Source organism: Pseudazoarcus sp. NS36 (assembly GCF_059703705.1).
The window spans coordinates 337720-380443 of record NZ_BAAKJA010000003.1; the positions used below are offsets into that span (position 1 = coordinate 337720).

Consider the following 42724-nt stretch of genomic DNA (forward strand, 5'->3'; position numbering starts at 1 on the left):
ACCATCAACGGCAGCCTGCAGGACGAAGAGCCGGTGCGCCCCTTTGAGCGCATCCGTCTGCGCATCATCAATGCTGCCAACGGCCGCATCTTCCGCCTGAACTTCGGCGGCCAACCGGCGCACATCATCGCGCTCGACGGCCAGCCGGTTGCGCCCTTCGAGGCCGACCGCGTCACGCTTGGCCCCGGCATGCGTGCCGATGTGGTGCTCGACATCACCGCGCAAGCCGGCGTCGGCGTCGACATCGTGGATGACTTCTACGCCTCAGCGGCCTACCGCTTTATGACGCTGAAGGTGGCTGGCGAGCCGGCCCGCGCTGCAGCGCTTTCCAGCGTGCCGCCGGCCTTGCCCGCCAACCCGGTGCCTGAGCCGGATCTGGCCAATGCCGTGCGTCACCAGCTCGAATTCAAGGGCGGCATGATGGGCAGCCTGCCGCGCGAAGAAATGATCGGACTGATGCGCCAGGGCATGGCGTGGACCGTCAACGGCCAGCCCCACGCAGCCGACGCCCACCACCAGCACGCTCCGCTGTTCACGCTCCAGCGCGACGCCACCTGCCACCTCACGCTCATCAACGACACGCGCTGGTTCCACCCCATCCACCTGCACGGCCACCACTTCCGCGTGCTCACCCGCAATGGCCAGCCCGAACCGCATCAGCCGCTGCATGACACCGTGCTGATGCAGCCCCAAGACAGGATCGAGGTCGCCTTCAAGGCCGACAACCCCGGCGACTGGATGTTGCACTGCCATGTGCTGGAGCATCACGCCAGCGGCATGGGCGGCGTCTTCCGCGTTGAGGCCTGAGGGCCGCTTGTGGTTCTGGCCGGGCGCGTCTGCCGTTGTTGTAGCCACGCCAAGTCGCCGCAAATGCAGGCCGTTTGCCGTTAGGATGGCTTCACAACCGGACCGAGGATTCCAGATGTTGCGGACGCTGTTTCCCGCCCTGATCATTGCTGCTTTGCTGGTGGCCTGCGCCACGCCAACGCCGCCTGCACCATCCACGTCGCCCCCGCCCGTCCTGCCCGGCTTCGAGAACGCGCTCCCGCCCGAACCGGGGCAGGCGCGGCTGTACGTCTTCCGCCCTCGCTCCGAGGACCAGGACCTGCATCAGGAACAGCCGGTGCTCTACATTGGCGACACCCGCATCGCCGCCATCCCGGAGAATGGCTACGCCGAACTCCAGCTCCCGCCCGGCCGCCACACCCTCTCGCTGGTCCCGCCCGAAGGCGGTTCGGATCTGTGGCGCACGCGCATGACGCTGCTGTTGTGGCCCGATAGCATCGCCTACGTCCCGTTCTGGATGGCCGCCGGATTTGAGCGCACTTCGCCCGGCAGCGATTCGTCAGATACGGTGCTGCTCGTTCTCCCGGTGGGCAATCCCGAAGACACGCCGGCTCACCTGCGCATCGAGCGAGCGCACCCGTCGGTGGCCGAGCCCATCCTGCGGCAGTGCTGCGGGCGGGTTTTTCCGACGGGCGTTCAGGCGGCTCCGGCAATCCAGACGGCCCCGGCTGGCCCGGCGCTGCGGATGTTGCAACCACAGAATTGATTGCGAGCATTCAAGCCTACTCTGCGAGACTCGCAGAGCGCTCTTCAGCAGCCAGAGGGTTTCTAGCCCGAGATCACGGGTACTTCCGATCAGGCTTGTAAGAGCCATGAGAAGTGTTCATGTCCAAGCGCAATATGCAGGGCCCTGAGTTCAAGCGAGAAGCGATCGAACTGGTTCGTCGATCCGATACCAGCTGTCGGCAGATAGCCATCGTGAGACATGAAGCATCCCGTGAGACGTGCTTCGCTTATTTCATCCTGCTGGATTTTGTGGCCGAGTAACTTGCGATCATGCAAAAGTCGTCTCGCACATCAATGAAACGATCATGGCCGGCAAGAGTTTTTGCTGCACTCACGACTTTGGTTGTTTCGGGGGTTGGCGCGCTCAGTTTCTTTTCCCTGTATGCGCCTGCGCGCTGGAGCCGTTTTGGCTATGCGGGCCCGCTCTTCGGTGATGACGCGCAGCACTTCGGCTTGGCCATCTTTGTGATCGGGCTGATGCCGCTGGCTTTTTTTGCGCAAAACTCCAGACAGGCCGGCTGGTTTGTCGTCGTGATTCTGGCCTTGTTCTGGGGCACGCTCTTTGGCCCGTTTGTGTTCAGGTGAGCGGCATCAAACTCCAACGGACAGCTGGAGCAGTCCAGTGGCATCGATGCAAGCATGATAAACGCGCGAATCGTAACGCGTCAGACGCCCCGCCCTCCGGGCGCCTCGCGCCCGCTGCCGTTTGCTGCGCGGCCCCGGAGGCGCTGTCTTACCCCTCGACGATGGTCTTGAACCCGCCCCACATCATGCGCATGCCATCGAAGGGCAGGTTCTTGGGGTCGCACATGTTGGCGATGCGCGGGTCTTTCATCACTGCATCATTGATGCGGTCGCGCTCTTCGCGTGAGGGGTAGGTGATCCACGCAAAGACCACGGTCTCGTCTTCCTTGAGCAGCACGCTTTGCGGGAATGAGGTGACCTTGCCGGGCTCGACGTCGTCGGCAACGCATTCCACATATTCGAGCGCGCCATGCTCGCGCCACACTTCGGCCGCGGTTTGCGCCATGCGGCGGTAGGCCTCGACGTTGGCTTTCGGGACGGGCAGCAGGAATCCATCTACATAGCGGGGCATCTTTGTTCTCCTTGAGGGTGATGGGGTCGACCCTGGTGGGCGGACTCGTACTGTAGTCGTTTGGGATGGCCGGTTTTCGACAGCGCCGTCAAAGAGCGAGCGGAGTCGGGTCGTATCGGCTGGCCTGGCAGCCTTCGAACACGGGTTACGCTCATCCCATTCGGCCATGCCTGTACTACGCTACGTCGTGGCCACCCATTCACCTTTGCGCACCTCGCTCTCACTACCGATTCGGCAATCGGCGGGTGTGCCTGTCCGGGCCGCAACGCCATGACATTCGCCCTCGCTGCCATCGCGCTGGCGGTGCTGATGCACGTCACCTGGAATCTGCTGGCGCGGCGGGCGGACCCGCGCAGTGATTTCCTGTGGTGGGGGCTGGCCGGGCATCTGGTGGTGATCGGGCCTTGGTCGCTGTGGGCACTGCTGCGGGAGGTGACATGGTCATCGGGCCTGTTGCTGGCATTGGCCGTGACGGCGGTGGCGAACAGCGTGTACTTCCTCGGCCTGCGGGCGGCCTATCGGCGGGCGCCGGTGGCCCTGGTGTATCCGGTGGCGCGCAGTTCGCCGCTGTTGATCGCGGTGTGGTCGGTGCTGTTCTTTGGCGAGTCCATCTCACCGCTGGGCTGGGCGGGGATTCTGGTTTCGGTGGCGGGGCTGTTGTGGCTGGCCAGTACGGCGCGCAGCGGCGAGCCGCGTGCGGCCTTGCCATGGGCGCTGTTGGCGGCGCTGGCGACGAGCGTGTATTCGCTGTCGAACAAGGAGGCGGTGCCGGCCTTGCCCGGTTTTGCCAGCCTGCTCGGGTGGGTGTCGGTCGCGTTCCTGGCAAGCTGGTGTGCGTTGAGTGTGGCGAACCTGCGCGCCACCGGCCGCATCGTGCCGCGCATGCGCCCGCCTTGGCGCCCGTTGGCGGCGGCCAGTGTGTGCATCGGTCTGGGCTACGCACCGGTGATCCACGCCCTGCAGTACCTGCCTGCAGCCTATGTGCTGGCGCTGACCAACATGGGCCTGGTGCTGGCGACCCTGATCAGCATCTTTGCGTTTGGCGAGCGCACCCATTGGCGCACACGGCTGGCGGCGGTGACGGTGATCTCGGCCGGCATCGTGTGCGTGGGGCTGGCGCGCTAGCGCATCGTTTCCCGGGCGGATTCCACCACCGCACGGAACAACGCCCGCTGGCGCTTCATGAAGATCAGGAATTCCGGATGCCATTGCACGCCGAGCAGCAGCGGGCCGTGCTCGCGGTGTTCGACGGCCTGAGGCAGCTCATCGAGGTCGGTGCCGGAGATGGACAGCCCCTTGCCGCTGCGGTCGATGGCCTGGTTGTGCAGGCTGTTGATGCGTGCCGTACCTTCACCCATGAGTTGCGCCAGCAGGGTGCCGGGGCGGATGCACAGGGTTTTGAGCGGCAGCACCGTCCAGCGGTGTGAGGTCTTGCGGCGGCGGGTCTTGAGTTGCTGGAACAGCGTGCCGCCCAGACGCACGTTGAGCAGCTGGGCGCCGCGGCAGATGCCGAGCATGGGCAGGCGGCGCTCCAGCGCCTCGTCGATGATGGCCACTTCCAGGGCATCGCGCGCTTCGTCGTAGCGGGGTTCGACCTCGGGTGCGGCGGCGTAGAGCACAGGGTTTACGTCGTGGCCGCCGGTGAGGATCACGCCGTCGAAGCGATGCGTGCGTCCGGCATCACCGGGGCGCAGTTGCAGCGGCGTGCCGCCGCACAGGCGCACGGCCAGCGACACCAACAGACGCGGGCCGAAGGCGCCGCGTTGCGGGCCGGTGATGGCGATTACGGGGCGAGCCAACGGCCTGAAACCTCGTCTGCCCAGTCGCCCATCCAGCGTTCGAGCGCGGGGCGGGCAATGAAATCGTGGAAGTCGGCGCAGCAGCCGTCCAGCCGCTCAGGGTCGGCGGCCAGCTGCTCGACCTGCAGCCAGTCCTTCCAGGCCGCGGCAATGCCCCAGCCGGGCAGGTCGATCTTGCAGTCGGGCAGGCGGTAGTGGAAGGTCGGACGCGGCTTGATGAGCGGGTCGTTGGTGACGGCCGCGACGCGTGCGGGGTCGAGGTGGGCGAACAGCGGCAGCAGGTCGAGCGCGCGGTTGCGGGTGGGGTTGTAGTGCAGGTAGTCGTCGATCAGGCCCGCCAGATCAGGGGCGTAATCGGGCGCGGTGACGAGGCGTATGTAGTCCACCGGAAACGGGTCGACGTAGGACGTGAGGCGGCGCGTGAAGTTGATGTCGGCACGCGCAAAGAGCCAGTCGTACAGGCACAGAAAGGCGCGTACGTAGGCCGTGAGCGTGTTGGCGTCGGCGCGCGGGATCTCGGGGTTGAACTGCATGCCGAAGGCGTTGAACGGGTGGTCGCCCGTGCCTTTGGCGCCGGCTGCGCGCAGCCGTGCGATGAGTGCCTCGACCTCTGGCAGCCGCTGCATGGGCAGTGGCGGGCTGACGATCTCGACCGGCACCAGCGTTTGCGCCACGGCGTGCAGCGCATCCTCGGCCGAGCGCAACAGACCGTCTCGCTCGGTCTGGCCAAGCTGCTTGAGCAGGTGGAAGTCGAGCTCGACGATCCAGTCGCCGGCCGCGTCACCGCGCAGCGTGCGCTCATAGCGGCTGGTATCGACGACCTCGCAGCCGAGTGCATCGGCGGCGATGCGGGCCAGCTCGTCGAGCGACGGCCCGCTCATCTCCAGCTCGACGCCAATGCGGCGCGGCTGGCCTTCGGGGTTGTTGCGCCACGGCGGCAGCGGCAGCGCGTGTGGGGTGGCATCCATGCGTATCAGTGTACCTGACGCGCATGGAGGGCTGGTTTCAGCGCTGCTCGCGCAGCGCGGCGATACGCTCTTCGAGCGGCGGGTGGGTCATGAACAGGCGTTTGATACCGGCGCCCTTCATGCCGGAGATGCCGAAGGCGGCCATCTTGTCGGGCAGCGGCTCGGTGCGTGCGCCGGCCAGACGCTGCAGCGCGGCGATCATCTTCTGGCGGCCGGCGAGGTCGGCGGCGCCGGCGTCGGCGCGGAACTCGCGACGGCGCGAGAACCACATCACGATGATGCTGGCGAGGATGCCGAGCAGCAGTTCGGCAATGATGGTGGTGATCCAGAAAGCCGGGCCATGGCCGCGCTCGGTCTTGAAGATGACGCGGTCGACCAGGTGCCCGACCACGCGCGACAGGAAGATCACGAAGGTGTTCACCACGCCCTGGATCAGCGCCAGCGTGACCATGTCGCCGTTGGCCACGTGCGAGACCTCGTGTGCCAGCACGGCTTCGACCTCGTCCGGCTGCATGCTGCGCAGCAGGCCGGTGCTGACCGCCACCAATGCGTTATTGCGGCTGGCGCCGGTGGCGAAGGCGTTGGGTTCGGGGGCCTCATACACCGCGACCTCGGGCATGCCGATGCCGGCCGCTTCGGCCTGACGGCGCACGGTGTCGACCAGCCAGCGTTCGACGTCGTTGCCGGGTTGTGTGATGACGTGGGCGCCGGTCATGCGCTTGGCGGTCCATTTGGACATGGCCAGCGAGATGAAGGAGCCGCCAAAGCCGAACACCGCGGCGAACATGAGCAGCGAGTTGAGGTCGAGATTGACGCCCTGCTCGTCGAGGATGCGCTCGAAGCCGAGCAGGCGCAGCGTGATGCTGAGCACCACGATGATGGCCAGGTTGGTGGCAAGGAAAAGGGCGATGCGTTTCATGTTCTTGTTCCACTTCAGAAGGTGCGCGGTCCCGCGCGACGGCGCAATGATGCCGCGTTGTGAGCGGCTTGTGCGCTGTCTTTGTCTGCGCAGGTGAGGCTTTCGTTCCGCAGGGGTTCAGTCGGCCATGTCGCGCTGCAGGCGCGCGATGAGGGTGGCGATGTCCAGCGGACGGCTGAACAGCCAGCCCTGCGCAAACTGCACACCCCGGGCACGCAGGTAGTCGGCCTGCTCGGGAGTCTCGACGCCCTCCGCGACCATGCCCAGCCCAAGGCTTCTGCCCATGTCGATGATGTGCGGGACGACCTGGCTGATGACGGCCTCGGTCGTCACGGTTTCAACGAAGGAGCGATCGATCTTGAGGTAATCGACCTGCAAGGACTGCATGACCGAAAGGCTGGAATAGCCCGTACCGAAATCATCGATGGCGACCGGCACGCCGTTGTCCCGCAGTTGGGCGATGGCCTGCTGTGCCTGCTGTGTTTCGAGCAGGCTGTGTTCCGTGACCTCGACCACGATGTTGCCCGGCTGGGCATGCGTTTTGCGCTGCAGATCGGCGATACGCGGCAGTGTATGGGGGTTGCAGACATCTTCGGCGGCAAGGTTCAGCGAAACCCTGAAACAGGGGTGGCGCGTGAAAATGCCTTCGAGATCGCGCCCGAGCAGGTCGATTACCCGGCGCGTCAGCCGCGTGATCTGGCCGGATTCGACGGCGACCGGAATGAACACGTCGGGCGGGATGAGGTGTCCTTCCCGATTGCGCCAGCGCAGCAGCGCCTCGGCGCCGACGATGGCTCCGCTGTCGAGCGCGACGATGGGTTGATAGACCATGAAGAACTCGCCCCTGCGCAAGGCCCCGCGAATGACCGAGGGCAGCTGTTGCTGCAAGCGCATGAGCTGGTACACGGCTGCGGCCAGCAGCAAGCCGGCGAGCATCCCGATCGGCACCAGCCAGGTTGCAGCAGCGCGCGTGTACCGGTTGATCTCACTGGTCGGAATGGCCGAGATCGCGGCGATCAGATAGCGCTGGGAACGCACGATGGCAACGAGATGCCCGGAGTCGACAAACGTTGCGTCCGGGCTGTCAGAGATGGCGTCCAGCCAGTGAGGCTCCAGATGACCGCGCGAGGTGACCAGGGTGCGATTGCCGAGCGTGACCACGCCGACCGAGGTGGTGCCGTCGGCGCCGGTGATGTCGATCGACTGGTTCTTGTGCAGGATGACGACAAAGCCGTCGCGCTCGACAGCGATGAAGGTTTCGCCGAGCGCGAACGGCAGAGTCACGTTGTTGCGAACGCGCACGCCGCGTGCGGTGACATGATCGACCGGACCGAGGTCAAGGCCGCGACCGCTCTCCGGGCCCGAAATCGATGAACAGACCAGGTATTCGCCACGGATATGCCCGATTGCCTGGATATAGGTGAAGGACAGATCGATCTGTCGCATCGCACCGAGGTGGGCGGGCGAACAGGGGTATTCGGTTCCGAGCGCCGCGAGCTGGCGGATGCCGGCGTCCATCTGATCGCTGGTTTCCTCGGCACGCCGCAAGGCGTCCCGGGCGAGATCGAGTGCGCGTTGTGTTGCGGTGTCCAGCGCCTGCTGGTGACTGAGTACGAGGCCGAGCGTGGTCGGCGCGGCCAGCGCGACGACGGCGGCCACTGCGGTCAGGACTTGGATGGCTCGGCGCGGCATGGCGTCTCCGTTTTGCGCGATGGCAGTGTGCCACGCAACCCGGCTTTTCAGCATGGTGACGGGAACCTGGCCCGAGCTTGTGGGCTCGATGAGACATGCGCGCTCTGAAATGCCTTCTCGCGATGCTCTGTCTGAGCACGGCGGCCTTTGCGGGCCCCCCTTTGCTGGACGCGCACTCCCACTACACTGCCGCGGACGCCGCGGCGCTGGCGCCAGAGGACGTCATCGCGCGTCTGGATGCTGCCAGCGTGTCGCGCGTGGTGATCTCGGGTGCGCCCTGGCAGCATGCGCGCGAGCTGCACGCGCATGCGCCGGAACGCGTGATTCCGCTGCTGGGTGTGTATGCCTCGCACGTCGGCAAGGCGATGTGGATGTACGACCGTGAGCTGCCTGCACGTGTCGCGGCGCGTGTGGCTGAGGGTGGCTGGGCCGGTATCGGCGAACTGCATCTGTTTGCGCGCGATGTCGACAGCGAGGTGTTTGCCGAGCTGGTGCGCATTGCTGCCGCGAACGACCTGATGCTGCTGATCCACGGCGACCCCGTCGTGATTGAACGTGTCTTCGAGATCGCGCCGGCGGTCCGTGTGCTGTGGGCGCACCTGGGTACGGTGCCGGCGCCCGGCATCGTCGCTCGCATGCTGGAGCGCAATGCAGGGCGTGCGCTGTGGGTCGACACTTCGGTGCGCGATGCCCGCATTGCGCCCGACGGACGGCTGTTGCCCGAATGGCGCGAGGTGTTCGAGGCCTATCCGAAACGATTCGTGGTCGCCGTCGACACGTTCAGCACCAACCGCTGGCAGCACTATGGCGAGGTCGTGAGCGATATCCGGCAGTGGGTGGGCGATCTTGCCCCGGCGGTGCAGGAGCGCCTGCTGTGGCGCAACGCCGAAGAGCTGTACGCGCCGTGGCTCAGGGATCGACCGTGAAGGCCAGCACGCCGGTGATGTCCGGCACGCTCACGCGCAGCAGCCAGGGCCCGTCGCCGGGCAGCGAGGCGCTGCCGCTGTAGACGCCCCGCCCGGTGCGCTGCAGTCGCGCCGGAATCGCCACCGCACCTTCGTCCGGCCGGACAAAGCTGGCGCCCAGTTGCAGTCCTGCGTCCGGTGGCTGACCGTTGGGACCGCGCAGATTCAGTTCCAGCCGTGCCGCGCCCTGCGCATCGGTGCCGACGCTGCCGACCACTTCCCACACATGCACCGTGCCGGAAAAGCGCACACCGCCGCGTTCCACGCCCGGCGCCTTGCCGAGCGGGCCGATGGCGTTGATGCGCACCTCGTCGCGCGAGATCATCGCCATCGCCACGAAGGCGCCGATCAGCGCGAAGAAGACCAGTCCGAGGATTGCCGCGACGATGCGCGGGGTATTGTTGCTGCCAGCCAAGGGGATGCTCCGTTTGCGTGTTGGCGGCAAGCCTAGCGCGTTCGGTGCCGGCTGTCGCGCCCGGTAGAATCGACGTTTTGCCCGAGCGTTGCGCCCGCATGACTGACTCCGAATCCATCGCTGCTGCCCTCGTGCGCGCCGGCCGCTTTCCGCATCCGGCCGAGCACATCGAGTGCATCGAGACCCATGCCTCTTGGGTGATCCTTGCCGGCGACTTTGCCTACAAGATCAAGAAGCCACTTGATCTGGGCTTTCTCGACTATTCCACGCCGGAACGCCGCCACGCGATGTGTGCCGAGGAAGTGCGCCTCAACCGCCGCACCGCGCCTGAAATCTACGAGGACGTGGTCGGCGTGTACGGCGGCGCGGATGCGCACATCGGGCCGGTCGAGGGTGCGTCGGAGTTTGCCGTGCGCATGCGCCGCTTTGATCAGTCGTGCCTGTTTGCGCACCTGCTGGCGGCTGGCGCCCTGACCGCTGAGTACATGGAGGCTGTGGCACAACACGTTGCCGACTTCCACGCGCAGATCGCCGTGGCGCAGCCCGACGACGGCTTTGGCACGGCCGAGGCGGTGATCTTCCCGGTGCAGCAGAATTTCGACCAGATGCGCGGACTGGTGTCGGATGCAACCTTGCTCGAACGCATCGGCCGGCTGGAGACCTGGAGCGCGGAGCAGTCGCGCAAGCTTGCCGCGACTTTTGATGCGCGGCTGACTGCCGGCTTTGTGCGTGAGTGCCACGGCGACCTGCATCTGGCCAACATCGTGTGGCTGGAAGGCCGCGCGCGCCTGTTCGACGGCATCGAATTCAACCCGCAGCTGCGCTGGAACGACGTCATGGCCGACGTCGCCTTTCTGGTGATGGACTGCGAGGCGCGCGGTCGTGTCGATCTGGCCAACCGCTTCCTGGATGCCTGGCTGGAAGCCTGTGGCGATTACGACGGCTTGGCACTGCTGGCTTACTACGTGGTGTATCGCGCCATGGTGCGTGCCAAGGTTGCCGCCATCCGCATGCAACAGGCCGATGGCGCGGAAGCGGCGGCCTGCCGCGACGAGTTGGCGATGTATCTGGATTACGCGCTGGCGCGCATCACATCAGGACGTGCGGCGGTGTGGATTGCCAGCGGCCCGTCCGGCGCCGGCAAGAGTTTTTGCGGGCGCACGCTGGTCGAGCAGCGCGGCGCGATCCGCATCCGTTCGGACGTCGAGCGCAAGCGGCTGGCGGGTTTGAAGGCCGGCGAACGCGCCACGGCGGCAGTCGGCGAAGGGCTGTACTCGGCGGACATGACGCAGCGCACCTACGCCCGGCTGCAAAGTATCGTGCGCGCGGTGACGGCTGCCGGGCGCCCGGCGCTGGTCGACGCGACCTTTCTCAAGCGTGCTCAGCGCAATCAGTTCCGCGCTCTGGCGAGCGAGTTGGGCGTGTCGTTCGCGATTCTTGCTTTCGATGCCCCGCCCGAGGTGCTGCGTGAGCGGGTTGCCAAACGTGCGGCCGAAGGACTGGATGCGGCCGATGCCGATGTGAGCGTGCTGGAACACCAACTCGCCTCACGCGAGCCGCTGGGTGCCGACGAGCCGGCGGTGGCCATCGACACCTCGCGCGACGTGGATTGGGAGGCCGTGCTGGCCCGCCTCGACGCGCTCTAGTCCCTGGGGTACAGGATCATCTCGGTGCAGCGGAACAGCGCGATGCGCCGCCCGCTGGCCTCGTCGAAGACTTCCGCGTCCCACACCTGAGTGGTGCGTCCGGCATGCACGGGCTGCGCCACGCTGCGGATGGCGCCTTCGCGCACGGTACCGAGGAAGTTGCTCTTGAGTTCGATGGTGGTGAAGCCGGTGGCGCCTTCGGGCAGGTGGGCGATGGTGCCGAAACCGCAGGAGGTGTCGGCCAGCGCGATCACCGTGGCGGCGTGCAGGTAGCCGTTGCTGGCCATCAGCTCGGGGCGCACGGCCAGCCGGGCCTCGACGCGGCCGGCTTCCAGATGGGTGAATTCGATGCCGAAGTGACCCGGCAGGTGCGTACCCTGGACGCGTTGCTGCAGGACTTTAAGACTCATGTCGGGGGCGAGGCGGGGGCTGCTCATCGGTGCTTTCCGTGAAGTGGGCGACGCCCCGAGGCTAACCCTGCGTCGGGGCCTCGCGCAATCGTCGGTCCAGCATCGGCAGACGTGCCAGAACGGCGATCACCAGCAGCGCGAAGACCACGCGCGCCCACAGGATGCCGGACAGGTCGGCGCCTAGCAGCACGATCAGCAGGGTGTCTTCGATGACGCTGTGGCACAGGCCGAGAAAGCCCATGGTGAGGAACATGTCGCGGCGGTTGAGCACACCCGAGCGTGCCTCGCGGATCAGCAGGCCGGCGCCGAAACTAATGCCCAGCGTGAAGCCGATCACCGTGATGTGGCCGGCTTCGCGGCCAATGCCGATGAAGCGCAGCATGGGGGCGAGCAGGGCGTGGATGAAGCGCTCGACGCGCAGTGCGCGCAGCGCCTTGAGCGACAGCATCAGGGCGGCGATGACGACGAAGATCAGCGCCAGCATCTGCAGCTGGGCCAGGCCCCATGCGAGGAGGCTGTCGTCCGCCGGGCCGGCGGGCTGCCACAGCAGGCGAGCAGGCTGCTGCAGCGTGGCGCTGGCCGAGTAGCCAAGGTTGAGCAGTGCGCCGAGCGCCAGCGCACCGCCCAGGCGGATGGCCAGCGTGGCGCGCCAGGACACGCCGGCCGCGCGGGCCACGGCGCCTTCGACCGGAAGGGAGTGGGCGATCAGGATCATGGTGCCGAGCACGGTGACCTCGGCCACCGACAGCCCGAGCTGCGGCGCCACGTCAAAGAACACCACCATGCCGGTGTAGATGTTCACCAGCAGCGCGGCGGCCCACACGATGGCGACTTCATCCGGCAGCCCGACCAGCGACATCACCGGCGACAGCGCGAAGGCGAGCCAGCGGGTACCCCCCAGCAGGTCGAGCGCCTTGACCACGATCAGCGCCGGCACCATGACCTTGAGCAGCGTGAAGTACACGCTGAACAGGTCGGCGCAGAAGCCCTTCACGCCGGTGCTGTGACGCCCGCTTGCCATGATTGTCCTGCCCTTGAAAAGGCGCGGATTCTACGCCTTTGCGGTGAGCCTTACACCTCGCCGCGGCCGAGCCAGCGGTCCACATTCGGTGGCTGCCAGCCGGCGAAGCGCTCCAGCAGCGCATCCGGCGCATCCGCGACCTGCAGCACCTCACGCACGCTGGGTGCGAGCAAGCCTTCGTCGCGAGCGTGATCGAGAAAGCCCAGCAGCTTGTCGTAGTAGCCGGCAACGTTGAGTACGCCGCAGGGCTTGCGGTGAAAGCCCAGTTGCGCCCAGGTCCAGATCTCGAACAGCTCCTCGAAGGTGCCGATGCCGCCGGGCAGCGCGATGAAGCCGTCGGACCGATCCGCCATGACGGTCTTGCGCTCGTGCATCGAGTGCGTCACCACCAGCTCGGTCAGGCCGGGGTGGGCCAGTTCCTTCTTCATCAGCGATTCGGGGATCACCCCGACGACTTTGCCGCCGGCCTCCAGCACGGCGTCGGCGACAACGCCCATCAGCCCGACTGACGCGCCGCCATACACCAGCTGCAAGTCGCGCTGCGCCAGTTCGGCCCCCAGGCGGCGCGCGCCCTCCACGTACACCTCTCCGCGCCCGCGCGCCGCGCCGCAGTAGACACATATGCTTTGCATTCATCCTCCCTCTGGGTAAGCGGCTTCGTTGAGAGCGGTGCTATTGCACGCTCCAAACCCGAAAAGGCCGGGCATGCCCCTTGGATATTAGGAAAATCTACGTAAAATCAGCCAATCGCAGCACGTCTTGGAAACCTATGTAGCCGCATTGAGGATCGCATGACCCGGAGCCGAGGCTGTTTCACCTTTCGTCGTGCCGCCCGACAGCGGCACTTCCTCGCATGACGCTCGGCATCCCGCGTGCCAGTCAGCGGCTGCAGATGTTTGCCGCAGGCCTCGCGCTGATCGTGGCCGCTTCGCTGCTGGTGGTGTTCGAGTACGTCGACAGCCGTGGCCACATCCATGCGGCGCTGGAGGCCGAAGCGCGTCTCGTCGCGCCACGTGCTGCCGCTGCGCTGGAGTTTGACGATGATACTTCGGGCCGTCGTCTGCTGGATGAACTGGCGACCCATGTATTGATCGGCAAGGCCGCGCTGCTGCGGCTGGACGCGGACGGCAAGCCCTCGGTGCTTGCCGCCAGCGATTCGAACGGCAGTGCGCTGGCCGATTTCGAACAACGCGACGGCGGCTTCCTGAGCCCCGGCATCGGGTTTGATCTGCCGGCTACGGGCCCCAGGCTGGGTGAGCTGCGCATTCTCGCCGATCCCGATGTGCTGGCCATCCGCATGATGCGCTATCTGAGTCTGGTCGCAGTGGTGGCCGGCATTGCCTTCGGTGCGGCCTACCTGCTCACGGTCGGGCTGCGGCGGCGCATCCTGCATGCCGAACGCCAGCTCACGGCACGCGCGCATTTTGACGAGCTCACCGGCTTGCCCAACCGCAGCCTGTTCAATGACTGCATGGCCTCTGCCATTGCGAGCGCGCGCAACACCGGCCATTCCTTCGCGGTGTTGTTCTGCGACCTGGACCACTTCAAGACCGTCAATGACAGCCTGGGTCACGAGGTCGGAGATCGGCTGCTCAAGATTGTCGGCTCGCGTCTGCGGGCCAGTGTGCGTGACCGCGACATGGTGTGCCGCATGGGGGGCGACGAGTTCGTCGCGCTGATCGAGCACTGCGACTCGGAGGCTGCCATCGGTGCAGCCAACCACATCATCCGCCGGCTGTCCGAGCCCTATGGCATTGATGCCCACACGCTCACGGTCGGCGTCAGCGTCGGCATTGCCTTGTACCCCAGGGATGGTGCCGATGTCGGCGCCCTGCTGCGCGCGGCCGATACCGCCGTGTATGCGGCCAAGGCTGCGGGGCGCGGCAGCTGGCGTTTCTTCGCCCCCGAGCTGGAAGTGCAGGCGCGTGAGCGTCTCGACATCGAGAACGGCTTGCGCTGTGCGCTGGCCGGCGGCGAGTTGCACCTGCATTACCAGCCCAAGGTTGATTCGGCCACGCGCCGCGTGTCCGGCGCCGAGGCCTTGTTGCGCTGGACGAGCCCGGCGCTCGGGGATGTTCCGCCCGGACGTTTCATTCCGGTGGCCGAACAGAGCGAGCTGATGAGCCAGATCGGCGCCTGGGTGCTCGACGCCGCCTGCCGCGATGCCGCGGTGTGGATGCGGCAGGTGCCTGATTTCTCCCTGTCGGTGAATCTCTCGGCGCGCCAACTGCAGGATCCGGAGTTCACCGGCTTCGTCACGCAGTGTCTGGAACGCCACGCTATTCCGCCCGAGCGGCTGGAGCTGGAAATCACCGAAAGCGCGCTGCTGGTGCATTCTCCCGAGGTGGGTGCCAACCTGCGCGGCTTGGGTGCGCTGGGGGTGCGGCTGGCGCTGGATGACTTTGGTACCGGCTGGTCGTCGCTCGGACATCTGCGCGATCTGCCGCTGTCGCGGCTGAAGATCGACGGCGGCTTCGTGCGCGACCATCCCGGCCATGCGCGTGACGCCGCCATCGTGCAGGCCATTGTGTCGCTGGCGACGGCTTTCGGTCTGAAGGTGGTTGCCGAGGGCGTGGAAACCGAAGCGCAGCTCGACGAGATCACCGCCGCGGGCTGTGGCGAGGCGCAGGGCTGGCTGTTCGGCCAGGCGCTGCCGGCAGCCGAATTCGCCAGCCGCCATCTGTCGATCCACTGAATCGGCGCTGCGATTTGCCGCGCTGCAGCGCGCACGCTAGCATCCCCGCTCTGCCCCATCCTGCGGGCCTCGAAGCGGACCCCCGATGAACGACATCCGACTCACCCAGTTCTCCCACGGCGGTGGCTGCGGCTGCAAGATCGCCCCGGCCTTGCTGTCGCGCATGCTCGCGGCGATGCCGCCCGGCCTCGTGCCGCCCGATTTGCTGGTCGGCACCGAACACTCCGACGACGCGGCGGTGTACCGCCTCAACGAACGTCAGGCCATCGTGGCCACTACCGATTTCTTCACGCCGATTGTCGACGACCCCTTCGATTTCGGCCGCATCGCGGCGACCAATGCGCTGTCCGACGTCTACGCCATGGGTGCGCAGCCGATCATGGCGCTGGCGATTGTCGGCATGCCCATCGACAAGCTGCCGCCGGAAGTCATCGGTCGCATTCTGGAAGGCGGCGCCTCGGTGTGTCGTGACGCGGGCATCCCGATTGCCGGCGGGCATTCCATCGACGTGCTAGAGCCGATCTACGGTCTCGTCGGGCTGGGTGTGGTCGACCCCGCCGAGGTCAAGAGCAATGCTGCGGCGCAGGCCGGTGACACGCTGATCCTCACCAAGCCGCTGGGTATCGGCGTGCTGTCGGCCGGGCTCAAGAAAGGTCAGCTCTCGCCGGATGATTACGCCGAGATGCTGCGCTGGACCACCACGCTCAACCGCGTCGGTACCACGCTGGCAAAGATGTCCGGCGTGCATGCGCTGACCGACGTGACCGGCTTCGGTTTGGCCGGCCATCTGCTGGAAATCTGCCGCGCCTCGGGCCTGGCGGCACAACTCGACGCCGCACACCTGCCCTTTATCGACGCTGCGCTGGCACTTGCCAAGGCCGGCGTTGCAACCGGTGCTTCGACGCGCAACTGGGCCAGTTATGGCGATGCGGTGACGCTGCCGACCGATGCGCCGGAGTGGCTGCAAAAGCTCGTCACGGACCCGCAGACCAGCGGTGGCCTGCTGATCGCCTGCGATCCGGCCGCGGAGGCCGAAGTGCTGGCCGCGATCCGCAGCGTGCAGGGCAACGATGGCTGGGTGATCGGGCAGCTCGCTGCCGGTGATGCGCGCGTGACGCTGAGCTGAATTCCTTGCGGTCCTGAGCCACCAAAACTCAGGCGTCGCGCGCGGGCGTGGGTGAACATGTCGCTCTAGCCCGGAGGTTCATGATGTTCCGCTCGATCGCCCGTCCCGACATTCTCATCGTCACCCTGGCTGCCGCCGGCATCCTGATGGTGACCATGGGTACGCGTCAGTCGCTGGGTCTGTACGTCGGCCCGCTCAACACTGCGACCGGGCTGGGCATTGCCAGCATCAGCCTGGCGCTGGCGGTCGGGCAGTTTGCCTGGGGGGCAATCCAGCCGCTGGCCGGTGCGGCGGCTGACCGCTGGGGACCGGCGCCGGTGCTGGTGGCTTCGTTGTTGCTGCTCGCGGTGGGCGCCGCACTCACGCCCTTCATGGACTCGACCTGGGGCCTGATCCTGTCGCTCGGCCTGATTACCGCCATCGGTTCGGGCGCGGGCAGCTTCTCGGTGCTGATCGGCGCGGCAGCGCAACGTCTGCCGGCGAGCGCGCGTGGCACGGCTTCTGGCGTCATCAACGCCGGTGGCTCATTCGGACAGTTCGTGTTTGCGCCGGTACTGCAGAAGCTGATCCAGACGGTCGGCTGGATGGGTTCGTTGTGGGCGATGGCGGTGATGACGCTGGCCGCGTTGCCGCTGATACGCAAGCTCACCGGCGCGCCCGCCCCGCGTACCGCCGAGGCTGGCGACGAGCGCGGTGTACGCGAGACGCTGCGGGTGGCGCTGCGCGACCGCAGCTACCTGCTGCTGCACCTGGGCTTCTTTACCTGCGGTTTCCACATTGCCTTTCTGGTCACGCATCTGCCGACCGAGGTCGCCCTGTGCGGACTGCCGCCGACGGTGGCGAGCTGGTCGCTGGCGATCATCGGGTTGGCCAACATCTTCGGCAGTCTGTATGCCGGCGCGTGCATTTCGCGCTATCGCAGCAAGCATGTGCTGGCGGCGATGTATGCCTCGCGCGCGCTGCTCATCGCGGTGTATCTGATGTCACCGCAGACGCCGCTGACCTTCTACCTGTTTGCCGCCGGGCTGGGTTTTACCTGGCTGGCGACAGTGCCGCCGACCGCGGCCATCGTCGGCAAGCTGTTCGGCGTGCGCCACATGGGTACGCTGTTCGGCCTGACGATGCTCTCGCACCAGATCGGCGGCTTTCTCGGCGCGTGGCTGGGTGGGCTGGCGGTGACGGCCTTCGGCGACTTCACATGGATGTGGTACGCCGACATGGCGCTGGCGGCCGCTGCGGCGGTGGTAAACCTGCCCATCCGCGAGGCGCCGGTGCTGCGCCCGGCGCCTGCCTGAGCCGGCTTCAGGCCAGCATGACTTCGATGTGATAGAGGCCCCACGGGCAGTTCGCAAAGCGTTCGGCCAGCGGCTTGTCGAGCATGCCGGGCATGCGGGCCGGGTCATACACCGCCCACAGCGGGCCCACGCCGCCCAGCGGCAGGGCCGCACCGTCCATGTGGGTGGCGACGATGAAGCGCTGCTCGCGGGCCTGTTCGATGGTGAGCTGGGCGCCGTAGCCGTCGATCGCGCGCAGTACCAGCAGGCCGTCGTGCACGCGCACCCCGGCAGCCGTCAGCACGGTGGTCAGCAGCGGGCCGGTGATGCGATGCGGTTTGGCGTCGTATTCGACGACCGGCTCGATGGTGTGGGTGGGCAGCGCGGACAGCGCCGCGAAGTCGAAGGCATGGGCGCGCTCGAACTCCACACCGTGCTTCTGCATCAGCTGGTCGAGCTTGCCGGCCGGGCCGCGGTTACCGCCCGGGAAGGCGCCGCTGACGGTCAGCAGAGCCGGCCCGGAGCGCGTTGAAGCCGAAGCCTCCGGGGTGATGAACGGCGCCACGGCTAAGCCGGCCGCGGCCGTTGCGATGAAGGTGCGTCTTTTCATGTTGTCCACTTCCGGTTGTGCTGTTTTTGCTGCGACCGTGCATCGAGGCGCGGCCTGCAGGACTGCGTGTTACTTCTTCTCGGTCACCGGCAAACCGCCGATGCCGGCGTAGAACACCACGATCTCGGCGGTTGTGTCGCCGTCGTTGCGCCCGTAATGCCATTTGTTGACGAGCTCGATGATGGCCTCGCCTGCCTTCAGGTGCAGTGTGTCGCCGGCTTCCGAAACCACCGTGAGCTCGCCCGTCAGCAACACGCCGGCGTTGATCACCGGGTGTTTGTGCATCGGCAAGGCAACGCCCGGCGGGATGCGGATACGAAGAATACTGATTTCCGGCAGTGCGCGGGGGTAGTTCGGTAGTGTGCTGCCGTCCCAGCTCTGCGTGCTGCGCGCCAGGACCTCCGATTCAATGGCCGGTGCAGCTCCGGATTGTGCGCTTGCGCTTCCCGCGCTGGCACCCAGCAGGGCCAGCACGCCCGCGATGGCGATCCATCTCATTGTTTCTCCCCCCTCGGCTCACACCTTTCCGGTGGATTTTTCGAGTACCGCGACATCCGCGTGTGGCAGCGTCAGGCGCGCATTCCAGCGGCGGGCAAGCCACGCAAAACTGGAGTCCGAGAAGAATACGACATGCGTGGGGTCGCGGCGGTAGTTCCAGGCGCGAAAACGTGTGTCGTCGAGCACGCGCCCGGTCTGGATGACCAGTGCGCCACCGCTGGAAAGCATGTCCCACAGCCGATCGAGCTCCTCGCGGGGCGAGAACAGGTGCTCGGCCACTTCGGTGCAGGTGATGAAGTCGTAGCGGCGTGCGAACACGGCGCGATCGTCACGGTAAAAAGCGTCGTAGGCATCCATCCGGAAGCCCGCTTCGCCGGCCATGGCCGTCAGGGCCGGGCCGGGGCCGCAACCGAAATCGAGGCCTCGGGCGGGTGGTGTGAAGCGCTGCTTCACGACGTCCAGCGTGCGTGTGAGAAAGGCGCGATAGCGCGCATCTGCGGGGTCGTTCTCGTGCAGGTCGTAGTACGTGCGCTCGGCGCGGTGTTCAAGTCGCAAGGCCGGGTCGAGGAACACCATCGCGCATGCGCCGCAGCGAAAATAAAGCCGCCCGTCGCAATCGATCGGGCGGCTGTCGGTTGCCGCACACAAGGGGCAGGCAGGGGGCACGCGTCAGCCGAGCTGGTCGGGTTCGTCTTCGGCTTCGGCGCGTACCTTGTCCATGTCGAGCTCGCGTACGCCCGCGATCACGCGTTCGAGCGAATTGGCCGGTAGCGCACCGGACTGGCGGAACACCATTACGCCGTCGCGGATGGCGGCGATGGTGGGAATGGAGCGGATCTGGAAGGCGGAGGCCAGCTCGCGTTGTGCTTCGGTGTCGATCTTGCCGAAGACCACGTCGGGATGGGCTTCCGAGGCGGCCTCGAAGGTCGGCGCGAAGCCGCGGCAAGGGCCGCACCATTCGGCCCAGAAGTCGAGCAATACGATGCCGCCCGCACCGACGATGTCGTTGAAGTTCTCAGCAGTGATCTCGCGTGTGGCCATGGCGACCTCCATTCGTGATTTCTGACGCCAATCATAGTGCCCCTCACGTGGGGCGCGCGTCATTCGGAACAGTGTATCGGAGCATGTTGTCGATTAGGCTCACCCTTATTGTCACGTTGAAACGAGCGCGCCCATGAACGCTGAAGACATCCTGCACTACTGGTTTGAAGAACTCCAGCCACGCGACTGGTGGCGCAAGGACGAGGATATCGATCGAACCATTACGCAGCGCTTTGGCGTCACCCTGACGGTGGCCGTGCGTGGCGAGCTGTTCGCCTGGCGGGATACGCCGCGTGGCCGGCTGGCCGAGATCATCGTGCTCGATCAGTTCTCGCGTCACATCCATCGCGACACGCCGGCGGCCTTCGCGGCCGATGCGATTGCGCTGGTACTGGCGCAGGAAGCCGTGCGCGCTGGCGCAGACCGCAGCCTGGTCGGCGCCGAACGCGCTTTCCTGTACATGCCCTACATGCACAGCGAATCACGTGCGATGCAGGCCGTCGCCATCGGTCTGTTCGACCAGCCCGGGCTTGAGGACAACCTGCGCTTCGCGCATGCGCACCGCGACATCATCGAGCGCTTCGGCCGCTACCCGCACCGCAACCGCATCCTCGGGCGGACAAGCACGCCGGAAGAGGAGACTTTCCTGCAGCAACCGGGGTCGGGCTTCTGATGCGCGCGATGATCCGGCATGAGCATGGCGGCGAGTATTTCTTCCGCGAGGGCTGCTACATCACCGAGTGGTCGAACAGTGCCGACGACCCCGCCTTGTCGGTGGCGCGGGCGCGCGTCGAACCGGGCGTGATGACGCGCTGGCGCCGGCTGGCCGGGGTGACCGAGCGCTATGTCGTTCTGTCGGGCGAGGGGCGGGTGGAACTGGGCGACGCGGCGGGGCGCATGGTCGAGGCGGTCGGGCCGGGCAGCGTGGCGATCATTCCGCCCGGCATGCCGCAGCGCATTGCCAATACCGGCAGCGCGGATCTGGTCTTTCTCGCGCTGTGTACCCCGCGCTTCACGCCCGACGGCTATGCGGAGTGCGCGCCCGACGAGGTTTGACCTCGATCAAAGGCGGTGCATTCGGCCAAAAAGACCCTGCTGCTGTCCCGTATATTCCGGGCTTCGCCGCACGCGCGGTGCCTTGCGGAAGCCCCATGGCTGTCGAGCTCTTCAACAACGGCAAGCACGCCTGTCTCGCCTTCTACGACCTCGTCGACGAAGAGGGAGACCATGCGGTCCAGTCCAACCAGTTCCTCGTCGTAGACAGCGGGCACGGCGCGCTCATCGACCCCGGCGGCAACATGACCCACGCCGGGTTGCTGATGGGCATGCAGCGCTACTTCCCGTCACGCAATCTGGACTACATCCTGGCCTCGCACGCCGATCCGGACATCATCGCCTCGCTCAACAAGTGGATGATCGCCACGCCGTGCAAGGTGCTGATCTCGGAGCTGTGGGTGCGCTTTCTGCCGCATTTCACGTCGGGCAAGGACTACTCCGCGCGCATCGCGGGTATCCCCGATGCGGGCATGCACATCCGCCTGGGCCAGTCCGATCTGGTGGCCGTACCGGCCCACTTCATGCACTCGGAGGGCAACTTCCAGTTCTACGATCCGGTGTCGAAGATCCTGTTTTCGGGTGACATGGGCGCTTCCATGATCGACCACGACGAGGCGGCCGCGCCGGTGCGCGACTTCGATGCCCACGTGCGCCACATGCACGGCTTTCACAGCCGCTACATGGTGTCGAACAAGATCTGCCGCTTCTGGGCCAACATGGTGCGCACGCTGGATGTGGAGATGATCGTGCCGCAGCACGGCGCGCGCTTCGAGGGCAAGGCGATGGTCGAGCGCTTCCTGCAATGGATCGAGAATCTGCCCTGCGGCGTAGATCGGATGACGCAGGAACACTACCGCGTGCCGAAGGCCGCGTGACTTACAGCCAGCGGCGCACGCGTCGGCAGTAGTCCTCGAAGCTCGCGCCAAAGCGCGCCCGCAGCGCGGACTCTTCGGCACGGATCTGGACCAGCGTGATCCATACGAAGAACAGCGCTGTCAGCGTCAGCGCCGCCGCATTACCCAGCCACAGGCCCCAGGCCGTGAGCCACAGCAGGTCACCGAGGTAGATCGGGTTACGCGAGTGTGCGAACACGCCGGTGGTGACGAGCTGTGAGGCCCGCTCCGGGCGTACCGGGTTGACGGTGGTGCGCGCCCGCAGAAAGGCCCATACCGCCAGCAGCATCAGCACCAGTCCGCACAGCGCCAGCGCTGCAACGGCCCATTCGCGCAGCGGCGGTTCGAAGCGTGCGCGCGGCAAGGCCGAGTCGGTCAGCCACATCAGCGTGGCCACCAGCGCGGCAATCACCGGGGGCGGAATCAGGGTCTGCATCGGCTTCCTCAAAAACGCAACGGCCACGGGCATGATACCCGTGGCCGTTTTCCCTGCAGCCAGGGCTACGTTCAGAAGCTGGCGTCGCGCTCCGGCGTGGCCGAGATCTTGTGGATCGACAGGTCGGCGCCCTGGAACTCCTGCTCCTGATCGAGTCGCAGACCGACCAGCAGCTTGATCACCCCATACACCAGCAGTCCGCCGCCGAAGGCGAAGACGATGCCGGCCAGCGAGCCGACCAGCTGTGACATGAAGCTCACGCCGCCCAGACCGCCCAGCGCTGTGCTGCCGAAGATGCCGGCAGCGATGCCGCCCCAGGCACCGCACAGGCCGTGCAGCGGCCACACGCCGAGTACGTCGTCGATCTTCCAGCGGTTCTGCGTGATGGTGAAGAGTTGTACGAACAGCACGCCGGCCACCAGGCCGATGGCCAGCGCGCCGATGGGGTGCACGATGTCGGAGCCGGCACAGATCGCCACCAGTCCAGCCAGCGGGCCGTTGTGCACGAAGCCCGGGTCGTTGCGTCCGGCGACCAGCGCCGCGAGCGTGCCGCCGACCATGGCCATCACCGAATTCACCGCCACCAGACCGCTGATGCCTTCGACCGTCTGTGCGCTCATGACGTTGAAGCCGAACCAGCCCACCGTCAGGATCCATGCGCCCAGCGCGAGGAAGGGGATGCTGGAGGGCGGATGCGCGGCAATGCCGCCGCTCTTGTTGTAGCGGCCACTGCGCGCGCCGAGCAGCAGCACCGCCGCCAGCGCGATCCAGCCACCCACGGCATGCACGACGATGCTGCCGGCAAAGTCGTGGAAGGTGGCGCCGAAGCTGGCCTCAAGCCAATCCTGAAAGCCGAAGTTGCCGTTCCACACGATGCCCTCGAAGAACGGGTACACCAGCCCGACCAACAGCGCGGTGGCGGCCAGTTGCGGGTAAAAGCGTGCACGCTCGGCGATGCCGCCCGAGACGATGGCGGGAATGGCGGCAGCGAAGGTCATCAGGAAGAAGAACTTGACGAGGTCGTAGCCGCTCTTGTCGGTCAGCGCCTCGGCGCTGGCGAAGAAGTCGATGCCATAGGCCACGGCGTAACCGACGAAGAAGTAGGCGACGGCCGAGACGCTGAAGTCCACGATGATCTTCACCAATGCGTTGACCTGATTCTTCTTGCGCACGGTGCCGACTTCGAGGAAGGCAAAGCCGGCGTGCATCGCAAGCACCATGATGGCGCCCAGCAGCACGAACAACACGTCGGCCGAGGTCTGGAACTGTTCCATGACGAAAACCCCTTTGAAATCTGGATGTGGCGTGCATTTAGCACGTCGCGTGCCAATCTGAAGCACTTATATGGATCAATGACTTGCGCGCAGGCGCGGTGCATGCGCCGGAAATCATGCCTCATATGAGTGCATTGCAACGCATCTATGCATCATGTCGGTGCGCAGCGCCCCGTTCGTGGGCGTGTGTGCTCCGCAGCGGTGCATGGCCGTTCATGCCTCAGCACGACGCGCTGGCGTATCATGGCGCGCTGCAACATGCGACGACATGACCCGGAGTCACCGCCATGCAGGAACGCGATACCAAGCTCTCCACCGATCAGAAGGCCTTGGCCGTCAATCTGGACGAACGCAGCTACGGCTCGATCGTCGAGATCGGCGCCGGTCAGGAAGTGGCGCGCCGCTTCTTCCAGGCCGGCGCCGCTGCCGGTACCGTGGCCAAAACCATGTCGGCCTACGACATGGCCGTGTCGGATGACATCTATGGTCCGGTCGACCGTTATGTCAGCCGTGCGCGGCTGGGGCAGATGCTGGAGCGCGAATTTGCGCAGGTCGTGAATCGCCTGTCGGCCAAGCGCGAGCCGACCACGCAGTTCTTTGCCTACGCCGCGACGGTCACCGCACGCAGCTTCCGACAGCAGAACGAATGCCATGGCTGGATCGGCCTGCGCTTGCAGCACGCCCCCGGCGCCGAGCCGAGCGACATCGTGCTGCATGTGCGCATGCTCGATCACGACAACGCCCTGCAGTCCGACGCGCTCGGCATTCTCGGCGTGAACCTGGTGCATGGCGCGTTCTTCCACACCGCGCGGCCGGAATGGATTGTCGAAGGTCTGGCCGACAACCTCGGTTCGGAGCGCATCGAGGTCGATCTGATTCATTTCGCCGGACCGGGCTTTGAAGGTGTCGAGAACCGGCTGATGAATCTGCACCTGATCCGCAGCTGGCTCACGCGCGCGGTGGTGTTCGATCCCGAGGGCGAAGTGGTGGTGCCGGCCGAGCTGTTCTACCGCAAGCCGGTCATGGTGATGCGCGGCAGCTTCAAGCCGGTGACCAGGGTGAATGCCGACATGATGGGCGCCGGCCTCGCGCAGTTCGCGCAGGTGTCCGAAGTGGACGAGACCAAGATTCTGGCGCTCGCCGAAGTGACGATGAATTCGCTGGTTACCGGCGATGATGTCGATGCCGCAGATTTTCTGGCGCGCGTCGATCTGCTGGGCGCCTGTGGCTACACCGTGATGATCTCGGACTACGTGCGCTTCTTCCGCCTGCGTGCTTATCTGCGGCGCTATACGCGCGAGCCCATCGGCATCGCGCTGTCGGTGCGCGACTTCTCGCGGCTGTTTGACGAGAACTACTACGAAGGTCTGGAGGGCGGCATGCTCGAAGCCTTCGGCAAGCTCTTCCCCGATCACACCCATGTGTACGTCTACCCCTCGCGTTCCGAGGCCACAGCGCCGCTGGTGACGCTCGACACGGTCGAGGTGCCGGCGCATTTGCGCCATCTCCTCGCGCATCTGGTGGAGAACGGCAAGCTGGTGGGGGTGAAACGGTGCGATGAATCCCTGCTGCACATCGATGCCGGTGAAGTGCTCAGCGCCATCGGCCGCGGTCGCGGCCATTGGGAGTCCGACGTGCCCGATGCGGTTGCCGCGCGCATCATCGCCGAGCGCCTGCTCGGCTTTACGGGTTAGCCTTCCTTCGCTGAAGCGGGCGTGGCCCGCTCGTGCGACCACGCCCGCAATGTTTTGATCTGTTCGGACATGGTGCGCGACAGCGGCACCATGTGCGACATCGCTGACATCACATCGCGCTCGTTGAGCGCGTGCCCGGCCTGCCAGGCGGCGACCACCCCGGCCTTGACCCCTTGTTCGATCTCGGCGCCGCTCCAGTTCTTCGTGACGGCGGACAGGGCCGCAAGGTTGAACGCTGCCGGATCGGCGTCATTGGCGCGCAGGTGGATGTCCAGGATGCGCTGGCGCTCGGCGTCGGTCGGCAGGTCGAGGAAGAACAGCTGATCGAAGCGCCCTTTGCGGATCACCTCGGCTGGCAGCTTCTCGATGCGGTTTGCCGTGGCCACCACGAACACGCCAGCGGGCTTTTCCTGCATCCAGGTCAGGAAACTGGAGAAGATGTTGGGATTGTTCCCGCCTCCGCGCAATTCGTGGTCGTAGCCAAAGCTGTTTTCCATCTCGTCGATCCACAGCACAAGCGGCGCCACCTGTTCGGCTACGCGCAGCGCGTGATCGAAGGCGTACTCGGGCGCGCCGTGCGCGCCTGACAGGACGAGGTTCATGTCCAGACGAACCAGCGGCAGCCCCCAGGCGCTGGCGATGACCTTGGCTGCCATGCTCTTGCCACAACCGCTGACGCCCATGAACAGCACACCGGCCGGCATCGGCACGCGCAAGTCCGCGGTTCCGCTGAACAGGCCTGCTCGCGCCTGCACCCACTCCTTGAGGTTCTCCAGCCCGCCGACACGGGTGATGTCCACCGTGGCGTGGATGTACTTCAGGCAGGCTTCACGCATCAGCACGGCGGCCTTCTCGGCCCTTATTTCGGCCAGCGCTGCGTCCTGCTCCAGGCAAGCCGTTGCCACCAGTCGGCGCGTGAGATGAGCAATCTCGTTGAGCATCATCCCCTTCATGGCCAGCGCCAGAGCGTCGGCTACATCGGGCGCAAGATCGGGGGCGAGGCGCAGCAACTCGGCCAGCGTCTCTTGTGGCGAGGGCGGTTGCTGGTCGACCAGAAAGACCTCGTGTGAAAGCGAATCCGGCAGGCAGTACTCGCTGCACGACAGGAAGACGAAGATTCCCCGCCCGAGCAGCGCGCGATACAGATCGCGCAGGCCGCGCACCAGTTCTGGATGCCCTGCCAGCAGCAAGGGGAAGTCCTTCAGTAATACGAAGCCGGGGGCCTGCCGCGCCATCACGTGGCGAAGCGCGGTCAGCGGGTCGGACAGCGCGGCGTCCGGTTGGGCCGAGTCCTCAGCCATCCCTTCGGTGAGCGTCCAAACCGCAAGCGGAGCGGAGTTTTCGTAACGAACCTGTGCAAGATTGCACAGTACGCACTCGATGCGCGCCTCATCGTGCCCCCGGATGTAGATCAACGGATAACCACCGTCGAGGCCCTTGCAAAGACGGTCCACCGTAGCTGTTCGCGCGGATTCTGGGATCACTCGAAAACTCCTGCTGTAGGGTTGTCCGGAAGCATGTGGCGTTCGGCAAGGCGAGTCAAAGCCCATTCATCCTCGCAACGCAGATACATCCGGAAACGCTTGCTTCCAAGCTTCCGAAGCCCAAATCCCGGATGATCCAGGTCAAGGACGATCCCCCATCCGCGCCCGCATCCCGTCCGTCGGACCGACGGTCGGTGAGTCATCCTGAAGTGATGGGGCTTGTACCATTTCTGCGCAAGCGCTCTTTGCGTTTGCGCCGTGCGAAGTCCCCGCGGAGCCCCACCGTGAACAACGCTATCCTCGCCCCCACGCCTGCACCGCAGGCCACCCGCAACGCCTCTTATGCCGGAGTGTTGGCAGAGTGCGGTCGCATCCTTCGCCGACATGTCAATGCGGCCATGCTGGCGCAGCACGAAACGCTGACCGTCGAAATCGACACGCTGTGCCGGCAAACCTACGACGCTTCGGAGTCGGACAAATTCGGTGAGCTGAGACGCGTACTGCTGCAATCGGGCGACGCGCTGCCGCGCGAATTTTCCAGCGCACTCGAACGTCTGATGGCCCAGCACGCGAGTCGCCCGCGCCGCGAGGCGCGCAACTACCGCGCTCCGGGTTCGGCCGACATCGTGCTGTCGCTGGTCGACGACATGGTGTTCTCCGAATCGCTGCTGATCGGTACCCGCGCCCGTCGATTGCATAACGCTTGCGAGAACGAGTTGCGTGAGTTGATGCCGCGCATTGCCGTCATGCTGGGCGTTGAGGGTGAAGTCGAGGAAGGTCGCAATCCGCTCGGTCCCGAGATCATTGCCGAGGCGCTGAAGGAGGCCTGTTGGTCGCTCGATTGTGGTCTGCAGGCGCGTCAGACCTTGCTGGAAATGGTCACCGAGCGTATTGCCGACGAACTGCCCGTCGCATATCGGGCGATTCATTCCCATCTGGTGGATCGGAAGGTGTTGCCGCGCGTACGCCAGAGCGTGCGGCGTGGCGGTCGCCCCGAGCTGGCGCGCGCGCAACGTTCTCCTGAAGCGGCCGGCATGCTGCGCCGCCTCGTCGGCCAGGAGGTCTCTGCAGTCGGTGCGTCCTTGCGACATGAGGCTGCCAACGACGCCATCATCGACGCACTGTCGCGTGTGCAGAGTGGTCAGGGCGGTTTTCAGCTGGGTGGGCAGCAGTTCAGCATCGACCCGTCGGCAACGGATTCGGTCAACGTCGTGCGTGTGTTGCTCGACGCGGGCCTGAGCCGTCAGGTCGGGACGCTCGACGGCATCATCATCGACATCGTTGCGACGCTGTTTGACTTCATCTTCGACGATGATCGCGTGCCAACGCCAATGAAAGCCCTGATCGGCCGCATGCAGCTGCCGGTCTTGAAGCTCGCACTGTCTGATCACGAATTTTTCTCCGATCGCCAACACCCGGCCCGCCGCCTGATCAACACCATGGCGCAGGCGGCCTCGACCTGGGACGGCGAGTTCACCGATGACTCGAGTCTCTATCTGATTGCCGAGCCTCTGGTGCAACGCATTCAGGACGCAGGGGGGAATGACGCTGGGGCTTTTGTTACCGGGCTGGCTGCGCTGGAAGCCTTTCTTTCCGAGCAGGAACGTCTGGCTGACGAGCGGGCGGTCACCCTCACCGACAAGCTCACCGAACGCGAGGTTGCCGAGATCGCCCGCAGCGTGGCGGTCGGTACCGTCGCGCCGTATCTTGCCGACGAGTCCGTGCCCGAAGTCATCCGTGCCCTGCTCAACACCTACTGGACGACCGTGCTCGCCGCCGCCGCCCGTGAAGGCGGTGAAAGTGGCGACCGCTGGGTCGAGGCGGTATCGACCATGGACGATCTGGTGTGGAGTGTGCGGCCCAAGATCTCGGCAGAGGAGCGTCAGCGCCTGGTCGGACTGCTTCCGGCGCTGATTTCGCGGCTCAAGCACGGGTTCGATTCATGTGGCATGCCGGATAGCGAGCGCAGCGATTTCTTCTCGAGCCTGGTCAAGCTTCATGCAAATGCGGTAAAGAACGGCATGCGGCCTGCCGTTAGTAGTTCATGGCAACCGGCTGAGACAGCCACGGCCACGGCGCAAGACGCTTTGCTGGCCGACGACGGGCTGGATGAGCTCAAGCGTGGTGACTGGTTGGAGTTGCTGCTGGAGGCCGGGCAGCGGCGCGCTGTACGGCTGACGTGGATCAGTCCTGCGCGTACGATGTTCCTGTTCGCCAATCGTCAGGGTGTCCGGGCGGTTGCGCTGACGCGCAGCGAACTGGCGCGAAAGTTCGAGCGGGGCGAGGCGCTGCTGATCGACGACGAGCCGTTGATGGACCGCCTGGTCGCCAACGTGCTCGACGATTACCAACCATTGGCTGAGGGTATGTCCCCATGAACCAGGTTGCCAAATCCCGTCCGCAACATGAAGTCGTCCGCGACATTCGCAGTTTTCTCGTCTCGGCCGACGCACTGCCCAGCCCTCAGGGAACGGCGTTGCGGATCGTGGAGATGGCGCGTGACCCCGAGTCCTCGCTTGAGGATATCGTCAGCGTCGTAAAGACCGACCCCGCTCTCACCGGCTTCGTGCTGCGCGCTGCCTCTGCCGCACGTTTCCACGCCATGCGCGGCACGGCCAATGTGCAGACGGCGGTCCAGCGTCTGGGCCTGAATGCCATCCGTAGCCACGCACTCGTACTGTCGCTGATCTCGCAGTCGGCCAAGCTGCGCTGCGAGGGCTTCAACTATCACCATTTCTGGGTCGGTTCGCTGCATACAGGCATCCTGACCGATGCCTTCGCGCTGGCCGCCCACAACCAGTCCGCAGACGACACCTTCTCCCTCGGCCTGCTGTCGAACATCGGCATGCTGGCCTTTGCCACCGCCGAGCCCGACGAATATGCGCGCTTGTTGTCCTTTGCGCGTACTTCACGTTCCGAGCTGGAGCCGCTGGAGCGCGAAGTCTTCGGCTTCGACCACCATGAGTTGTCGGCGGTGTTGCTCGTCGACTGGCAGCTGCCGACGTCCACCGCCGACATCATCTATTGGCAACGTGATCCCGAGGGCGGTGGCTTTGCACCCGGCTCCACGCCCTATCTGCTGACCTGCGCACTGCGCCTAGCGCGCAGCCTGAGCAGCCATGTCCTGGACCTTGGCGGCAGTAGTGATCACCTTGCGATGGCACGCTTGCGCGCCGCCATCCTTGAGCTGGAAGCCGGGCAGATGCAGGAGGTTCTCTCGGATTCGCTGGTGTCGCTGCGCGAGTGGACGCATCTGGTCAGTCTGCCCATGCCGCTCATCGACGCCAGTCGCCTCAACGTGCTGGAGTAGTATCTCCGCTACCACCACTTCCGCGGAGAATCGCCTTGAAACGCCGCCGCTTCTGCACCGCCATTGCCCTTGCCACCGTTGCCGGCAGCGCTCATGCCATTGACTGGGGTGGGACGCTCAAGAACATCCTGAACTCGTCCGGCGGAAGTGGCGCCGCCGCGCTGACCGAAGCCGAGATGACCGGAGGCCTCAAAGAGGCTCTGGCCGTTGGCGTGGAGCGTGCCATCAAGGGCCTGGCCCGACCGGGCGGCTATCTGGATGATCCTGCCGTGCGCATCCCGCTGCCGCCGACGCTGGAACGCGCCGAGAAGACGCTCCGTACGCTGGGGCAGGGCAAGGCCGTCGATGATTTCGTGGCCACCGTCAATGGCGCAGCCGAGGCGGCTGTGCCGGAAGGCGCGGGCATCGTCGGAGATGCCATCCGCGCCATGAGCATCGCGGACGCACAGAAGCTGCTCAGTGGTGCTGACGACGCCGCCACACAGTATTTCCGCGAGAAGACCTGGGACCGCCTGGCCGCTGCCATGCTGCCGATCGTGCAGAAGGCAACCGCCCGTGCTGGTGTGACCAGTGCCTGGAAGAATGTCGTCAGCCGTGCCGGCCCGGCCGCCAGCTTGCTCGGCGATTCGGCTGATCTGGACGGCTACGTGACGAACGAGACGCTGGACGGCCTGTTCGTGAAACTCGCTGACGAGGAGCGTGCGATCCGGCAGAACCCGATGGCGCGCAGTACCGATTTGCTCAAGAAGGTATTCGGCAGTCGCTGAGTGCCAAAATCAGCGGCAGGGCAGCACGCCCGCCGCCTGCAGGCTGGCGCGGCCCAGCTCCACTCGCAGTGCGGCATCAGCGGGAGAGCGGACATCCAGATTGAGCGCAAAGGCGTGCTTGCGCTGCCCGCACTCGACCCAGCCCACCCACCAGCCAACGCCCGGCTCCGGCGCGTTCTGCCAGCCGGTCTTGCCGTGCAATGCCCAGTCGTTTCCGGACTCGATGCGCGTGATCGCGCGTACGCTGCGTTGCGCACCCGGTGGATAGGGCAAAGTCCCTGCAGCGAGACGGCTGAGGAAGTGCACCTGTTCGACCGCACTGATGGCCAGCGGCCCGTCCAGCCAGAAGCGGTCGACGCGCTGGCCGACCTCGGCGTTGCCGTAGTTGAGACGTTTCAGATCCTTGCGATAGGTGTCCAGACCGGTGCGGCGTGCGAGCTCCTGGTACACCGGCACATTCGATATCGGAAAAGCCTCGCGCAGGCTCATGTCGCGTTCCCACTGCGGGAAGGGCTGGGGTTTGCCGCCGTAAGGCAGCACCTGATAGAGGTCGCGCACGGTGCCTCGCGCCAGGCCGATCAGGGTGTTGGCGATCTTGAAGGTCGAAGCCGGAACCAAGCGCGTATGCGCGCGTGTCCGGTCATGGCCGGTCACGACGCCGTTGGCGTCAATCACTACGAAGGTGCCGCGTACGTCCGCTTGCGCGAATAGCGCAGCAATGCCCGCGTGCTCCTGCCACTGCGCCGCGCCGGACGTCGCTGGCACGAGCGTCAGCAGCAGCGCGAAAACCCAATTTCGGAACATCTTCAATCTCCGTAAACCCCCGCGAACGGCAGCGCCGAACGCGGTAACATCGCCCCTCGAAGCGGCGCGGTCGGCGCACCGCGTGCAACGTGAATGTCCCGCAGCTTGCTCCGGGACGCAATCGTGACAGGAGAATTTCATGAAGTGCACCGTGATCGGTTCGCGCTATTTCGGCGCTGCCGTGCTGGCCAACCTGCTGGAAGATGGCGTGGAAGTGGTGCGCGTGGTTGCACCGGCAGCCGATGACCGGCTCGCTGTCGCGGCCACCAGCGCCGGCATTCCGCTGTCGATCCTGGAAAGCCCGCGCACCGTCCCCGGCAGCGATCTGCAGGAAGACTGCGATCTCATCGTGGCGGCTCACACCCATGCCTTCGTCACCAAGGAGGCGCTGGCACGCGCGAAGATCGGCGCCATCGGCTACCACCCCTCCCTGCTGCCGCGGCATCGCGGCATCGCAGCCGTGGAGTGGACGCTGCTGGAAGGTGATCCGATTGCCGGCGGTTCGATCTATCACCTTGATGACGGCTGGGATGCTGGCGCCATTGCCGCGCAGGACTGGTGCTTTGTCGAGAAAGGCGAAGGCCCGCGCGAGCTGTGGGAACGTGCGCTCGCCCCGCTGGGGCTGAAGCTCATTCGCCAGGTGGTCCAGCACGCGGCGGAGCACGGCAGCCTGCCTGCGATGCCGCAGGACGAGCGCTTTGCCACGCGCGCGCCGCTGATCAAGCGAACCGTGAAACTGATCGAACAGGATCACCCGCTCACCACTTCGCTGGTGGTCAGCGTGGTCGGGCCGGACAAGCCGGGCATCGTGCGCAAGGTGTCGGACTGCGCGCAGGCCGCTGCGGTGAACTGGGCCGACAGTCACATGACCAGCGTGGCGGGGCAGTTTGCCGGCATGGTGCATCTGCAGGTTTCGCCGGACGACGCCGAGACGGTCATGGCGGCGCTGCGCAAGCTGGAGGACGACGGATTGCAGATCACCATTGCGCGCAGTGATGCACGGCCGGTGCCGGCGGGCCGCCGGCTGGTGCGTCTCGAACTGGCGGGGCCGGACCGTCCCGGCATCGTGCGGCGCCTGTCCACGGCATTGGCCGAACGTGGCGTCAGTATCGAGAACCTCGACACCGAAATTGTCGGCAAGGACAACGAGGCGCACGTCTTCAAGGTGCACGCGCAGCTGGTCGTGCCGACGGCACTGGCCGACGAGGTGTTGCGCAGCACCCTGGAGAGCGTCGGCAACGAATTGATGGTGGATATCGCGCTCGACGCGCAGGCGGCCTGACGCAGGTCACCTTCCGGACAAAAAAAGGGGGCGGATATCCGCCCCTTTTTTTACTGCCACCTCGATCAGCTCAGCAGCCGGTGACGCATTTTGCCTCACCGTCGAATGCCATGCTGCGACCCGACAAGGGCAGATGTACCGGCACCTTTACCGCCTCCATGAAGGCTGCGGTCTTGGTGTTCGGCAGCAGCTTGCCGCCCTCGGTTGCCACCTCGTTGGCGTGCGAGGCGATGACCGCAGCCGGCTTCACCAGATCGTTGATGACGTAGGCCGCTTCGCGTGGGCCGGTGGTGAAGGTGCCGCCGATGTTCAGTACAGCCAGCTTTGCACCGTAGTGCCCGCGTACAACCATGTCCTGCTCGGCGGTGATGCCGGTATCGCCCGACAGGTAGACGGCCAGCCCGTTGCTGAAGGTCAGTACGTAGCCGCCCGGCGGGCCGACGTAAGCCGTCAGGCCGACTTCCGAGAGCATCTTGGCGTACTCCGAACCCACGAAGATGGGCGACAGTCCGTTGCTGTGGGCTGCCGGCACGCTGGCGATGTCGACGCCACCAACCTTGGTTGAGGCACCAAAACGCACCAGCTGAACCTGCGTGCGCTCCCCTCCGGCGGCCACCACCTTGTTCTGGAAGAAAGCCGGCATCTCGCCGCCGACGATGAAGCGCGCCTTCTTGCCGGCCACGATGTTCACGCTGTTGGAGTTGGGCGTGACCTTGACCGATACGTCCGGCTTGGCACAGGTGCCCGCGTTGGCCGCAGGCGGGATGGAGTCGCCAAGGTGATCGCCATGGACGTGGCTGAGCAGCACCACGTCAATGCGGCCGAGACGCGGATCATCCGGCCCGCGCACGGTGCGTCCCGCGTCGTAGAGGATGCGGGTACCGTCCGGGTCCTCGAAGATCAGGGCGCGGTCCATCGGGCAGAACTCGCCGTCGTGACTGCCCAGTGGCGTTACCGTCACCATGCCGGTGTTTGCGACAGCGGTTCCCGCCATCATTGCCAGTCCGATACCCCACGCGGACCATTTCATCTTGCGCACGTTTGTCTCCTCCCGATTTATCGGTATGCCAGAACAGCCAATGGGAAGATTAGGCGCGACGTGTCTGGGCCGCTACCGTGAAAACCTCACCCCCTCACGGTTGCGCAGTGCCAAGGTCAACTGGAGCAACGCCCACGGTACTCATGCGATCCGATCAGCGGTTCTGCCGCCCGTTCGCAGGCCATGCGGATCAAACCGCGCAGCTCATGCCCGGTAGCCTCGATCCACTCCGCGTAATCGCGCACCGCCGTCCTTCCGGTTCGAAGCCAGCACATACGATGTGCATTACGGCAGACCTTCTGCAGCTTCATTGTGGGGAGATGTCGAAACCACGCCTGGCCGCTCGACTACGAAGTACGAGCAGGCCATTCCGGCTGAGCCCATTGCCGCAGGGAGCACATCGTGACGACACGCAAGCCCACAATCATCGTGCTGGTAGCTACCCGCAAGGGTGCCTGGATCTTTCATGGCAACCGCTCGCGCAGCCGGTGGCGCGCCGACGGGCCGCACTTTCTCGGGCACATCATCAACCACCTGATGCTCGACCCACGCGATGGCCGCACCCTGCTGGCTGCCGCGAGCACCGGTCACCTCGGGCCGACCATCTTCCGCTCTACCGATCTGGGCGCCAGCTGGACCGAGGCAACGCGACCGCCCGCCTTCGACAAGGCAGATGACGGCAGCGGTCGTGCGGTAAGCCAGACCTTCTGGCTCACGCCCTGTCATGCCAACGAGCCCGGCGTCTGGTACGCCGGCACTTCGCCGCAGGGACTGTTCCGCTCGGAGGACGGCGGCGACACCTGGCGGCCGTTCTCGTGCATCAACAACGACCCGGACTACCGCAAGTGGATGGGTACCGCGCAGGACGGCACGCCGGATGGGCCCAAGCTGCACTCCGTGATCGTCGATCCGCGCGACCCGCAGCATCTCTACTTCGCGATGTCCGGCGGGGGCGTGCATGAATCGGTCGACGGCGGCGATACCTTCCGGCCGCTGCTCGACGGCCTGGACGTGGTCGAAGGTTTCGACCGCGCGGACCCCACCTTTCACGATCCGCACTGCGTTCGCATGTGTCCGACCAACCCCGACCGCCTTTATCAGCAGAACCATTGCGGCATCTATCGTCTGGATCGGCCCTCCACCCGCTGGCAGCGCATCGGCAGCAGCATGCCGGCAAGCGTTGGCGACATCGGCTTTCCGATGGTGCTGCATCCGCGCGACGAAAACACCGCCTGGGTGCTGCCGATGGATGGCCAGACGGTGTGGCCGCGCACCAGCCCGGAAGGCAAGCCGGCGGTCTATCGCACCCGCAATGGTGGCAAGAGCTGGCAGCGGCAGGATCGCGGCATGCCGCGCAAGCAGGCCTGGTGGACGGTCAAGCGTCAGGCCATGTGTGCCGACGCATGCGATCCGGTCGGGCTGTACTTCGGCACTACTGGGGGAGAGGTGTGGGTGAGCATCAACGAGGGTGCGGAATGGCAGTGCATCGCACGCAACCTGCCCGAAATCTACGCGGTCGAGACGGCCGAAGTGGCTTGAGGGTCGCACGATGAAGGTGCTCATTCCGACCCCGCTGCACTCCTATACCGATGCGGCAACCGTCGAAGCCGAGGGTGACACGCTGGATGCCCTGCTCGACGATCTGGATCGCCGCTACCCCGGCATCCGCTTTCGCGTGGTGAACGAGCAAGGTCGCACGCGTGCGCACATGCGCATCTTCGTCAATGGCCGGTCGGAGTTCGATCTGTCACGCAGCCTGGCGGAAGGCGATGAGGTGGTGATTGTGCAGGCGCTCAGCGGCGGTTGATGGAGGACAAAAAAAGACCCCGCTGCGGCACGCCGTTGCGGGGTCAACCGGAGAAGACAACCGGTAGTCGATGCCGTCATCCCAGTCCCCACCCGGATAACGGTCACGACAGACTAGGTGGCAACATACCCGCGCCTCTCACGCAGTACACCGCCTTGTCGTGTGCCGAAGTTACGCGTTTGGCATTGTCATGTCAAAAACCGATTGTCATGGATTGGAAACAAGGTGTGTGCAAGGGGCCTGACTGCGGAGTGACCTGGGAAAACAGCTGCAGCCGTTCAGCGCGACGCGCATCGGGGTGGCCCGTCACGCGCGCGGGCCGGCCGGCGCAAGCCTTCAACGGAGCAGCAGGTTCAAGTCGCTCTGGATTCTGCTTCTGAGGTTTGCAATCCAGCGGTTGTAGCTGCCGTGAATGGATCCGTTCCTGAAATCGAGGTTCTGACTGCTGACGTACTGGATGCTGTAGGAGTCGGCAGAGTACGGAATCTCGATCACTGCGTGATGGGAACGAAGGGTCAGACTGGCCTCGATCAAGCCCGGCTTCACTACCCGCGGCTGCCAACCCAGGCTTGTCGATGCATTCAGGATGGCCTTCTCCACGTCTCCGGCGGACAGACGTTTGCCGCTGGCGACCGTCGGTACGCCGTCGTTGTGTACGTTCACCAGCGGTTTGCTGTTGCACCCCGCGATGACCAGCAATGCTGCCGCAATGAGGATGATCCTGTGCATCTGCTGCCTCCGTCCGTTCAATGGAAATGGTTTGAATCGCCGCCTGTGACGGCGTGTACGTTGTAAAAGACTCCGCACGATACCCGATGTCGATACCGTTTGAGCAGGGCGAAGAATTCACATGACATCGCGGTCATGGCCGCGGCCCAGCCAGCGCAGCAGGTGCGCCGCCCCCGCGCCCGGCAGGGCCGTGAGATAGCCCGTCAGCACTGCGATCACCAGGGCGAGCGGCCACAGATTGTGCTTTGTCGGATCCATCAGGCCCTCGACGAGCACGCGCAGCATCAGGGCGGCCGGCATCGTCATGGCCATGACGTTCAAGCTTGTCATGAACGACGCGCCGCCGCTGAAGCGCAGCAAGAAGGACAGCACGACGACGGTCACCAGGCCGATGCCGAGAAAGGCGTCAGGCAGGTTCAGTTGCCCGTAGGGCGTGAGCCAGAACGGTATGCCGACAAAAAGGAGGCCGAGTGTGAAGGCCGCGAACACGGCGCTGCGTTGCTTGCGTAGCACGATGTACTCCTGTCAAGTGCGCGAGATCCAGCCCGGATGAACAAATGATCTGCGTGCCGAACCATCCGCCGGCCGGAGAGTCCGATAGCGGCCCGCATCACCCGATCAAGCGGGCCATATCAGTCAGGCAAACGCCTTGGAGAAGACATGTTCGGATTGTTCAGAAAGAACCCCCGCAAGGCCTTGCAGCAGCAATATCAGCAGAAGCTTGAGCAGGCCATGCAGTATCAACGCAATGGCGACATCATGAACTATTCATTGCTCAGCGCTGAAGCCGCCGAAATCGAAAAAGAGCTCCAGGCACTGGACGACGAAGCCGGCAGCCAGTGAAGCCTGGTGAATGCGGCGGGCTGCTGGGCGGCGTGACTCAGCGCACGCCCTGCAGTGCCAGGCCGTCGATCGAGCGTGTCACCGGGCAGTTGATGACGATGTCGGTCACCTCCAACGCCAAGGCACCGCGTGCTTCCGCGGCCAGCACAGCTTCTTCGGATTGCAGCTCGGTGATTGCGTCTGCGTGCAGCCAGCGCACCATCACCACGCGCCACAAGGGGCTGTATGCGCGATCGGCATTGTTGCCGCCGGTCGGCGCCGGTGCCGACTGGAATACGCCGATCTGCTCGCCGCCGGCAAACTTGTACACCCGCGACGTAAGCGCCTGCGGTCCCTGCATTGAGGCCGCAACCGCCAGGCGCGGCACGTAGTTGATGCCCTGCGCCTGGGCCATGGCGCGGTCGGACACATCGGTCGTCACATACTCCACGATCTGCCCCTCGAACCACGCCCGTTGCAGCGGCAGCGCGGTTTCACTGCCCCCTGCGTCGAAGCGCGGCCCGGCGCAGGCCGTGAGCAGCAAAGCGGCAATCATCGCGAAGTGCTGTCGTTTCATCGTGGTTGTTCATCCAGGTAGTTGGAGATTTCGATCAGGTTCGCGTCGGGATCGCGCACATACACGGACTGGATCGGTCCAGTGGCGCCGGTGCGGCGAATCGGGCCGTCCGTAACCGGCACGCCGGCCTCGGTCAGATGGCGCACCACTTCGTCGAGCGGCGTGCGCGTGATCAGGCGCAGATCAATCGAGCCCGGCGTGGGTGCCGCAGCCTTGGGCTCAAACTCGTTCCCCTGTTCGTGCAGGTTGAACTTCTGTGCCCCGAAGGCCAGCGCCTTGCGTCCCTCCTCGCCGAAGCTCACCACCTCCATGCCGAAAGCACGAGCATAGAACGCACAGGTGAGCTCGATGCTCTTCACGGTGAGAACGAGGTGGTCGAGGCGGTCTATGAGCATGGTGGCTCCGTTACAAGGCAGGACCGCGATGATGCCGCGGTGCGGCTCCGCCGCCCAGAGGAAGGTGTCAGCGCGACACCTTGCTGAAGAACGCCCACATCACGTCGTTGGCATCAAGCGCCTGCGAGGCGTCTTCCTTGCCGCGTCGCACGCTCTGCGCTCCCGGCCAGGAGTGCCCGCCCTGTTCCGTCACACACAGCTGCACCGCCGCATTGTCGCGGCAGCCACTGTAGCGTTCGCAATACGCGCCGGGCGTTTCGAGCACGCGCACCGGGAGCGCCTCGCAGCGGTTGCGCCCGACCCAGCGCGCCACCGTGTCGGGCACGGAAACGAAGTCCATCACCTTTGATTCATCGCGAAACGCATCCGGCCCCGCGCCGCCGTTGAACAACACATGCGTATCGTTGCGCGCGTGGATGTGCAGCACCGGCACCGTGCGCGATGGTTTGCATTCCGGCGCGGCCTCGGTGCCGGCCACTGACGCCACCGCACGGAACAGATCGGCCGCCTCGCAGGCCAGCCGGTAGGCCATCATCCCGCCGTTGGACATGCCCGTGGCAAAGATGCGCGCCGGGTCGATCTTCACGCGCGACTGCACCTCGGCCACCACTGCCCGCACCAAGCCCACGTCGTCGCTGTTGCGGTCGCGCGCATCGCCGCAACAGCCGCCGGCATTCCAGGTGGCCAGCCGGCCGCGCGGAAACTTGCTGTAGCCGTTCGGAAACACCACCACAAAGCCCTCGCGGTTGGCCTTGCCGATCAGGCCGTAGCGCTCGTCGTCAGCCATGTAGGCCGCGTGCCCGCCGCCACCGTGCATGGCCACCACCAGCGCTGCGGGCCGGCCCGGGTCCAGGTCGGCCGGAACATGCAGCACATAGTTGCGCGTGTCGCCGGCGAAACGCAGGGTGCGCTCATGGGTGCCCGCTGGGCTTGTGTCGGCGTCGGCCGCGGCGCGGCGTTCGCGCCAGGAGGAGAGGTCATTGGCGCAGGCAGCGGTGGTGGCGAGCAAGGCTGCGGCGGCCAGTGCGGCAAAGGCAGGTTTCATGATGAACTCCGCTCATGGCTGGCGGTGTACGGGTCGGAACAGGCCGGGCAGTCGGATGCCTGGCGCATGCCGGTGCCCGGTTTTGTCATGACATTGTGTAGCCAAATGCGCCGTGCGTGTCGGACCTATACGGGTTTCGATACCCGCTTCTTTACGCGGTACATGGCGTGATCCGCGTGGTTCAGCAGCGTGGTGGAATCCTCTCCGTCTGCCGGATAGCAGGCAACGCCGATGCTGCAGGATGGCATCTCGAGGTCGCCAAACTCCGCGCCCAAGGGTTCAGCCATCACCTGGAGGATCTGATCCACCTTGGCGGTGGCAGACTCGGTCGACTGGATGTCTGCCAGCAGCACAATGAATTCGTCACCGCCCATGCGCGCGACGGTGTCGGATTCGCGTACGCAGCGCTCCAGCCGCCGTGCCACTGCGCACAGCAGGCGGTCACCCATGGCATGGCCATGGACATCGTTGATGCGCTTGAAGTCGTTGATGTCTACGAACAGCAAGGCCAGAGTCCCTTTGCGGCGGCGGGCCGAGCGCAATGCCGTGTTGAGGCGGTCGTAGAACAGCGACCGGTTGGTCAGCTTCGTCAGCGGATCGTGGTGCGCCATGAACCGCAATTCCGCCTCGGCCTGCATCAGCGCCGTCACGTTCCGTGCGACGCCGATCCGCACGCCCTCTTCTTCGGACCAGCGCGCGGCCCACAGAATGTGTACGACGCTGCCGTCCTTGCGCAGATAGCGGTTCCGGAAGTCGATGTGAGGCTGACCTTCCATCACCCGGCGCGCGGCCGCCAGCGTGCTCGCACGATCATCCGGGTGCATGTAGCCGGTGATCAAGGTGCCGATCATCTCGTCGGCTTCGTAGCCAAGCAGTGTGTTGCACGTGTCACTGACAAAAACGATCCGGTTGTCGGCATCGACGACGAACACCGTATCCATCAGCAGGTTGATGAGTTTCGGATAGAGCGCGGTCAGGTCGGCTGGCATGGGCGGGATGGTTCGCTTCTCGGATCGCGAAGGGTACAGGCGACAGATTAACGCGGATCACGCTTTCTATATCGAACTCTGCCCCATCCAGCGGCAAGCCTGTCAGCGCCGGCGTGTGGCAAACCACGCATGAATCAGCCCCGCCTGATAGAACGCCACCGGCGCATCAAACCCGCCCGCCGCAATCAGCGCCGCCGTCTCGGCCGGCGGCAGCACGCCCACATCCTTCTGATACGCCGCGCGCATCTGCGCCACCGCCTCGGGCGAAATGCCTGCGCCCGACATCATGCAGCACCACACTGCCAGTTGGGCGTCGTACTCCTTTGAGCGCACATCTGCCGACAGGTCCGAGCTGGCCAGCATGCCGCCCGGCTTCAAGCGTGCCGAGATTTCGCCATAGAAGCCGATGCGCGCATCGCGATCCAGAATGAACTGAGAGACCAGAAAGCAGGTGGAGGCGTCGAATGGCTGCGCATCCGTCAGTGAATTCAGAAAGCCCTCGTGAAACGTGCAGCGATGCGCGATGCCCGCCTCTTTGGCCTTGGTCCGGCACATCGCCAGCATCGCGCCCGATGGCTCCACCGCCGTGAAGGTCCAGCCCGGAAAGCGGCCGGCCAGATGCAGCATCTCCGCCCCCGTGCCGGCTCCCACGCACAGCACACGCGCGTCGGCAGGCAAGTCGGCAAACACCGACTCCAGCAGGAAATGCAGCCCCTCGCGGATCGGCGCGGTGCGCTCCCATCGCTGGTCGTAGACGGCGGCTTGTTGGTCGAAGATGGCTTTGATTTCGTCGTCGTTCACGAGTGTCTCAAGGGTGGAGGCTCAATGGCCGGACAAACCGCGTAGGACGCAATAAGCAACGCGCATTGCGCCGCATTAAAATGATCAGGGACATCCTCCGAAATGCCTTTCAGTGATGGCGTTGTACGCGGAAGGCATTGCTGGGTCGGCCAAGCAATTCAATCCGAATCACCTCGGCCAGAGTGAAATTCCATCAGGCGTTTTGCAAATAAAACCAACGGCACAAGCATTACCAACAACCATGGCACAAAGATAAAACCCACAAAAGTCATCGCAATGCTTAGTCCCGCCGAAACAGACCCGGTAACAGGGAAGAACCCCCCGATCCTCCTATCAAAAACCCAGAACACGCCCATGACAAAAAAGACGACCCACGCATAGGAAGTGCTGAGCGTGAGAATCATCTGCCCAAGGTCGAGTTCATTGAACCTCATGAGACCTGAGTAGCTAATGCCAAGGAACCAGTATGCAACTAGCAGCGCTGTGCACAACATTATCCCCCTCAAGACCTTCAGTATCAGGAGGTCTCTTGCTGACAAAGGCTCATCGATGGCACCGCTACTTGAATCGCCATGATCGTCCATCGATCACTATCCTCTTAAGTCAAATAATGTGGACTATTCGGACCTGGTGCCGTCACGCAAAACTTCATAGCGCAGCTCGGCCATCCCAGCCCCCATCTGCTGAACTGACACCAGACGCAGCTCTGGGCTCAGAACCCGGCGCGGAAACACCGGCTTACCCGAGCCAAGGGTGGCCGATCCGATCTGGATGATCATCTCGTCCAGCAGCTCCGCATCATGGAACTGCCCCGCCAGATCACCGCCACCCACGATCCAGATGTTCTTGCCTGCTGCTGCGACCCGCATCTGTGCATGTACGGCCCGCACGTCCCCGCGCACGAAACGAACATCCGCAGCGCCGACACGCTCCAGCTCACGTGTGGAAAACACCCAGGTTGGCTGTGTGTACGGCCATGGCGAACCCGTCTCGGCGGCAACCGCCTCTGCGTTGCGCAGCATCCATTCGTAGGTCGACGCACCCATAGCCAACGCACCCACCGCCTCAATGAATGCCGGATAGCTGGAGTTGTTCAGGTCGCCAAGCGGGAAAAGCCAATCCAGCGAGTCATCCTCGGTTGCAATGAATCCGTCCAGGCTGGTGGCGGTGTAGTACTGCGTTTTCATGGTTCAAGGCCGGTAATTGGCATCAGGCCAGATCTCATTGATCTCGTCGGCCTGCTGCTGTGCGGCGAATCGCTCCCAGACGATCCCGTTCACGTCGGTGTCCTGCGTGAACTCCGTTGCGGCCGGGTCTTCCCACCCCAGATGTCTCAGAGAGCCCGTGCCGCAAGAGAGGTCCTGCCGCACGGAAACATTCAAGAACTCCGTCCGCCACAAGGCGTATTCGCCAGCCACGACCACGCTCGGCTGAACGCCCAGTCGCGACGAATAGTCGGCAACGGTTGCGTCGATCTTGTCGGTGGAGATGGCGATATGGAGTTTCTTCATGGCCTCGGATTCTTGCTTTGGGATTAGACGGCATTCTGTCGCCTGATCAAGATTCGAATGGATTCCGAATAAGGAGCCGTTGTCGGTATAAATTCTAGACCTGACCTGCTCCCCGTTTTCAGTACCACGCTGAACTTAGTAGAGTCCGTTGTCCGAACAGGAGACGGCAGTGAAGAAGCGTTTTACGGAAGAGCAGATTCTGGATTTTCTGAAGCAGGCCGAGGCAGGTGTGCAGGTCAAGGAGTTGTGTCGTCGGCACGGC

The 42724-nt window shown here is 65.0% G+C and carries 51 protein-coding genes (1 of these 51 cut by a window edge); 22 read left to right on the top strand and 29 right to left on the bottom strand.

Annotation, left to right across the window (positions count from 1 at the left end):
• From AC6H0R_RS06850 to AC6H0R_RS06865, 4 genes are all read left to right on the top strand, one after another.
• A protein-coding gene (locus AC6H0R_RS06850; protein ID WP_497580602.1) for a multicopper oxidase family protein crosses the window boundary here: on the top strand, positions 1 to 807 show its 3' portion. 606 nt of this gene lie to the left of the window's left edge; the window shows 807 of its 1413 coding nt (coding positions 607-1413); its start codon lies off the left edge, out of view; it ends in the stop codon at positions 805 to 807.
• A gap of 115 nt (positions 808 to 922) precedes the next feature.
• The gene (locus tag AC6H0R_RS06855; protein WP_497580603.1) at positions 923 to 1552 is read left to right on the top strand and encodes a hypothetical protein; all 630 of its coding nucleotides are present in this window, start codon (positions 923 to 925) and stop codon (positions 1550 to 1552) included.
• A 119-nt stretch (positions 1553 to 1671) separates the two neighbouring features.
• Positions 1672 to 1833, top strand: a complete 162-nt coding sequence (locus tag AC6H0R_RS06860; RefSeq protein WP_497580604.1) for a hypothetical protein — start codon at positions 1672 to 1674, stop codon at positions 1831 to 1833.
• A 9-nt stretch (positions 1834 to 1842) separates the two neighbouring features.
• On the top strand, positions 1843 to 2157 hold the full coding sequence (locus AC6H0R_RS06865; protein ID WP_497580605.1) for a hypothetical protein: 315 nt from the start codon (positions 1843 to 1845) through the stop codon (positions 2155 to 2157).
• 148 nt (positions 2158 to 2305) lie between these two features.
• Here AC6H0R_RS06865 and AC6H0R_RS06870 read toward each other — a convergent pair whose 3' ends face one another.
• Positions 2306 to 2668 carry a DUF1428 domain-containing protein gene (locus AC6H0R_RS06870; RefSeq protein ID WP_497580607.1) on the bottom strand — a complete coding sequence of 121 codons (363 nt, stop codon included), beginning with the start codon at positions 2666 to 2668 and terminating at the stop codon, positions 2306 to 2308.
• Positions 2669 to 2938: 270 nt separating this feature from the next.
• Between AC6H0R_RS06870 and AC6H0R_RS06875 the strand changes: the two genes are divergently transcribed.
• Positions 2939 to 3793, top strand: a complete 855-nt coding sequence (locus AC6H0R_RS06875; RefSeq protein ID WP_497580608.1) for an EamA family transporter — start codon at positions 2939 to 2941, stop codon at positions 3791 to 3793.
• Here AC6H0R_RS06875 and AC6H0R_RS06880 read toward each other — a convergent pair.
• The 4 genes from AC6H0R_RS06880 to AC6H0R_RS06895 all read right to left on the bottom strand — a co-directional run bounded on the left by AC6H0R_RS06880 (position 3790) and on the right by AC6H0R_RS06895 (position 8046).
• Entirely contained in the window at positions 3790 to 4467 is a 678-nt protein-coding gene (locus AC6H0R_RS06880) for a gamma-glutamyl-gamma-aminobutyrate hydrolase family protein (RefSeq protein ID WP_497580609.1), read from the bottom strand. The genes AC6H0R_RS06875 and AC6H0R_RS06880 overlap by 4 nt on opposite strands.
• A complete protein-coding gene (locus tag AC6H0R_RS06885; protein WP_497580610.1) occupies positions 4452 to 5435 on the bottom strand; it encodes an amidoligase family protein in 984 nt (327 codons plus the stop codon). The genes AC6H0R_RS06880 and AC6H0R_RS06885 overlap by 16 nt, the downstream gene beginning before the upstream one ends.
• Before the next feature lie 37 nt (positions 5436 to 5472).
• Positions 5473 to 6354, bottom strand: coding sequence for a protease HtpX (htpX, locus tag AC6H0R_RS06890; RefSeq protein WP_497580611.1), 882 nt, complete (start codon positions 6352 to 6354; stop codon positions 5473 to 5475).
• A 117-nt stretch (positions 6355 to 6471) separates the two neighbouring features.
• A complete protein-coding gene (locus AC6H0R_RS06895; protein ID WP_497580612.1) occupies positions 6472 to 8046 on the bottom strand; it encodes an EAL domain-containing protein in 1575 nt (524 codons plus the stop codon).
• A 95-nt stretch (positions 8047 to 8141) separates the two neighbouring features.
• Between AC6H0R_RS06895 and AC6H0R_RS06900 the strand changes: the two genes are divergently transcribed.
• A complete protein-coding gene (locus AC6H0R_RS06900) occupies positions 8142 to 8972 on the top strand; it encodes an amidohydrolase family protein (RefSeq protein ID WP_497580613.1) in 831 nt (276 codons plus the stop codon).
• Here AC6H0R_RS06900 and AC6H0R_RS06905 read toward each other — a convergent pair.
• Positions 8956 to 9426: a FixH family protein gene (locus AC6H0R_RS06905; RefSeq protein ID WP_497580614.1), complete on the bottom strand. Its 471-nt coding sequence runs from the start codon at positions 9424 to 9426 to the stop codon at positions 8956 to 8958. The two genes, AC6H0R_RS06900 and AC6H0R_RS06905, sit on opposite strands and share 17 nt — an antisense overlap.
• A gap of 98 nt (positions 9427 to 9524) precedes the next feature.
• On the opposite strand from AC6H0R_RS06905, the gene AC6H0R_RS06910 reads away from it, so the two are divergent.
• Positions 9525 to 11072 carry a bifunctional aminoglycoside phosphotransferase/ATP-binding protein gene (locus AC6H0R_RS06910; protein WP_497580615.1) on the top strand — a complete coding sequence of 516 codons (1548 nt, stop codon included), beginning with the start codon at positions 9525 to 9527 and terminating at the stop codon, positions 11070 to 11072.
• Here AC6H0R_RS06910 and AC6H0R_RS06915 read toward each other — a convergent pair.
• The 3 genes from AC6H0R_RS06915 to AC6H0R_RS06925 are packed head-to-tail and all read right to left on the bottom strand — an operon-like array spanning position 11069 to position 13135.
• Positions 11069 to 11509, bottom strand: a complete 441-nt coding sequence (locus tag AC6H0R_RS06915) for a PaaI family thioesterase (protein ID WP_497580616.1) — start codon at positions 11507 to 11509, stop codon at positions 11069 to 11071. The two genes, AC6H0R_RS06910 and AC6H0R_RS06915, sit on opposite strands and share 4 nt — an antisense overlap.
• Positions 11510 to 11543: 34 nt before the next feature.
• Positions 11544 to 12503: a hypothetical protein gene (locus AC6H0R_RS06920; RefSeq protein WP_497580617.1), complete on the bottom strand. Its 960-nt coding sequence runs from the start codon at positions 12501 to 12503 to the stop codon at positions 11544 to 11546.
• A gap of 50 nt (positions 12504 to 12553) precedes the next feature.
• On the bottom strand, positions 12554 to 13135 hold the full coding sequence (locus tag AC6H0R_RS06925; protein ID WP_497580618.1) for an LOG family protein: 582 nt from the start codon (positions 13133 to 13135) through the stop codon (positions 12554 to 12556).
• Positions 13136 to 13356: 221 nt separating this feature from the next.
• Between AC6H0R_RS06925 and AC6H0R_RS06930 the strand changes: the two genes are divergently transcribed.
• The 3 genes from AC6H0R_RS06930 (at position 13357) to AC6H0R_RS06940 (ending at position 17619) form a co-directional block, all read left to right on the top strand.
• Positions 13357 to 15198, top strand: coding sequence for a putative bifunctional diguanylate cyclase/phosphodiesterase (locus AC6H0R_RS06930; RefSeq protein ID WP_497580619.1), 1842 nt, complete (start codon positions 13357 to 13359; stop codon positions 15196 to 15198).
• A gap of 85 nt (positions 15199 to 15283) precedes the next feature.
• Positions 15284 to 16324 carry a selenide, water dikinase SelD gene (gene selD / locus AC6H0R_RS06935; protein WP_497580620.1) on the top strand — a complete coding sequence of 347 codons (1041 nt, stop codon included), beginning with the start codon at positions 15284 to 15286 and terminating at the stop codon, positions 16322 to 16324.
• A gap of 83 nt (positions 16325 to 16407) precedes the next feature.
• Positions 16408 to 17619 carry an MFS transporter gene (locus AC6H0R_RS06940; RefSeq protein ID WP_497580621.1) on the top strand — a complete coding sequence of 404 codons (1212 nt, stop codon included), beginning with the start codon at positions 16408 to 16410 and terminating at the stop codon, positions 17617 to 17619.
• Between the two features lie 7 nt (positions 17620 to 17626).
• On the opposite strand, the gene AC6H0R_RS06945 is transcribed toward AC6H0R_RS06940, so the two are convergent.
• The 4 genes from AC6H0R_RS06945 to trxA form a co-directional block, all read right to left on the bottom strand.
• A complete protein-coding gene (locus AC6H0R_RS06945) occupies positions 17627 to 18208 on the bottom strand; it encodes a putative pterin-binding protein (RefSeq protein WP_497580622.1) in 582 nt (193 codons plus the stop codon).
• Positions 18209 to 18277: 69 nt separating this feature from the next.
• Entirely contained in the window at positions 18278 to 18706 is a 429-nt protein-coding gene (locus tag AC6H0R_RS06950) for a cupin domain-containing protein (protein WP_497580623.1), read from the bottom strand.
• An 18-nt stretch (positions 18707 to 18724) separates the two neighbouring features.
• Positions 18725 to 19282 carry a class I SAM-dependent methyltransferase gene (locus AC6H0R_RS06955; protein ID WP_497580624.1) on the bottom strand — a complete coding sequence of 186 codons (558 nt, stop codon included), beginning with the start codon at positions 19280 to 19282 and terminating at the stop codon, positions 18725 to 18727.
• Positions 19283 to 19375: 93 nt separating this feature from the next.
• Positions 19376 to 19747, bottom strand: coding sequence for a thioredoxin (gene trxA, locus AC6H0R_RS06960; RefSeq protein ID WP_497580625.1), 372 nt, complete (start codon positions 19745 to 19747; stop codon positions 19376 to 19378).
• Between the two features lie 133 nt (positions 19748 to 19880).
• Here trxA and AC6H0R_RS06965 point away from each other — a divergent pair, with 133 nt between their 5' ends.
• The 3 genes from AC6H0R_RS06965 to AC6H0R_RS06975 all read left to right on the top strand — a co-directional run bounded on the left by AC6H0R_RS06965 (position 19881) and on the right by AC6H0R_RS06975 (position 21678).
• Positions 19881 to 20420: a DUF924 family protein gene (locus AC6H0R_RS06965; RefSeq protein WP_497580626.1), complete on the top strand. Its 540-nt coding sequence runs from the start codon at positions 19881 to 19883 to the stop codon at positions 20418 to 20420.
• Entirely contained in the window at positions 20420 to 20803 is a 384-nt protein-coding gene (locus AC6H0R_RS06970; RefSeq protein ID WP_497580627.1) for a cupin domain-containing protein, read from the top strand. The genes AC6H0R_RS06965 and AC6H0R_RS06970 overlap by 1 nt, the downstream gene beginning before the upstream one ends.
• A 95-nt stretch (positions 20804 to 20898) precedes the next feature.
• Complete coding sequence (locus AC6H0R_RS06975; RefSeq protein WP_497580628.1) at positions 20899 to 21678, top strand: oxygen-binding di-iron domain-containing protein; 780 nt, start codon at positions 20899 to 20901, stop codon at positions 21676 to 21678.
• 1 nt (position 21679) lies between these two features.
• Here the strand turns inward: AC6H0R_RS06975 and AC6H0R_RS06980 are convergent, their stop codons facing one another.
• Positions 21680 to 22132 (bottom strand): methyltransferase family protein, encoded by a 453-nt coding sequence (locus AC6H0R_RS06980; protein WP_497580629.1) that lies wholly within the window; start codon positions 22130 to 22132, stop codon positions 21680 to 21682.
• A 71-nt stretch (positions 22133 to 22203) separates the two neighbouring features.
• Positions 22204 to 23406, bottom strand: coding sequence for an ammonium transporter (locus tag AC6H0R_RS06985; RefSeq protein WP_497580630.1), 1203 nt, complete (start codon positions 23404 to 23406; stop codon positions 22204 to 22206).
• A gap of 287 nt (positions 23407 to 23693) precedes the next feature.
• Here AC6H0R_RS06985 and AC6H0R_RS06990 point away from each other — a divergent pair, with 287 nt between their 5' ends.
• Entirely contained in the window at positions 23694 to 25100 is a 1407-nt protein-coding gene (locus AC6H0R_RS06990; RefSeq protein WP_497580631.1) for a TonB-dependent receptor, read from the top strand.
• Here the strand turns inward: AC6H0R_RS06990 and AC6H0R_RS06995 are convergent.
• Positions 25097 to 26584 (bottom strand): Ycf46 family AAA ATPase, encoded by a 1488-nt coding sequence (locus tag AC6H0R_RS06995; protein WP_497580632.1) that lies wholly within the window; start codon positions 26582 to 26584, stop codon positions 25097 to 25099. The genes AC6H0R_RS06990 and AC6H0R_RS06995 overlap by 4 nt on opposite strands.
• A gap of 284 nt (positions 26585 to 26868) precedes the next feature.
• Between AC6H0R_RS06995 and AC6H0R_RS07000 the strand changes: the two genes are divergently transcribed.
• The 3 genes from AC6H0R_RS07000 to AC6H0R_RS07010 are packed head-to-tail and all read left to right on the top strand — an operon-like array spanning position 26869 to position 30661.
• Complete coding sequence (locus AC6H0R_RS07000; protein ID WP_497580633.1) at positions 26869 to 28962, top strand: DUF1631 family protein; 2094 nt, start codon at positions 26869 to 26871, stop codon at positions 28960 to 28962.
• Entirely contained in the window at positions 28959 to 29894 is a 936-nt protein-coding gene (locus tag AC6H0R_RS07005; protein WP_497580634.1) for an HDOD domain-containing protein, read from the top strand. Before AC6H0R_RS07000 ends, AC6H0R_RS07005 begins: the two co-directional genes overlap by 4 nt.
• Positions 29895 to 29929: 35 nt before the next feature.
• Positions 29930 to 30661 carry a DUF4197 domain-containing protein gene (locus AC6H0R_RS07010; protein WP_497580635.1) on the top strand — a complete coding sequence of 244 codons (732 nt, stop codon included), beginning with the start codon at positions 29930 to 29932 and terminating at the stop codon, positions 30659 to 30661.
• 9 nt (positions 30662 to 30670) lie between these two features.
• Here AC6H0R_RS07010 and blaOXA read toward each other — a convergent pair whose 3' ends face one another.
• Positions 30671 to 31465, bottom strand: coding sequence for a class D beta-lactamase (gene blaOXA / locus AC6H0R_RS07015; RefSeq protein ID WP_497580636.1), 795 nt, complete (start codon positions 31463 to 31465; stop codon positions 30671 to 30673).
• Positions 31466 to 31604: 139 nt separating this feature from the next.
• Here blaOXA and AC6H0R_RS07020 point away from each other — a divergent pair, with 139 nt between their 5' ends.
• The gene (locus tag AC6H0R_RS07020) at positions 31605 to 32747 is read left to right on the top strand and encodes a formyltransferase family protein (protein WP_497580637.1); all 1143 of its coding nucleotides are present in this window, start codon (positions 31605 to 31607) and stop codon (positions 32745 to 32747) included.
• 70 nt (positions 32748 to 32817) lie between these two features.
• Here AC6H0R_RS07020 and AC6H0R_RS07025 read toward each other — a convergent pair whose 3' ends face one another.
• Together AC6H0R_RS07025 and AC6H0R_RS07030 are read right to left on the bottom strand one after the other, a co-directional pair.
• A complete protein-coding gene (locus AC6H0R_RS07025; RefSeq protein WP_497580657.1) occupies positions 32818 to 33777 on the bottom strand; it encodes an MBL fold metallo-hydrolase in 960 nt (319 codons plus the stop codon).
• A 125-nt stretch (positions 33778 to 33902) separates the two neighbouring features.
• Positions 33903 to 34031: a hypothetical protein gene (locus AC6H0R_RS07030; RefSeq protein ID WP_497580638.1), complete on the bottom strand. Its 129-nt coding sequence runs from the start codon at positions 34029 to 34031 to the stop codon at positions 33903 to 33905.
• Between the two features lie 157 nt (positions 34032 to 34188).
• Here AC6H0R_RS07030 and AC6H0R_RS07035 point away from each other — a divergent pair, with 157 nt between their 5' ends.
• Together AC6H0R_RS07035 and AC6H0R_RS07040 are read left to right on the top strand one after the other, a co-directional pair.
• A complete protein-coding gene (locus AC6H0R_RS07035; RefSeq protein WP_497580639.1) occupies positions 34189 to 35325 on the top strand; it encodes a WD40/YVTN/BNR-like repeat-containing protein in 1137 nt (378 codons plus the stop codon).
• A 10-nt stretch (positions 35326 to 35335) separates the two neighbouring features.
• Positions 35336 to 35593 carry a MoaD/ThiS family protein gene (locus tag AC6H0R_RS07040; protein WP_497580640.1) on the top strand — a complete coding sequence of 86 codons (258 nt, stop codon included), beginning with the start codon at positions 35336 to 35338 and terminating at the stop codon, positions 35591 to 35593.
• Between the two features lie 336 nt (positions 35594 to 35929).
• Here the strand turns inward: AC6H0R_RS07040 and AC6H0R_RS07045 are convergent, their stop codons facing one another.
• Both AC6H0R_RS07045 and AC6H0R_RS07050 read right to left on the bottom strand, forming a co-directional pair.
• Positions 35930 to 36322 carry a hypothetical protein gene (locus tag AC6H0R_RS07045; RefSeq protein WP_497580641.1) on the bottom strand — a complete coding sequence of 131 codons (393 nt, stop codon included), beginning with the start codon at positions 36320 to 36322 and terminating at the stop codon, positions 35930 to 35932.
• A 117-nt stretch (positions 36323 to 36439) separates the two neighbouring features.
• Positions 36440 to 36835, bottom strand: a complete 396-nt coding sequence (locus tag AC6H0R_RS07050) for a hypothetical protein (protein ID WP_497580642.1) — start codon at positions 36833 to 36835, stop codon at positions 36440 to 36442.
• Between the two features lie 147 nt (positions 36836 to 36982).
• Between AC6H0R_RS07050 and AC6H0R_RS07055 the strand changes: the two genes are divergently transcribed.
• Positions 36983 to 37165, top strand: a complete 183-nt coding sequence (locus AC6H0R_RS07055; RefSeq protein ID WP_497580643.1) for a DUF6435 family protein — start codon at positions 36983 to 36985, stop codon at positions 37163 to 37165.
• Between the two features lie 37 nt (positions 37166 to 37202).
• Here the strand turns inward: AC6H0R_RS07055 and AC6H0R_RS07060 are convergent, their stop codons facing one another.
• The 8 genes from AC6H0R_RS07060 to AC6H0R_RS07095 all read right to left on the bottom strand — a co-directional run bounded on the left by AC6H0R_RS07060 (position 37203) and on the right by AC6H0R_RS07095 (position 42462).
• The gene (locus AC6H0R_RS07060; protein ID WP_497580644.1) at positions 37203 to 37721 is read right to left on the bottom strand and encodes a DUF7482 domain-containing protein; all 519 of its coding nucleotides are present in this window, start codon (positions 37719 to 37721) and stop codon (positions 37203 to 37205) included.
• Entirely contained in the window at positions 37718 to 38116 is a 399-nt protein-coding gene (locus AC6H0R_RS07065; protein WP_497580645.1) for a VOC family protein, read from the bottom strand. The genes AC6H0R_RS07060 and AC6H0R_RS07065 overlap by 4 nt, the downstream gene beginning before the upstream one ends.
• A 67-nt stretch (positions 38117 to 38183) precedes the next feature.
• The gene (locus AC6H0R_RS07070; RefSeq protein WP_497580646.1) at positions 38184 to 39161 is read right to left on the bottom strand and encodes an extracellular catalytic domain type 1 short-chain-length polyhydroxyalkanoate depolymerase; all 978 of its coding nucleotides are present in this window, start codon (positions 39159 to 39161) and stop codon (positions 38184 to 38186) included.
• Positions 39162 to 39286: 125 nt separating this feature from the next.
• A complete protein-coding gene (locus AC6H0R_RS07075) occupies positions 39287 to 40150 on the bottom strand; it encodes a diguanylate cyclase domain-containing protein (RefSeq protein ID WP_497580647.1) in 864 nt (287 codons plus the stop codon).
• A 102-nt stretch (positions 40151 to 40252) separates the two neighbouring features.
• Complete coding sequence (locus tag AC6H0R_RS07080; protein WP_497580648.1) at positions 40253 to 40951, bottom strand: class I SAM-dependent methyltransferase; 699 nt, start codon at positions 40949 to 40951, stop codon at positions 40253 to 40255.
• Between the two features lie 158 nt (positions 40952 to 41109).
• Positions 41110 to 41535 carry a hypothetical protein gene (locus tag AC6H0R_RS07085; RefSeq protein WP_497580649.1) on the bottom strand — a complete coding sequence of 142 codons (426 nt, stop codon included), beginning with the start codon at positions 41533 to 41535 and terminating at the stop codon, positions 41110 to 41112.
• Between the two features lie 33 nt (positions 41536 to 41568).
• Positions 41569 to 42138 (bottom strand): dihydrofolate reductase family protein, encoded by a 570-nt coding sequence (locus AC6H0R_RS07090; RefSeq protein ID WP_497580650.1) that lies wholly within the window; start codon positions 42136 to 42138, stop codon positions 41569 to 41571.
• 3 nt (positions 42139 to 42141) lie between these two features.
• Complete coding sequence (locus AC6H0R_RS07095) at positions 42142 to 42462, bottom strand: VOC family protein (RefSeq protein WP_497580651.1); 321 nt, start codon at positions 42460 to 42462, stop codon at positions 42142 to 42144.
• Between the two features lie 169 nt (positions 42463 to 42631).
• Here AC6H0R_RS07095 and AC6H0R_RS07100 point away from each other — a divergent pair.
• Positions 42632 to 42724 (top strand): transposase (locus AC6H0R_RS07100; RefSeq protein ID WP_497580658.1); only part of this gene is annotated, 93 nt, incomplete at its 3' end.

Excerpts from the sequence above, each read along its gene's own strand:
- trxA (WP_497580625.1), bottom strand. The coding sequence starts at position 19,747 with ATGGCCACACGCGAGATCACTGCTGAGAACTTCAACGACATCGTCGGT.
- AC6H0R_RS06940 (WP_497580621.1), top strand. The coding sequence starts at position 16,408 with ATGTTCCGCTCGATCGCCCGTCCCGACATTCTCATCGTCACCCTGGCT.
- AC6H0R_RS07065 (WP_497580645.1), bottom strand. The coding sequence starts at position 38,116 with ATGCTCATAGACCGCCTCGACCACCTCGTTCTCACCGTGAAGAGCATC.
- AC6H0R_RS07085 (WP_497580649.1), bottom strand. The coding sequence starts at position 41,535 with ATGGACGATCATGGCGATTCAAGTAGCGGTGCCATCGATGAGCCTTTG.
- AC6H0R_RS07075 (WP_497580647.1), bottom strand. The coding sequence starts at position 40,150 with ATGCCAGCCGACCTGACCGCGCTCTATCCGAAACTCATCAACCTGCTG.
- AC6H0R_RS06885 (WP_497580610.1), bottom strand. The coding sequence starts at position 5,435 with ATGGATGCCACCCCACACGCGCTGCCGCTGCCGCCGTGGCGCAACAAC.
- AC6H0R_RS07045 (WP_497580641.1), bottom strand. The coding sequence starts at position 36,322 with ATGCACAGGATCATCCTCATTGCGGCAGCATTGCTGGTCATCGCGGGG.
- AC6H0R_RS06855 (WP_497580603.1), top strand. The coding sequence starts at position 923 with ATGTTGCGGACGCTGTTTCCCGCCCTGATCATTGCTGCTTTGCTGGTG.
- AC6H0R_RS06975 (WP_497580628.1), top strand. The coding sequence starts at position 20,899 with ATGGCTGTCGAGCTCTTCAACAACGGCAAGCACGCCTGTCTCGCCTTC.
- selD (WP_497580620.1), top strand. The coding sequence starts at position 15,284 with ATGAACGACATCCGACTCACCCAGTTCTCCCACGGCGGTGGCTGCGGC.
- AC6H0R_RS06965 (WP_497580626.1), top strand. The coding sequence starts at position 19,881 with ATGAACGCTGAAGACATCCTGCACTACTGGTTTGAAGAACTCCAGCCA.
- AC6H0R_RS07060 (WP_497580644.1), bottom strand. The coding sequence starts at position 37,721 with ATGAAACGACAGCACTTCGCGATGATTGCCGCTTTGCTGCTCACGGCC.
- AC6H0R_RS06990 (WP_497580631.1), top strand. The coding sequence starts at position 23,694 with ATGCAGGAACGCGATACCAAGCTCTCCACCGATCAGAAGGCCTTGGCC.
- AC6H0R_RS07095 (WP_497580651.1), bottom strand. The coding sequence starts at position 42,462 with ATGAAGAAACTCCATATCGCCATCTCCACCGACAAGATCGACGCAACC.
- AC6H0R_RS06875 (WP_497580608.1), top strand. The coding sequence starts at position 2,939 with ATGACATTCGCCCTCGCTGCCATCGCGCTGGCGGTGCTGATGCACGTC.
- AC6H0R_RS07040 (WP_497580640.1), top strand. The coding sequence starts at position 35,336 with ATGAAGGTGCTCATTCCGACCCCGCTGCACTCCTATACCGATGCGGCA.
- AC6H0R_RS06895 (WP_497580612.1), bottom strand. The coding sequence starts at position 8,046 with ATGCCGCGCCGAGCCATCCAAGTCCTGACCGCAGTGGCCGCCGTCGTC.
- AC6H0R_RS07020 (WP_497580637.1), top strand. The coding sequence starts at position 31,605 with ATGAAGTGCACCGTGATCGGTTCGCGCTATTTCGGCGCTGCCGTGCTG.
- AC6H0R_RS06980 (WP_497580629.1), bottom strand. The coding sequence starts at position 22,132 with ATGCAGACCCTGATTCCGCCCCCGGTGATTGCCGCGCTGGTGGCCACG.
- AC6H0R_RS06865 (WP_497580605.1), top strand. The coding sequence starts at position 1,843 with ATGCAAAAGTCGTCTCGCACATCAATGAAACGATCATGGCCGGCAAGA.
- htpX (WP_497580611.1), bottom strand. The coding sequence starts at position 6,354 with ATGAAACGCATCGCCCTTTTCCTTGCCACCAACCTGGCCATCATCGTG.
- AC6H0R_RS06910 (WP_497580615.1), top strand. The coding sequence starts at position 9,525 with ATGACTGACTCCGAATCCATCGCTGCTGCCCTCGTGCGCGCCGGCCGC.
- AC6H0R_RS06950 (WP_497580623.1), bottom strand. The coding sequence starts at position 18,706 with ATGAGATGGATCGCCATCGCGGGCGTGCTGGCCCTGCTGGGTGCCAGC.
- AC6H0R_RS06920 (WP_497580617.1), bottom strand. The coding sequence starts at position 12,503 with ATGGCAAGCGGGCGTCACAGCACCGGCGTGAAGGGCTTCTGCGCCGAC.
- AC6H0R_RS07025 (WP_497580657.1), bottom strand. The coding sequence starts at position 33,777 with ATGAAATGGTCCGCGTGGGGTATCGGACTGGCAATGATGGCGGGAACC.
- AC6H0R_RS06945 (WP_497580622.1), bottom strand. The coding sequence starts at position 18,208 with ATGAAAAGACGCACCTTCATCGCAACGGCCGCGGCCGGCTTAGCCGTG.
- AC6H0R_RS07090 (WP_497580650.1), bottom strand. The coding sequence starts at position 42,138 with ATGAAAACGCAGTACTACACCGCCACCAGCCTGGACGGATTCATTGCA.
- AC6H0R_RS06955 (WP_497580624.1), bottom strand. The coding sequence starts at position 19,282 with ATGGTGTTCCTCGACCCGGCCTTGCGACTTGAACACCGCGCCGAGCGC.
- AC6H0R_RS06915 (WP_497580616.1), bottom strand. The coding sequence starts at position 11,509 with ATGAGCAGCCCCCGCCTCGCCCCCGACATGAGTCTTAAAGTCCTGCAG.
- AC6H0R_RS06925 (WP_497580618.1), bottom strand. The coding sequence starts at position 13,135 with ATGCAAAGCATATGTGTCTACTGCGGCGCGGCGCGCGGGCGCGGAGAG.
- AC6H0R_RS07055 (WP_497580643.1), top strand. The coding sequence starts at position 36,983 with ATGTTCGGATTGTTCAGAAAGAACCCCCGCAAGGCCTTGCAGCAGCAA.
- blaOXA (WP_497580636.1), bottom strand. The coding sequence starts at position 31,465 with ATGTTCCGAAATTGGGTTTTCGCGCTGCTGCTGACGCTCGTGCCAGCG.
- AC6H0R_RS06930 (WP_497580619.1), top strand. The coding sequence starts at position 13,357 with ATGACGCTCGGCATCCCGCGTGCCAGTCAGCGGCTGCAGATGTTTGCC.
- AC6H0R_RS06860 (WP_497580604.1), top strand. The coding sequence starts at position 1,672 with ATGTCCAAGCGCAATATGCAGGGCCCTGAGTTCAAGCGAGAAGCGATC.
- AC6H0R_RS06870 (WP_497580607.1), bottom strand. The coding sequence starts at position 2,668 with ATGCCCCGCTATGTAGATGGATTCCTGCTGCCCGTCCCGAAAGCCAAC.
- AC6H0R_RS06970 (WP_497580627.1), top strand. The coding sequence starts at position 20,420 with ATGCGCGCGATGATCCGGCATGAGCATGGCGGCGAGTATTTCTTCCGC.
- AC6H0R_RS06985 (WP_497580630.1), bottom strand. The coding sequence starts at position 23,406 with ATGGAACAGTTCCAGACCTCGGCCGACGTGTTGTTCGTGCTGCTGGGC.
- AC6H0R_RS07070 (WP_497580646.1), bottom strand. The coding sequence starts at position 39,161 with ATGAAACCTGCCTTTGCCGCACTGGCCGCCGCAGCCTTGCTCGCCACC.
- AC6H0R_RS07005 (WP_497580634.1), top strand. The coding sequence starts at position 28,959 with ATGAACCAGGTTGCCAAATCCCGTCCGCAACATGAAGTCGTCCGCGAC.
- AC6H0R_RS06900 (WP_497580613.1), top strand. The coding sequence starts at position 8,142 with ATGCGCGCTCTGAAATGCCTTCTCGCGATGCTCTGTCTGAGCACGGCG.